Below are 57,671 nucleotides of genomic sequence, written 5' to 3'. Positions count from 1 at the left end.
GATAGCCGGTAGTGTCGCAGTTGGCAAAAGTACTACAGCTCGTTTGCTTAAGGCACTATTATCACGCTGGGACATGCACCCAAAGGTAGAGCTCATTACTACTGACGGTTTTTTATTACCTAACAAGGTACTAAACGAACGTGAATTAATGGTGAAAAAAGGGTTCCCTGAATCCTATGATATGAAAAGCCTTGTGCAGTTTGTTTCGGATATTAAAGCCTGTAAAAGACACGTAACTGCCCCCGTATATTCACATATAACCTACGATATTACAGATGAAGAAAAAGTTGTTGATCTTCCAGATGTGTTGATCATTGAAGGCTTGAATGTATTACAAAGCGGGATGGATTATGCCCATGATCCGCATCGAGTATTTGTTTCTGACTTCGTGGATTTTTCTATTTTCGTTGATGCTGAAGTTCATCAGATTGAGAAGTGGTATGTCGAACGTTTTATGAAATTTAGAGAAAGCGCCTTTAAAAAACCAGGCTCCTACTTTTCTCACTACACCTCATTAACAGAGCAAGAATCGCTCAATAAAGCCATGGATATTTGGACTAAAATAAACGGCAAAAATCTAGAGCAAAACATATTGCCTACAAGAGAACGAGCCCAGTTGATCCTCAAAAAAGGTGGCAACCATATGGTAGAAGAGATCCTACTCCGAAAATAGAATCTATCCGTTCCAGTAATGTTCATTGTCGCAATGAGATTTCGCCACCAATATAGCTTTCAATGCCATTCTCTGTTTCAAGTAGTATCGCGCCTTGCTCATTAATTCCGCGTACTACGCCACATATTTCTTTCTTTCCCATGATTAATCTAGCCGGCCGATCGATAAAATTGTCAAGTCTGTTCCATCTTTCAGCAAACCCCTTCATCCCCTCAACTTCATAGTTCTCTAACGCAGTATTCCAAGCGTTAATCAGGGCTGCAGCTAGAAGATTTCTTTCTGGTAATTTCGCGGACACTTCAGACAATGAAGTCCAAGGTTGATCAATTCCTTGGGTTGCCTCAGGCATATGGATATTCATGCCCATACCAATAACCAAGTTAGCAGCACCACCGGCTTGACCATTCATTTCAACCAATATTCCAGCCAGTTTCTTGTCTTCATAGTAGAGGTCATTTGGCCACTTAAGTTTTATGCCATATAAGCCCAAGGACTCTAAAGCTTCAACGACAGCAACGCCAACAACCAAACTAAGTCCCATGGAAGCCGCCATACCGGCTTCTAAGCGCCAATACATGGAAAGATAAAGATTGGTACCAAAAGGAGACACCCATTCGCGTCCACGCCTACCTCTTCCATTGGATTGATATTCTGCAATACAGACCGAACCACTTTCCAAAATATCAGTTCTATCGAGTAAATACTGATTAGTAGATTCAATCACTGGTATCAAATCGATATTTCCCGGTGTGAGTTTTTCTATCTTGGTTTTATCTAAGAGTTGAATAGGCTTTGATAAACGATACCCTTTACCCTGAACGCTATATATGTCTAGCCCCCAAGATATAATGCCCTTTATTTGTTTTCCTATGGCCGCACGGGAAATGCCTAATTCAGTACCTAATACTTCACCTGAAACGAATTCTGCGGAAGATAGCTTTTTGATGATATTGAGTTTAACGCTGTAATCTTTCATCTAATCACTTACTAATTCGTGTAAATAGGTCTCTTTGTTCGAGTCATAAAAACGCACTTCATGCTCGAGTGAGATTTGATATTTATCTAATACCGTCGAACGTACTTTTGACGCGAGAGAAATAATGTCTTTTGTGGTCGCATTACCCGAATTAATCAATACCAAAGCTTGCACTTCATGCACTTTAGCTCCTCCAATACTCATACCTTTTAATCCACTTTGGTCGATTAACCATCCTGCGGCTAATTTCATACCATCTCCACTCGCATACGCCACCATATCTGGATACATCGCTTTTAGTTGATCGAATTTTTGTGTACTTACGACTGGATTTTTAAAGAAGCTACCCGCATTTCCGGTGACCATTGGGTCTGGTAATTTACTCATTCTTACTTGGCATACTTCATCAAAGATTCGTTTCGCTGTTAATTCATCATTTGGCAATGCTTTTAAATTTCCATAACTCGTTATAGGCTGCCAATCTTTTGGTAGTTTTAACCCTACAGCAACTATAACGACTTTTTTATAGAGCTCGTTTTTAAAAATGGAATCCCGATATCCAAATTTGCACTCGGCTCGATTCAAACGTTGTACAGAAAAAGAGTCTAAGTCAAGAACTTCAACATACTCACACACATCTTTAAACTCTACGCCGTAAGCACCTATATTTTGGATAGGTGCCGACCCTGCACAACCAGGTATTAATGCTAAATTTTCAAGGCCGAAATAGCCTTCTTCAACGGTCCATGCGACTAGATTAGGCCAATCCTCTCCACCATTAACATGTAATTTCCAACTATCAACGGAGTTAGAAACATCAATTCCCAATAAACGATTGATGATAACTACGCCCTTAAAATGATCGGTGAACAATACATTACTACCTTTACCCAATAAGAGTTTCGGTAAAGCTTCCCATTCAGCATTTTTGTATGCGAAAACGAGTTCTTCTTGTGTCTCAACGACAATGAGCACATCGCATGTAACATCGACATTAAAAGTATGAAAAGATTTTAGATTGGCTTTTTTATATATCTGCATGAGTTTCGGAGATAAACTAGTAATTCTATTATTCTACCCTATTGGCCCAATAAGCGCAGTCTAGAATGAACCAAGTAAGTATTAAGTCATTGGACCCACAAATGTTACCGCTCGTTCAAAAGCTGTATAAGCAGCACTACAAGTCAGCCAAAGCGAAAAGTAACGAGTTAATATATGTCGCTTATTTTCAATCGGAACTATGTGGTGTAGTAAGGTTACGAACTATAAATGAGAATAGATTACTCACCGGAATGTTAGTATCCCCTAATCGCAGGGGGATGGGGATCGGACATCTCATTTTACAGCACTGCCGTAGTGAAACACTTAGTGTTGATGACTATTGCTTCGCATACCACAACCTTCAGCCACTCTATCAGCAACATGGCTTTATAGCCGTTGAACCCAGTCAATTACCAATATCTTTGAAGCAGCTATTTGACCGCTACTCACAAAGCGGTAAAAATCTCACACCTATGCGTTTTTCCATTTAGTGCTATTTTTAATACATCAAACGTGCAACGACTTGTAGCAAAAGTGTGTCTAATCGCAGTTTCTAAATAACGAACGTAGAAAGAAGTGTCTAATCTCTATATTTTTCAATATCATTAACGATCACTTACCAAATAATACAGTAACTATTAGGCACATTATGGTTCTGTTTGGTAAAATTCTCTTTGTACTTACTTTTTGATATCTGAGGCTACTCGCACTATATGATGGCGTTAAATAATCCGCTCAAACAAATGCCAACAATCGCTTTGAACCCAGAGCAACTTGATGTGCTGCATACAGCGCAAGCATTTCGTGAATGCTTACTAGAACATATTCGTAATGCTAAGCAGCGTATATATATTACAGCACTGTATCTAGAAGATGATGAAGCTGGCCGAGAAGTTTTATCAACAATATATCAGGTCAAACAAGAGAAACCTGAATTAGACATTGCGATATGTGTTGACTGGCATAGAGCACAAAGGGGCTTAATCGGTGCAGAGCAGTCCGAAGGGAATGCTAGTTTTTATAAAGAATTTTCAAATAAGTACGAAAAAAAGTGCCAGTATACGGTGTACCTGTTCGTGGCCGAGAAGTATTCGGTGTTTTGCATCTAAAAGGGTTTATTATAGATGATACAGTTATCTATAGTGGCGCCAGTCTTAATAACATTTATCTTAACTTTCATGAAAAATATCGTTTTGATCGCTACCATGTAATCAACAATCACACACTAGCTGATTCAATGGTCGGCTTTATCAAAAACGAAATTCTGGCTCACCCAGCAGTTAATAAGCTTTGCTGTGACGATAAACCTACCACTAAAGACATAAAATTAGCCATTCGTCAGTTTCGCTCTTCCCTCGCTCAGTCTAAGTATGAGTTTCAAAATGAAACCGTAAATATTAATCAAGTTGCTATCACTCCTTTAGTGGGAATAGGTAAACGACGAAATAAGCTTAATTTAAGAATTAATCAACTTATTGCTTCGGCTAAAAAAGAGGTTGTGATTTGCACGCCTTATTTTAATTTTCCTAAAAGCGTAGCAAAAGAAGTCAAAAAGGCACTTAAACGTGGTGTAAAGGTAACTATTGTAGTCGGCGACAAAACAGCAAGTGATTTCTATATTAGCCCTGAAGAAAGCTTTAGAACCATTGCAGGCCTACCCTATCTATATGAAATTAATCTAAGACGATTCGCCAAAGCGAACGAAGCCAATATGGCGAGCAGAAAATTATCTATCCAGCTTTGGAAACACGATAATAACAGCTACCATTTAAAAGGAATATGGATTGATAAATGCAATATGCTGCTGACGGGCAATAACCTTAACCCGAGAGCTTGGAGTCTTGACCTTGAAAACGCACTATTAATTCAGGACAACAATAATCTTCTTACAGAGAAATTCGAAAAAGAACTAGAGAATATTCTAAAACATGCCGATCTAATCGGTAGCTATAAGCAGTTGGATAAGATGGACACATATCCAATAGAAGTACAAAAACTAATTAGAAAGATCACTAGAGTTAAAGCAGATAGAGTGCTTAAAAAATCCTGTAACTTCTATTAGAGAGTGTACACAACGCTCTCTAATAAAGAACTATGACCTCATCAGATAATACCGTACGACAACCAACCCCCGTTATACCTCTAGGTAGCCACTAGGTATTTGTATACTGCAAACGCAAAAACGCCCCAGAATTTCAGCTGAGGCTTCGTAATATACTGCGTAAGATAATGGCGGAGTGGGCGGGACTTGCTCTCCACTGCAATTACGCGCATTCTCCGGCGTGACAGGCCGGCTTCCTCTAACAAAAAACTAACCAACTGAACGACCACATCAAAGGGCATTCTTTATGCACCAAACGCAAAAAAGCCCCAGCATTTCTGCTGAGGCTTCGTATATATTGCGTAAGATAATGGCGGAGTGGACGGGACTCGAACCCGCGACCCCCGGCGTGACAGGCCGGTATTCTAACCAACTGAACTACCACTCCACATGGTATTCTTACATTAACAAAGTCTGACTTAGATGCTTTGTTAATTTTTGCTTTTATCTTTTCTAAAAAGATAAAAACGAATAAGAGCCTGGCGATGTCCTACTCTCACATGGGGAAACCCCACACTACCATCGGCGCTATTGCGTTTCACTTCTGAGTTCGGCATGGAATCAGGTGGGTCCACAATGCTATGGTCGCCAAGCAAAATCTTAAAATTCGAAAAGCCAACAAAAATATAAATTCTTCACACATTCAATGTTCTTTCATTGAGTCCACAAAACCCCTTGGGTGTTGTATGGTTAAGCCTCACGGGCAATTAGTACAGGTTAGCTCAACGCCTCACAACGCTTACACACCCTGCCTATCAACGTTCTAGTCTCGAACAACCCTTTAGGACACTTAAAGTGCCAGGGAAGACTCATCTCAGGGCTCGCTTCGCGCTTAGATGCTTTCAGCGCTTATCGATTCCGAACTTAGCTACCGGGCAATGCCATTGGCATGACAACCCGAACACCAGAGGTTCGTCCACTCCGGTCCTCTCGTACTAGGAGCAGCCCCCTTCAATCTTCCAACGCCCACGGCAGATAGGGACCGAACTGTCTCACGACGTTCTAAACCCAGCTCGCGTACCACTTTAAATGGCGAACAGCCATACCCTTGGGACCGACTTCAGCCCCAGGATGTGATGAGCCGACATCGAGGTGCCAAACACCGCCGTCGATATGAACTCTTGGGCGGTATCAGCCTGTTATCCCCGGAGTACCTTTTATCCGTTGAGCGATGGCCCTTCCATTCAGAACCACCGGATCACTATGACCTGCTTTCGCACCTGCTCGAATTGTCATTCTCGCAGTCAAGCGGGCTTATGCCATTGCACTAACCACACGATGTCCAACCGTGTTTAGCCCACCTTCGTGCTCCTCCGTTACTCTTTGGGAGGAGACCGCCCCAGTCAAACTACCCACCAGGCACTGTCCTCACCCCAGATTATGGGGCTAAGTTAGAACATCAAGCATACAAGGGTGGTATTTCAAGGTCGACTCCACTCCATCTAGCGACGAAGTTTCAAAGTCTCCCACCTATCCTACACATGTAGGGTCAATGTTCAGTGCCAAGCTGTAGTAAAGGTTCACGGGGTCTTTCCGTCTAGCCGCGGGTACACTGCATCTTCACAGCGATTTCAATTTCACTGAGTCTCGGGTGGAGACAGCGTGGCCATCATTACGCCATTCGTGCAGGTCGGAACTTACCCGACAAGGAATTTCGCTACCTTAGGACCGTTATAGTTACGGCCGCCGTTTACCGGGGCTTCGATCAAGAGCTTCGTCCTAAGACTAACCCCATCAATTAACCTTCCGGCACCGGGCAGGCGTCACACCGTATACGTCATCTTACGATTTTGCACAGTGCTGTGTTTTTAATAAACAGTTGCAGCCACCTGGTATCTGCGACTCCCGATAGCTCCATCCGCTAGGGATTTCACCGTCAAGAGCGTACCTTCTCCCGAAGTTACGGTACCATTTTGCCTAGTTCCTTCACCCGAGTTCTCTCAAGCGCCTTGGTATTCTCTACCCGACCACCTGTGTCGGTTTGGGGTACGATTTCTTATAATCTGAAGCTTAGAGGCTTTTCCTGGAAGCATGGCATCAATGACTTCACCACCGTAGTGGCTCGACATCGGGTCTCAGCCTAACAATTTCCCGGATTTACCTAAGAAATTAGCCTACACCCTTGAACCTGGACAACCATCGCCAGGCTCACCTAGCCTTCTCCGTCCCCCCATCGCAATTATAAGAAGTACGGGAATATTAACCCGTTTCCCATCGACTACGCCTTTCGGCCTCGCCTTAGGGGTCGACTTACCCTGCCCCGATTAACGTTGGACAGGAACCCTTGGTCTTCCGGCGTGGGGGTTTTTCACCCCCATTATCGTTACTCATGTCAGCATTCGCACTTCTGATACCTCCAGCAAACCTTACAGTTCACCTTCAACGGCTTACAGAACGCTCCCCTACCCAACATAATAAATTATGTTGCCGCAGCTTCGGTGTATAGCTTAGCCCCGTTACATCTTCCGCGCAGGCCGACTCGACCAGTGAGCTATTACGCTTTCTTTAAATGATGGCTGCTTCTAAGCCAACATCCTGGCTGTCTGAGCCTTCCCACATCGTTTCCCACTTAGCTATACTTTGGGACCTTAGCTGGCGGTCTGGGTTGTTTCCCTCTCCACGACGGACGTTAGCACCCGCCGTGTGTCTCCCGGATAGTACTTACTGGTATTCGGAGTTTGCAAAGGGTTGGTAAGTCGGGATGACCCCCTAGCCTTAACAGTGCTCTACCCCCAGTAGTATTCGTCCGAGGCGCTACCTAAATAGCTTTCGGGGAGAACCAGCTATCTCCAGGTTTGATTGGCCTTTCACCCCTAGCCACAAGTCATCCGCTAATTTTTCAACATTAGTCGGTTCGGTCCTCCAGTTGATGTTACTCAACCTTCAACCTGCCCATGGCTAGATCACCTGGTTTCGGGTCTATACCTAGCAACTCGACGCCCAGTTAAGACTCGGTTTCCCTACGGCTCCCCTATACGGTTAACCTTGCTACTAAATATAAGTCGCTGACCCATTATACAAAAGGTACGCAGTCACAGGACGCAATGCCTGCTCCTACTGCTTGTACGTACACGGTTTCAGGTTCTATTTCACTCCCCTCACAGGGGTTCTTTTCGCCTTTCCCTCACGGTACTGGTTCACTATCGGTCAGTCAGTAGTATTTAGCCTTGGAGGATGGTCCCCCCATATTCAAACAGGATATCACGTGTCCCGCCTTACTCGTTTTCACTTAAAATGATGTGTCGGTTACGGGGCTATCACCCTGTATCGCGATACTTTCCAGAATCTTCACCTGCATCATTAAAAGCTTAAGGGCTAATCCAATTTCGCTCGCCGCTACTTTCGGAATCTCGGTTGATTTCTACTCCTCCGGGTACTTAGATGTTTCAGTTCCCCGGGTTTGCCTTATTAACCTATGTATTCAGTTAATAATACTAGCTTATGCTAGTGGGTTTCCCCATTCGGAAATCGTAGACTCAAGTGGCTTTTACTGCCTTATCTACGCTTATCGCAAGTTAATACGTCCTTCATCGCCTCTGACTGCCAAGGCATCCACCGTGTACGCTTAGTCACTTAACCATACAACCCCAAGAGGTCTTTATGTATGGCAAACAACCAAGGTTTTAAATCGTTGTCTCTTTATTATGAGCGAGACAACATTTTCGATTTTGCCGGACTCAAATATTAAACAATCTAACCGAAGTTAGGTGTTTCCAAGAACACTTGAATGTGTGTTGGTTTGTTATTACCGAAGTAACAACAAGTACCTATCGTTTTCTTTCTAAAAAGAAGCCAATAGGATTTGAGAACTTTTATTTTGACAAATAATAATCAATTATTTGTCAGTCAGCTTTCCAAATTGTTAAAGAGCAAAATGTTTCATGCTTATAGAAATAAGCCAATCACATTTTCTAAAGACTTTCAGGGACAACAATAAACCAATAATTAATAACCATTGGTTTGCTTATAACACCAAAAATACTTAGAGAATGGTGGGCGATACCGGGCTCGAACCAGTGACCCCCTCCTTGTAAGGGAGGTGCTCTCCCAACTGAGCTAATCGCCCACGTTGTTTGCTTTCACTTTTCAACGTGAAAACGAAACGGTTTTAATTCCTTCGTGGGAAAGAATGGTGGGTCGTGCAGGATTCGAACCTGCGACCAATTGATTAAAAGTCAACTGCTCTACCAGCTGAGCTAACGACCCAATGGTATCCCGTAGGGGAGTCGAACCCCTGTTACCGCCGTGAAAGGGCGGTGTCCTAGGCCTCTAGACGAACGGGACACAGGTTGTATAAAAGTGTTGGGCACTTTCACACGCGCACCCGCAATTAAGCAGGTACATTTCTTTCATCTTCACTTATCAAAAAGTGAAAACAAAAGGCTCTCTTTACTTTCTAAACCTAATCAATCTGTGTGGACACTCATCAAGCAATCTATCGTTTAAGGAGGTGATCCAGCCCCAGGTTCCCCTAGGGCTACCTTGTTACGACTTCACCCCAGTCATGAACCACAAAGTGGTAAGCGTCCCCCCGAAGGTTAAACTACCTACTTCTTTTGCAGCCCACTCCCATGGTGTGACGGGCGGTGTGTACAAGGCCCGGGAACGTATTCACCGTGGCATTCTGATCCACGATTACTAGCGATTCCGACTTCATGGAGTCGAGTTGCAGACTCCAATCCGGACTACGACGCACTTTTTGGGATTCGCTCACTATTGCTAGTTGGCTGCCCTCTGTATGCGCCATTGTAGCACGTGTGTAGCCCTACTCGTAAGGGCCATGATGACTTGACGTCGTCCCCACCTTCCTCCGGTTTATCACCGGCAGTCTCCCCAAAGTTCCCGACATAACTCGCTGGCAATTAAGGATAAGGGTTGCGCTCGTTGCGGGACTTAACCCAACATTTCACAACACGAGCTGACGACAGCCATGCAGCACCTGTCTCAGAGCTCCCGAAGGCACTAAGCTATCTCTAGCAAATTCTCTGGATGTCAAGAGTAGGTAAGGTTCTTCGCGTTGCATCGAATTAAACCACATGCTCCACCGCTTGTGCGGGCCCCCGTCAATTCATTTGAGTTTTAATCTTGCGACCGTACTCCCCAGGCGGTCTACTTAACGCGTTAGCTCCGAAAGCCACGGCTCAAGGCCACAACCTCCAAGTAGACATCGTTTACGGCGTGGACTACCAGGGTATCTAATCCTGTTTGCTCCCCACGCTTTCGCATCTGAGTGTCAGTATCTGTCCAGGGGGCCGCCTTCGCCACTGGTATTCCTTCAGATCTCTACGCATTTCACCGCTACACCTGAAATTCTACCCCCTCTACAGTACTCTAGTTTGCCAGTTTCAAATGACCTTCCGGGGTTGAGCCCCGGGCTTTCACATCTGACTTAACAAACCACCTGCATGCGCTTTACGCCCAGTAATTCCGATTAACGCTCGCACCCTCCGTATTACCGCGGCTGCTGGCACGGAGTTAGCCGGTGCTTCTTCTGTAGCTAACGTCAAACAACAAACGTATTAAGCTTGCTGCCTTCCTCACTACTGAAAGTACTTTACAACCCGAAGGCCTTCTTCATACACGCGGCATGGCTGCATCAGGCTTTCGCCCATTGTGCAATATTCCCCACTGCTGCCTCCCGTAGGAGTCTGGACCGTGTCTCAGTTCCAGTGTGGCTGATCATCCTCTCAGACCAGCTAGAGATCGTCGCCTTGGTGAGCCATTACCCCACCAACTAGCTAATCTCACTTAGGCTTATCCAATCGCGGAAGGCCCGAAGGTCCCCTCCTTTCCCCCGTAGGGCGTATGCGGTATTAGCTATCGTTTCCAATAGTTATCCCCCTCAACTGGGCAAATTCCTAAGCATTACTCACCCGTCCGCCGCTCGACGCCTAATAACGCACCCGAAGGATTGTTAGTATCGTTTCCGCTCGACTTGCATGTGTTAAGCCTGCCGCCAGCGTTCAATCTGAGCCATGATCAAACTCTTCAATTTAAGTTTTTTTGGCTCAATGAATACTGACTTTAAATTGCCTTTTACTTCTTAGCCAAAGCTAAACAGTAAAGTGTTCTTTAAAGTTCATACCATTCCAACAGAATGATATTTAAATAACTGTGTTCGATATCCGAAGACATCAAATTAGGTCACTCAGTTCATTGAAACCGATTTTTGATTTCTTGCCCGAAAGCAGAGAATCATTGTCGATTGTCATCAACGAGTGCCCACACAGATTGATATAGGTTTAAATTGTTAAAGAGCGTTCTAACCAATGAATCTTTATCAGTTCCAATCAGTTAGGGATGCGTATTCTACGCTTCCTGACCATTAAGTCAAGATACTATTCTCATTTTATTCATCAAAAACAGTATATTGACTTCACTCAGTTTCTGAGCGAAATAAATGCCCGCATAAATACGGGCAAGTTTATTTACCCTAATTAAAGTCTTATAAGTTGCTTTAATTAGTTTTTGTCTTCAGGTCAGTAAACCTAAAAACTTAATAAAGCCTGGCGATGTCCTACTCTCACATGGGGAAACCCCACACTACCATCGGCGCTATTGCGTTTCACTTCTGAGTTCGGCATGGAATCAGGTGGGTCCACAATGCTATGGTCGCCAAGCAAAATCTTAAAATTCGAAAAGCCAACAAAAATATAAATTCTTCACACATTCAATGTTCTTTCATTGAGTCCACAAAACCCCTTGGGTGTTGTATGGTTAAGCCTCACGGGCAATTAGTACAGGTTAGCTCAACGCCTCACAACGCTTACACACCCTGCCTATCAACGTTCTAGTCTCGAACAACCCTTTAGGACACTTAAAGTGCCAGGGAAGACTCATCTCAGGGCTCGCTTCGCGCTTAGATGCTTTCAGCGCTTATCGATTCCGAACTTAGCTACCGGGCAATGCCATTGGCATGACAACCCGAACACCAGAGGTTCGTCCACTCCGGTCCTCTCGTACTAGGAGCAGCCCCCTTCAATCTTCCAACGCCCACGGCAGATAGGGACCGAACTGTCTCACGACGTTCTAAACCCAGCTCGCGTACCACTTTAAATGGCGAACAGCCATACCCTTGGGACCGACTTCAGCCCCAGGATGTGATGAGCCGACATCGAGGTGCCAAACACCGCCGTCGATATGAACTCTTGGGCGGTATCAGCCTGTTATCCCCGGAGTACCTTTTATCCGTTGAGCGATGGCCCTTCCATTCAGAACCACCGGATCACTATGACCTGCTTTCGCACCTGCTCGAATTGTCATTCTCGCAGTCAAGCGGGCTTATGCCATTGCACTAACCACACGATGTCCAACCGTGTTTAGCCCACCTTCGTGCTCCTCCGTTACTCTTTGGGAGGAGACCGCCCCAGTCAAACTACCCACCAGGCACTGTCCTCACCCCAGATTATGGGGCTAAGTTAGAACATCAAGCATACAAGGGTGGTATTTCAAGGTCGACTCCACTCCATCTAGCGACGAAGTTTCAAAGTCTCCCACCTATCCTACACATGTAGGGTCAATGTTCAGTGCCAAGCTGTAGTAAAGGTTCACGGGGTCTTTCCGTCTAGCCGCGGGTACACTGCATCTTCACAGCGATTTCAATTTCACTGAGTCTCGGGTGGAGACAGCGTGGCCATCATTACGCCATTCGTGCAGGTCGGAACTTACCCGACAAGGAATTTCGCTACCTTAGGACCGTTATAGTTACGGCCGCCGTTTACCGGGGCTTCGATCAAGAGCTTCGTCCTAAGACTAACCCCATCAATTAACCTTCCGGCACCGGGCAGGCGTCACACCGTATACGTCATCTTACGATTTTGCACAGTGCTGTGTTTTTAATAAACAGTTGCAGCCACCTGGTATCTGCGACTCCCGATAGCTCCATCCGCTAGGGATTTCACCGTCAAGAGCGTACCTTCTCCCGAAGTTACGGTACCATTTTGCCTAGTTCCTTCACCCGAGTTCTCTCAAGCGCCTTGGTATTCTCTACCCGACCACCTGTGTCGGTTTGGGGTACGATTTCTTATAATCTGAAGCTTAGAGGCTTTTCCTGGAAGCATGGCATCAATGACTTCACCACCGTAGTGGCTCGACATCGGGTCTCAGCCTAACAATTTCCCGGATTTACCTAAGAAATTAGCCTACACCCTTGAACCTGGACAACCATCGCCAGGCTCACCTAGCCTTCTCCGTCCCCCCATCGCAATTATAAGAAGTACGGGAATATTAACCCGTTTCCCATCGACTACGCCTTTCGGCCTCGCCTTAGGGGTCGACTTACCCTGCCCCGATTAACGTTGGACAGGAACCCTTGGTCTTCCGGCGTGGGGGTTTTTCACCCCCATTATCGTTACTCATGTCAGCATTCGCACTTCTGATACCTCCAGCAAACCTTACAGTTCACCTTCAACGGCTTACAGAACGCTCCCCTACCCAACATAATAAATTATGTTGCCGCAGCTTCGGTGTATAGCTTAGCCCCGTTACATCTTCCGCGCAGGCCGACTCGACCAGTGAGCTATTACGCTTTCTTTAAATGATGGCTGCTTCTAAGCCAACATCCTGGCTGTCTGAGCCTTCCCACATCGTTTCCCACTTAGCTATACTTTGGGACCTTAGCTGGCGGTCTGGGTTGTTTCCCTCTCCACGACGGACGTTAGCACCCGCCGTGTGTCTCCCGGATAGTACTTACTGGTATTCGGAGTTTGCAAAGGGTTGGTAAGTCGGGATGACCCCCTAGCCTTAACAGTGCTCTACCCCCAGTAGTATTCGTCCGAGGCGCTACCTAAATAGCTTTCGGGGAGAACCAGCTATCTCCAGGTTTGATTGGCCTTTCACCCCTAGCCACAAGTCATCCGCTAATTTTTCAACATTAGTCGGTTCGGTCCTCCAGTTGATGTTACTCAACCTTCAACCTGCCCATGGCTAGATCACCTGGTTTCGGGTCTATACCTAGCAACTCGACGCCCAGTTAAGACTCGGTTTCCCTACGGCTCCCCTATACGGTTAACCTTGCTACTAAATATAAGTCGCTGACCCATTATACAAAAGGTACGCAGTCACAGGACGCAATGCCTGCTCCTACTGCTTGTACGTACACGGTTTCAGGTTCTATTTCACTCCCCTCACAGGGGTTCTTTTCGCCTTTCCCTCACGGTACTGGTTCACTATCGGTCAGTCAGTAGTATTTAGCCTTGGAGGATGGTCCCCCCATATTCAAACAGGATATCACGTGTCCCGCCTTACTCGTTTTCACTTAAAATGATGTGTCGGTTACGGGGCTATCACCCTGTATCGCGATACTTTCCAGAATCTTCACCTGCATCATTAAAAGCTTAAGGGCTAATCCAATTTCGCTCGCCGCTACTTTCGGAATCTCGGTTGATTTCTACTCCTCCGGGTACTTAGATGTTTCAGTTCCCCGGGTTTGCCTTATTAACCTATGTATTCAGTTAATAATACTAGCTTATGCTAGTGGGTTTCCCCATTCGGAAATCGTAGACTCAAGTGGCTTTTACTGCCTTATCTACGCTTATCGCAAGTTAATACGTCCTTCATCGCCTCTGACTGCCAAGGCATCCACCGTGTACGCTTAGTCACTTAACCATACAACCCCAAAGGGTCTTTATGTATGGCAAACAACCAAGGTTATAAATCGTTGTCTCTTTATTATGAGCGAGACAACATTTTCGATTTTGCCGGACTCAAATATTAAACAATCTAACCGAAGTTAGTTGTTTCCAAGAACACTTGAATGTGTGTTGGTTTGTTATTACCGAAGTAATAACAAGTACCTATCAATTTCTTTCTAAAAAGAAGCCAATAGGATTTGAGAACTTTTATTTTGACAAATAATAATCAATTATTTATCAGTCAGCTTTCCAAATTGTTAAAGAGCAAAGATTTCATACTTATAAAAATAAGCCAAAACCATTTTTAAATATTCTTTTCTCTGTGCAGAGTAAAAACACTTAAAGATGGTGGAGCTATGCGGGATCGAACCGCAGACCTCCTGCGTGCAAGGCAGGCGCTCTCCCAGCTGAGCTATAACCCCATCAGTTGGGTGTTTCTATTGATAACTCATAGTTAATTTGGTGGGTCTGAGTGGACTTGAACCACCGACCTCCCGCTTATCAGGCGAGCGCTCTAACCAGCTGAGCTACAGACCCATTCTAACTTGATCTTTCAGCTTGATTCGTCGTTGTGCTGCTTATCCTCATTCAGTTACATACTTATGTATGCGCCTTCATTCGTTAATGGCACGCCTTGATTCAAACTAAAATCTCTTCGTTATAACAGAAGATATTTCTGAGCTATCATCTCTTTACTTTCTAAACCTAATCAATCTGTGTGGACACTCATCAAGCAATCTATCGTTTAAGGAGGTGATCCAGCCCCAGGTTCCCCTAGGGCTACCTTGTTACGACTTCACCCCAGTCATGAACCACAAAGTGGTAAGCGTCCCCCCGAAGGTTAAACTACCTACTTCTTTTGCAGCCCACTCCCATGGTGTGACGGGCGGTGTGTACAAGGCCCGGGAACGTATTCACCGTGGCATTCTGATCCACGATTACTAGCGATTCCGACTTCATGGAGTCGAGTTGCAGACTCCAATCCGGACTACGACGCACTTTTTGGGATTCGCTCACTATTGCTAGTTGGCTGCCCTCTGTATGCGCCATTGTAGCACGTGTGTAGCCCTACTCGTAAGGGCCATGATGACTTGACGTCGTCCCCACCTTCCTCCGGTTTATCACCGGCAGTCTCCCCAAAGTTCCCGACATAACTCGCTGGCAATTAAGGATAAGGGTTGCGCTCGTTGCGGGACTTAACCCAACATTTCACAACACGAGCTGACGACAGCCATGCAGCACCTGTCTCAGAGCTCCCGAAGGCACTAAGCTATCTCTAGCAAATTCTCTGGATGTCAAGAGTAGGTAAGGTTCTTCGCGTTGCATCGAATTAAACCACATGCTCCACCGCTTGTGCGGGCCCCCGTCAATTCATTTGAGTTTTAATCTTGCGACCGTACTCCCCAGGCGGTCTACTTAACGCGTTAGCTCCGAAAGCCACGGCTCAAGGCCACAACCTCCAAGTAGACATCGTTTACGGCGTGGACTACCAGGGTATCTAATCCTGTTTGCTCCCCACGCTTTCGCATCTGAGTGTCAGTATCTGTCCAGGGGGCCGCCTTCGCCACTGGTATTCCTTCAGATCTCTACGCATTTCACCGCTACACCTGAAATTCTACCCCCTCTACAGTACTCTAGTTTGCCAGTTTCAAATGACCTTCCGGGGTTGAGCCCCGGGCTTTCACATCTGACTTAACAAACCACCTGCATGCGCTTTACGCCCAGTAATTCCGATTAACGCTCGCACCCTCCGTATTACCGCGGCTGCTGGCACGGAGTTAGCCGGTGCTTCTTCTGTAGCTAACGTCAAACAACAAACGTATTAAGCTTGCTGCCTTCCTCACTACTGAAAGTACTTTACAACCCGAAGGCCTTCTTCATACACGCGGCATGGCTGCATCAGGCTTTCGCCCATTGTGCAATATTCCCCACTGCTGCCTCCCGTAGGAGTCTGGACCGTGTCTCAGTTCCAGTGTGGCTGATCATCCTCTCAGACCAGCTAGAGATCGTCGCCTTGGTGAGCCATTACCCCACCAACTAGCTAATCTCACTTAGGCTTATCCAATCGCGGAAGGCCCGAAGGTCCCCTCCTTTCCCCCGTAGGGCGTATGCGGTATTAGCTATCGTTTCCAATAGTTATCCCCCTCAACTGGGCAAATTCCTAAGCATTACTCACCCGTCCGCCGCTCGACGCCTAATAACGCACCCGAAGGATTGTTAGTATCGTTTCCGCTCGACTTGCATGTGTTAAGCCTGCCGCCAGCGTTCAATCTGAGCCATGATCAAACTCTTCAATTTAAGTTTTTTTGGCTCAATGAATACTGACTTTAAATTGCCTTTTACTTTTTAGCCAAAGCCAAATAGTAAAGTGTTCTTTAAAGTTCATACCATTCCAACAGAATGGTATTTAAATAACTGTGTTCGACACTCGAAAGCATCAAATTAGGTCACTCAGTTCATTGAAACCGATTTTTGATTTCTTGCCCGAAAGCAGAGAATCATTGTCGATTGTCATCAACGAGTGCCCACACAGATTGATATAGGTTTAAATTGTTAAAGAGCCTTCTAACTAATGAATCTTTATCAGTTCCAATCAGTTAGGGATGCGTATTGTACGCTTCCGTTTTCATGAGTCAAGATCTTTTTGGATCCTTTTCTCATCACCATTTTTCACTGTGCTTTTGTTGCCGCACTCGGTGTTGGTGAGGGCGCATTATAGGGAGGTTTTTATTTCTGGCAAGTTCTTTTTTAAATTATTTTTCTGTATGCTGAAAAAACACTCAATACGATATTTATTGAATAAAATTTCAACATTTGAGCAGAGTCACATCAATAGGTTGGAAATTAATCAAAGTTACCCGTAGTATTCATGTAGCTATATTTTATTAGCTATATATTTCATTTTTTTATCTACTAGACGTTGTATTCTGATATGAATTCTAAAAAATTTTTCTTTTTAATAATCGCTCTCGCTGTACTTGGCGCAGCTATATTTTCTCAATTAACAGTTGATCCCGCTATATCTTTTGTAATTGGTGTAGTCGCATCAGCATTTGTACTTAACTTTTCTTGTTCTACCTCTTCTTCTGCTACTGCAGCACCGAAAGATAAACCATCTACAACAACACTGTATGTTGGCAATCTTCCATATAAAGCAAATGAAACCAATGTACGACAAGTATTTTCTGAACATGGTGAGGTATTTGCTGTTCGTCTCATGAAGGACAAGCGCACAGGTAAACGACGTGGCTTTGGCTTTGTTGTTGTTGGGAGTAATGATGTTGATAATGTTATTTCAGCGTTAAACGATCACGATTATATGCAGCGTACTTTGAAGGTACGAATTGCTAATGATCCTAAACATCCTGAGTCGGAATCCTCTCAATAGCTTCAAAACCCATTTTTTTAAACGTTATATTTAGTGCTCCTTCAATCGTAGGAGCACTATTGTAAGCAATGCACTTCCGGTTATTATTTTTCGCCCGCGCTATATAACTATTGTTAATTAGCGATTGTACTCTTCTTGCTATCGCCTCCCCTGAATCAATAATTCGTATTTCATTACCGAATACATGCTTTATTTCATTTCTTAGCAATGGGAAGTGTGTGCAGCCAAGAACCGCTACATCAATTTTTCCGATCAACGGCTGTAATACACGCTGCAATGACACTAAACAGACAGGCTTTCCTTTTAATTTATTTTCCGCCATATCGACAAGTTCTGTTGTACCCAATAACTTAATAGGAACATCAAGCAAATAATCCCTAATCAGATTATGTGTGTACTCTCTCTTTACCGTTGCAGGCGTAGCAATAAGACCTACTGCAGTGTTTGAAATGAGAGAAGCGGGCTTTATAGCAGGTACAACACCAACGACCGGTACGGATAAAAATTCACGTAAAGACGGTAACACTATAGTACTTGCAGTATTACACCCAATAACAACGATATCGACGCGATGCAGATCAACAACATAGCGCAGCATCTCATTCACTCTTTCGATGAGTATGTCTGGAGCAAGTTCGCCATAGGGGTAACCCATATCATCAAATACATAAATGTAATTTGCATGAGGCAATACTTTTTGAATTTCGTAAAAGACAGATAACCCACCAACGCCCGAGTCGAAGATGAGTATAGTTGGAGGTATATTGTGATTCATACAATTACTGTTCGTTAAGCATTCCGTTAATAATACTCGTGCCGATGATGGTTACAAGTATGAAAGACAAAACCGCCATACAGCGGTTTTGTCTTTCATTTTAATTGGCTTAATCACTCACCCTTAGAACTGGTAATTTGCTGTAACATAGTAACTACGACCTTGAGTATTAAATGGGTAATATTCCCCATCTGTACTATTAAGACTTTCTGACAATACATAATCTTCATCGAAAATATTTGCCACGCGGGCTTTTAGCGTTAGAGAATCCGTAACAAAATAGCTTGCAGCTAAGTCTACTAATGAATAAGCAGCTAATTCTTCAAGGTTATCGCTATCTTCATAACGTTTTCCTTGGTAAAGGTAACTTAAATCTCCTTGCCAATTTTCCGCAAAATAACTGATATTCCACTTAACAACGTGTTTTGCTCTACGGCGTAGCTGTTTTCCTGTAATCTTATTTTTAGGGTCCAAGTATTCCAAAATCAAAGTGTGATCAAAGGATCCAGTTGTAAAATCTGATGTCAATTCAATACCGTTAATTTCCGCTTCATTTACATTCTCAGGTGTATTACCCCACACTATCATATTGTCAATTTCTTGCTTAAACAGAGCAAGGCGCACATCAGCGATATCAAAAGCTCCTTCTATCCCAAACTCAACGCTTGTTGATTCTTCTGGCAAAAGATCCTCATTACCACCAAAACAACCAAATGGAGGATAACACTGCAAAGGAAAATATAAGTCATTAAAAGAAGGGGCTTTGAATGCTGTACCAGCACTACCCGTTAACTTGATATCTTTAGTTGCCTTCCATCCTAGGCCTAGCTGCCAGGTATTATTTACACCATACTCTTCATTATCATCAGACCTTACATTTGCCTCAGCGGAAACAGACTCTCGGTTATAGAAAGCCATTGCATAATACGCAAGATTATCTTGTTTTGTTTTCTCATAAGTTGCTGTCGACTTAGATATGTCATTTTCGTACCAATCTATCCCCCCCAAACGAGTATACTTCACTATGTTGGTAGACATTCTGCCAGTTCAGTACCGTTCTATCTGTTTGAAAAACACCGTCACTACCAGTGTTGTACGTTTCCGATTTATCGCTATTAAACGCAGCAGTTAGATTAGAATACAAACTATCTCCTAAGTATTCTGCACTAGCTGAATAATTAGAAACAACAGCATCTTTTTCCGATGTTTCAGGGTAGTCAAACTCAACATTTCCATCGTGATAAAATACATTCGCTCTTAATCGCCATTCTGTGCTTACATATCCACCAATTTCAGCAATTATATCTTTACTTTTAAAGCCGTCGTCATCGCTTTGAGTAGATTCACTACTTGAAGAAAACCCATCAGACTGTTCGATGTTTCCTGCGAACTTTCCCCATAAATTATTTGAAATCTCACCAGCAAAAGAGACTTTAGCCACTTGGTATTGGTCCGAACCGGCCCCCACAGAGACTTCACTTAGTGATTCACCTTCACGATATTCTGTAATTACATTTATAACGCCACCAACCGCATCTGAACCATATACTGCTGCCCGAGAACCTCTAATATACTCGATACGTTCAATTCCAGTCAGTGGAATCGCGCTAAGGTCTGATGAACCCAGAGTCGCACTGCCCATACGAACGCCATTAACTAATACCAATACATGGTTAGATTCTGATCCGCGTACATAAATACTTTGCGATTGGCCGTAACCTCCATTACTCGAAATCTGTATACCCGGCAACCTTCGTAATACCTCAGCCATAGACTTGGCTTGCATCGCGTCGATTTCTTCTTTAGTAACAACCTCCACAGGCGCTATAGTATTTTGGATTGGCTGTTCAAAACGGTTAGCCGTAACAACAACGGTTTCAATATCAGAAGAAGATTGAGCAAAAGTTAGAGATGGAGCTGAAACTAGCGATGCCACTGCGGCTGCTATAATTGATTTGTTCATTATGAGTCCTATTCGCGTAAATCCTAGCAATTGAAGATTCAATAGCTTGCTGGCAGGTATTCGGACTTAGGAGCATGACCTTAGAATAGATTAATTGGTCGCCTAGCATCTCACTTCCCGCTTATCATAGGATGTAGCAGTGTGTGGTTTTCACCTTAGATGTTCGTTCTCTTTTACCGCTGCGCGTCAGTTCTGGATTTGCACCAGATTCCCATTTAGATGATTTATTGCATAAATCACGACCAGCTCGGGAACTGATAATAATTATCAATATATCTCTTGTCTAGTGGAAATAATTGCGGTTCTACATGAAACTATTTCATATCAGTACTGGACAACGACGCATGATTGAATAAAATCTGCGCTCCTTGTGTAAAGAGAAAGGCATATCTATGGCAAACCCTGAAATAAACTCTAATCGCTACCACGAACAGCTTGAAGAGAAGACGAATCGTCTCAGCCAAATGTTTGCTGAATATGATGTACCTAAGTTAGAAGTTTTTGAGTCTCCTGAACAGAATTATCGTATGAGAGCTGAATTTCGAGTTTGGCATGAAGGCGACGAGCTCTACTACATAATGTTTAATCAAGAAACTCGAGAAAAATATCGAGTTGACCAATTCCCCGCAGCCAGCAAAACCATTAACGACTTAATGCCTCTTCTATTAGAGACGATAAAAGATAATGACACGCTTAGGAGAAAACTATTTCAAGTCGATTTTTTATCTACTTTAAGCGGTGAATTATTAGTTTCTTTGCTATACCACCGTCAGTTGGATGAAAGTTGGACTGAAAAAGCCAAAGCATTAAAAACATTGCTTAATGAGAAAGGCTTCAATCTCAACATAATCGGACGCGCTAGAAAAATGAAAATAGTGCTCGATCGTGATTATGTAATAGAAAGGCTCCGCGTGTACGATAATACCTATATTTATCAACAAGTAGAAAATAGCTTTACTCAACCAAATGGTATAGTTGCACAAAAGATGTTGGAGTGGGCAGTTGATTGTACCAAAGAGAGTGATGGCGATTTATTGGAGCTTTATTGCGGAAATGGTAATTTTTCGTTAGCCCTCGCACAAAACTTTGAACGCGTACTCGCGACCGAACTTGCTATGCCTTCGGTAATTTCTGCACAATATAATATTGCAGCGAATAAAATAGATAATGTTCAGATTATCCGTATGTCTGCGGAAGATTTCACTGAGGCAATGGAAGGAAAGCGAGAATTTCGTCGTTTAAAACAAGCTAATATCGACCTTAAAAACTTTAACTGCAATACCATTTTTGTAGACCCTCCAAGATCTGGAATGGACCAGGATACTTGTAAAATGGTCCAAGGTTACGAAAGGATTTTATATATATCCTGTAACCCCGAGACACTTAAAGAAAATCTTGAGATATTATCAACGACGCACAGAATTACTAGGTTCGCTCTATTTGATCAGTTCCCTTATACACACCATATGGAGGCAGGTGTCCTATTGGAAAAACGAAAATAAAATGCACGCGCTATATAGTAAAAAACGAGCATTACGCTCGTTTTTTTGACTTGAAAATGAGTGATTGTTCTCACGCACTTTTGGCAATGAAGCCCAACTTTTTCCCAACCCATAATAGAAGCAACAATGTCACTATAATAGCGAAAAAGTTAGACCCTGCTTCTGGGTATTGCGCTTTAACAAAGGCTGAATAACCAAATGCGCCAACAAAGAAACAAGCTAATCCAACAAGGGGTAATTCTTCCGAAATCGGATTTTTAAGATAATCTTGGTAGAGCATCTGCACTGAAAGTGCCAATGCTATCAATGGAAATATTGAGAAAGTAACTTCCGTTATCGTCAACGCAGATAATAATGCATTGCTACACATCCCTACTATTACTGCAAGGAGCAGCGTTTTTTTTGCAGAGTCACTTTTTGTTTGATTAGATTCATTCGACATAGCTATATCCTATTATTTTGTCTTTCACGCTCTTTTCTATACCAATACGCACCCTTAGCGGTCATTCTTAATTGCATCACTAACCTTTCAGTCAGCTCTTCTCTCTCACTTTTGTTCAAATCCAACGCTTCTGCGCCAGAACTAAACACTAAGATTACAGATGCTTCCGCTTGAATAGATGCTTCTTCTCTATTCATTCCAGTACTTAGTAAATATTCTGTCATTTCAGCAACAAAATGTTGCATCTCTCTTGCTACCGCAGCCCTAAATTCTGCCGAAGTACCAGAGCGTTCACGTAGTAACAATCTGAATACGTTAGGACTGCTATCAATAAATTCCATAAAGGTTTCTACTGAGGTTCTAATCACACTCCCTTCTTTAGCAATTCGTTGTCTGGCCTGTCTCATTAGTTGCCTAAGAAGTAAGCCACCTTCATCAACCAAGGTCAATCCTAATTCATCCATATCTTTGAAATGACGATAAAATGAAGTAGGCGCGATACCAGCTTCTCTTGCGACCTCTCTTAAACTTAAATTTGAAAAGCTACGATCTGCCCTAAGCTGGTTGAATGCTGCATCAATTAATGATCGGCGTGTTTTTTCTTTTTGTTGTGCACGAATTCCCATAGGGGGTCATTTTTACCATTAAAGCCTATTAACGTTCAGATACTATAACGCGAATTTGAACCTGTGAGAAATACACATTGTAAAAGCATTACTAACATCCAGTAGATTTGCATAAGTCCGTGATCGTTACCACTCTATAGTGTGATGACCATTTACCTATGGTGATAACAAGTTAAAATCTCGCTACGGCAATGTTAATAAAAATCATGGAAGGCAAATCAATATGGCTCGAAAAACTCACTTTGATGTGATCGTAATTGGTAGTGGTCCTGGAGGTGAAGGGGCTGCAATGGGTTTAACCAAAGCAGGTTTAAATGTCGCCATTATTGAAAAGGAAAATAGTGTTGGGGGAGGATGTACCCACTGGGGGACTATTCCTTCGAAAGCACTAAGGCACGCAGTTAGCCGAATCATCGAGTTTAATAGTAACCCGATATTTAGCCGAAACAGTAGTAATGTCCACGCTTCTTTCTCCGATATTCTTAGCCATGCTAAAACCGTTATTGATAAACAAACTCGCCTACGCCAAGGTTTTTACGATCGCAATCAATGCGACCTTATTTTTGGCAAAGCTCATTTTGTAGAAAAGAATAAAGTGGCAGTGCAGCAGCCGGATGGAAGCCTAGAATACTATACTGCCGATAAATTTGTGATCGCCACTGGCTCAAGACCTTATCAGCCAGCAGATGTTGACTTCAATCACCCTCGTGTTTATGACAGTGATTCCATACTATCTTTAGGGCATACACCCAGAAATATCATTATTTACGGTGCAGGCGTCATTGGGTGTGAATATGCGTCAATATTTAGAGGCTTAGATGTAAAAACAGATCTCATTAACACTCGTGACCGCTTGCTTTCATTCCTTGATAATGAGACTTCCGATGCACTTTCTTATCACTTTTGGAATAGTGGTGTAGTCATTCGAAACGATGAGACTTACGAAAAAGTAGAAGCAACAGACGATGGCGTAGTTATCCACCTTCAGTCTGGCAAAAAAATGCGTGCTGATTGCTTACTTTATGCTAATGGTAGAACAGGAAATACCGACAAGTTAAACCTTGAAGCTGTTGGGTTAACACCCGATTCTAGAGGCTCTTTAGGCATTAATAAAAAGTATCAAACCGAGGTAGAGCATATCTATGCTGTTGGTGACGTTATCGGTTACCCTAGCCTAGCGAGTGCGGCTTATGACCAAGGTCGCTTTGTTGCACAAAACATTGTTAAAGGAAAGGCAGATACCCACTTGATTGAAGATATTCCTACGGGAATCTATACCATTCCTGAAATCAGTTCAGTAGGTAAAACCGAACAAGAACTCACCGCAGCAAAAGTTCCCTATGAAGTAGGTCGCTCTTCCTTTAAACACTTAGCACGAGCTCAGATTGCAGGAAAAGATATTGGCAGTTTAAAAATTCTGTTCCATAGAGAAACAAAAGAGATACTGGGCATTCACTGTTTTGGAGAACGCGCTGCTGAAATAATCCATATTGGGCAAGCCATAATGGAACAAAAAGGTAAGGCGAATAACATTGAATATTTCGTCAATACCACCTTTAACTACCCAACAATGGCCGAGGCATATCGGGTCGCCGCTCTTAATGGATTGAACCGACTGTTCTAACGGTGGTCATTTCACATTAACTCTGTTCAGGTTGTACACTTCGGCCTGAACAAAGTTTTATCACCTTCAATAAAACTACAAAAAAACATTCCTTTTCCATTGAGAGAGAAATATCCCCCTAAACTGGCACCACGAATAACCATAAAGCTTATCATCGCTGCCCACAGTGCATGGTTATCGAATCGACCCATCAAGTAAAATACTGTGAAAAAAGTACATGTAGCCAAGAACATACTATTGCGCATCTCTTTACCTTTTGTCGCACCTATGAATATTCCATCTAGGATAAAGCACCACATCGAGCATAAAGGCATCGCTACCAACCAAGGTAAATACAAAGTCGCTTGGTCACTAACTTGCTCTATATCTGTAATAATAGATATCAAGTGGTGACCAAAGAGATAAAAAGTCACCGTTAATATGAAACAAATGATAAAGCACCAAATAAAAGTAGCCGCAATAGACTCTTTCAGTTCCCCTTTATTTTTAGCGCCTACAGCTTTACCAACCATGGCCTCTATCGCATAAGCAAACCCATCCATACCATAAGAAATTATCATCAAAAAACTCATTAATACGGCATTGGCGGCAACAATGTCATCTCCATAAGTAGCACCTTGAAAAGTCATAAAACTGAAGGCAGCTTGTAGACAAAGTGAACGTAAAAATATATCTCTATTAAGCCTGACAAATTTCGACAAACCATTAGTCAGGCTTATGGTTTTTTTATAAATGATAGAGGTTAGATTTGGCAGCTGAAAAGACTTCCGCGATCGAAGCACAAAACTGAGTCCAATAATTAGGCTTATATATTCTGCGATGACAGAAGCAAAAGCAGCCCCCTGAACACCCCAACTGAAGACAACCACAAAAAGAACATCGAGAGTGATATTGGTAACATTAGCACTTATAACCATCCACATTGGCGCTTTAGCATTTTGAGTACCGAGTAACCAGCCTAATAGCACATAATTTGAAAGTGACGCAGGTGCGCTCCATGCACGAATAGAAAAATACGCTTCCCCATAATGCTTAACTTCACTACTAGCTTGGCTAAAAGTGAAAATGAGATCTATCATCACTCGGTGAAATAGCAGGAAAATAGATGAAAACGTAAAGGCCATGAATAAACCTTGCAGTAATATCAACACTAATTGGTCTTTTTTATCTCTACCTAAAGCCTGAGCGGTCAGACCCGTTGTCGACATTCTTAAAAAGCCGAATAGCCAGAACGTCACACTAATCAAAGTACCACCCAGAGCAACACCACCTAAATACCAAGAATGCTCTAAATGACCGATAACCGCAGCATCGACCAAGCCTAACAACGGCACCGTGATGTTTGAAAGCACCATTGGAATAGCAAGAAGCAGAACTTGTTTATGGATGGAATTGTTTTGAAATGTAGATAAAAAAGAGTAGAGCACAGAAACCTCACTAAGTTGCCTCCAAGTGTAACTTAGTGACTCACTTATTGCGTTGTAAAATTACCAAGATAACTCTATGAGTATTAACTGTTTCGGGAGATTAACCAATTGACAACCTTTATCATATCTTGTGAACTAAGAGATGATAAAGGTTATTTATACTGACGGGAGTATCTATTACATCCAATCGGTATTTCGAATAATACCGACAGCGATGCCTTCTATCGCTAAATCTTGAGATGTTAGATCAACTTTAATTGGAGAAAAGTCTTCATTTTCAGCGTGAAGCACTACCGTTGCTCCTTTTCTTTCCAGACGTTTAACTGTTACATCATCGTCTACACGAGCCACAACTACTTGGCCATCTCTCACATCTTGAGTCTTATGTACTGCTAATAAGTCGCCATCCATAATTCCGATGTCTTTCATACTTTCGCCATGAACCCGAAGTAAAAAATCAGCTTGTGGACGAAACATTGAAGGGTCTACTTTATAATTTGCTTCAACATGCTCTTGTGCCAGAATCGGCTCACCAGCAGCAACTTGACCTATCAAAGGCAAACCCAACTCCTCGTTGGCAGCATCACTTTGAAGCAATACTCTAATACCTCTAGATGCACCAGGAATGATTTCGATAGCTTGTTTTTTAGCGAGTGCTTTTAAATGTTCTTCTGCTGCATTAGCAGAACGAAAACCCAACTCTCTTGCGATCTCCGCACGTGTTGGGGGCATACCTGTATCATCAATTTTGTCTCTGATTAAATCTAAGACTTGTTGCTGACGAGGGGTTAACGGCTTCATAAGTCACCTGTTTTTTTATACAGTTAACTGTGAGTATATCCAGTATCTATCTGTTTGCAATGGAAAGGTGGTATTTTTTGACCAATTGTATGAAATAGTTTCAATGAAACTTTTTCCAGTAAGTTGAAACTCTGTATATTCACATTTTCGAAAATTCTATTATTAGCGCGTTTTTTAACAGAGATGAGTCAGAGGTAAGCTCTCTCAGCAGTGAGTTCACCAACTCGAAGATGGACAATTGTGAGTTTGAGTTGTTGGCCTAGTAGCGCCCAATTAAAGTACTGACCACCCCACCGAATTTGAACACAGTAAACATTAAACCTAACCCAAACCCAATCTTCAAGCGTTGTGAATTACTATTGAATGTTGGTTAGGCTCTTTATATCAAGATGTTACCTTATTCATTTCATTGTTGAAAATCACTCTAATTTACAAATAGACAATTTTATTAACCAGTTCTTAACTCATGCATCTTAAGTGTTAAAGGCTTCTAATTGACTCAAAACCTCTCAATATAACAACAGAAATATTGATCCGACCTCATCCATTATAATTTAACCATTGGCTCAGTCAATGTGTGATGCATTGATCATAATCAAGACAAATAACCGAATCTTACTATATTGTATTATAAAATAATATTCTAATGTAAGGCGTATAACGCTAGTACTATAGAAGCAATAACAGGGTTAGTTATGTTCAAAGACTTAAAGTTAGGTACTAAAATTGGGTTAGGTTTTGGCGTTGTATTGACAACTCTGTCCGTGGTGTTGGCCATCGCAGTTTTAGCCCTGAATAAGGCTGATAAAGGAGTTGAGGATTATCGTGGGCTCGCCCGAGACACTAACTTAGCTGGCAGGTTGCAGGCAAATATGCTCATGGTTCGCATGAACGTTAAAGATTACCTTATCACTAAAAGTGAGAAAGACTTGCAAGAATACAGTGATTACGTGGCTAAAATGCAAGAATTTTTGAACATTGCCAACCAAGAAATTCAAAAGCCTGATAGAGCTACTTTGGTCACTGAAATTGATACTGCAATAGTGAACTATCAAAATGCTTTCAAAGAGGTTGTAGACCTAGTCAACAAGCGAGATATCATTAATAGCACGACATTGGTGCCTAGCGGAGAGAAAATGACTCTTCTCATCAACGACATCATCGAGTCTGCCTATCAGGATGGTGATAGCGATGCGGCTTATCACGCTGGACATGTTCAGAACAAAATGTTGACTGGCCGTCTTTTTGTAGTCAAATTTCTTCAATCTAACAACGAAAATGATTTTCAAGTTGCCCTGAAAAACATGGAAACAGAATTGAATAACGAAATTGTAGACTTAGATAAAAATCTACAAAATAGTGGACGCAGAGATATATTAGGTGAATTTAAACAAGCTCATACAGACTATATCAAGGCTATGAGCGATATTCATGACTTAATTGTTAAGCGCAATACCATCATTTCCAATACTTTAGATGTAATTGGCCCTCAAGTTGCCAATGCAGTGGAAAATGTAAAGCTTTCCATTATGAAAGACCAAGATGAGCTTGGCCCTGCCTTAAAAGCAAATACTGACCAAAGTATACAGATCACGCTTATCCTTTCTGTTATTGCTGTGGCTTTCGGCATTGGCTCCGCGTACTTATTAACCGTAAGTATTACCAGACCTATTGGGCAAGCGGTAACCGCTGCTAATCAGTTGGCTCAAGGAGATTTGACCGTTGAGGTGACTCAAACTAGCAATGATGAAACAGGCCTATTGATTGGTTCCATTCATAATACGGCTGTTAATTTGAGAAACATGGTATCGACGATATCGGGTGCCAGTATCGAACTAGCGTCCGCTTCTGAAGAGTTAGCGGTTGTCACAGAGCAAACATCTGAGGGGATACATCAACAAGAAATAGAAACCGATTTAGTCGCAACCGCGATGAATGAGATGTCAACCACAGTCCATGATGTTGCTGATAATGCAGCCAGAGCAGCAGATGCCGCTAATCAGGCTGACCAAGAAGCTCGAAATGGAGGAAAGGTTGTCGATAGTACACTAGTTGCTATCAACGCTTTGACCGCTAGCGTAAATCATTCTTCTGAGAAGTTGAATGAGGTTGAAAGTGAAGTACTTAACATCAGCTCTATACTCAATGCTATAAGAGAAATTTCAGACCAAACTAACTTATTGGCTTTGAACGCTGCGATAGAAGCTGCAAGAGCTGGTGAACACGGCAGAGGATTTGCGGTTGTTGCAGATGAGGTGCGAACGCTGGCGAGCAGAACACAAGATTCAACCCAAGAAATTCAACAAATAATTGAGCAACTTCAAGCAGGAACCAGAAGTACCGTTGAAGTCATGAATGAAGGTAAATCTTACGCTGAAAAATGTGTGGCACAAGCGAATGATACGAGTGCAGCTCTTGAATCGGTAACTCAAGCGATTGGAATAATAAATGACATGAATATGCAGATAGCGAGTGCTTCAGAGCAACAAAGCACTGTAGCAGAAGAAATCAATAAAAATGTCGTCAATGTGAAGCGCGTAGCCGAGGAAAACTCAGTAGCAGCGAATCAAACCAGAAGCTCCAGCAGCGAGATTGCGCAGTTGGCCGAGCAATTAAAAGGGTTGGTAGAACAATTTAGAGTCTAACTTATCGAATGATGAGTGAGGGAAAATAATCTTCTCACTCACAATTCACTATGTAAGTACAGATAATAAAATCGATCATTGCGCTAAAATAACCACAACGGTCATTCAATATTTAATGAAAAATTCTAATCTTCATTCAGATCAAGACGCCTTATTTTTCGATGTGGTTTGTCATACGATGCTCAACCTTTACATGGAAATTGCTTATTCCAAGCGGTACATCCCTCCAAACAAGCGCAGCCAGATCTTGTTGAAATACCTCAAACACGCTATGAAGCGTTCAGGATATAAATCTGTTAAAAACGATATTCGTGGGCTCATTTATTTTGGACGCAAAAACGACTTAGGTTTTGAGGCGAAGTTGATTGAAATCCAAAACCTATCTGAACGGCATCCCGTCAATGATAGTTCTTCTTCTGACTTGTCAAACTTCACTCAATTGCTAAAAGCTTTAGATTCAATTTGTTCGGTATCCGAAGAACCATTGAACGTAAATGAGTTAGTTTTAAGGCAGAAGCTATACCTTAATCAACAGAATCTCGTGAATGCTTTCAATGAAAAAGGACAATTAATTTCTAAAATAGAGGTCGTGCTACCTGAGGTAAATTGGGAAGAAGCAGTCAGAGAGTGCCGAGCGCATAATTGGCAATTAATCAAGGTAAACACCTATCAGAAAAACCATGTAGTAGGGCTTATTTCGTTATGATTCTAATTCACCTTCAGATAAAAGCTTCAATTGTACATAAAAACCTTTATTTTTCAGATAATTGTGAGGGAAAATGCTATTTTTTGAAATAATGAGACCCGCTTCATACTGGATTTTAATAGTTTTATGGTTAATCATCTTTGCCTTTTACTTGAAAAACTACAAGCAGCTGAAAGCATTTGGTGGTTTTACGGTAGTCATGTTTGCAATATTAACCATAGATGCAATTAGAACCTTATTTGAAAGTATTTATTACGGACTCTATTTTACTTCAGAGCACGGGTTTATCCCTATTTTTATTGCAAATACGTTATCTAACCCTGCGCTTTGGTTACTTCCAAAAATAGTTAATATTGTAGCGGCGCTACTTATAATTTTCTGTATTCAATCGCGGTGGGTACCTGAAAGAATCCAAACAATAGAGAAGTCTGATAGAGAAAAGAGGTTGGCTTCCAACGTATACGCCTACCTTAGCGAAGGAATAACGATAACAGATACGGAAGGTACCATCATTGACGTCAACCCAGCATTCACTGAAATTACAGGGTTTTCTCGTGATGAAGCGATTGGAAATAATCCACGCATCTTAAAGTCAGGCCGCCAATCATCTGAGTTTTATAAAGGCATGTGGCACGCCCTAAAAACAGATGGTCATTGGAGGGGGAGATCTGGAATAAGAGAAAAAATGGGGAAATTTATGCGGAAATATTGACGATTAGTTCGATCTATAATCGCTTTGATGAGGTGGAAAACTACGTAGCTTTATTTACTGACATTACGACGATAAAAGAGCATCAAGTTCAACTTGAATATATCGCTCACTTTGACGAGTTGACAAAGTTGCCCAACCGAAAGCATCTTGTCGATTCTCTCGCTCAATCAATGCTACGGTGCCAACATCTAAATCAATCTCTTGCCGTTGCATATATTGATTTAGACGGATTTAAATCCAAAAATGACACCTATGGGCACACGGTTGGGGATGAATTACTAATTGAAGTTTCGAGCCGAATGAGACAGGTACTTCGTCAGGAAGATACTTTAGCTCGCATTGGGGGTGATGAATTTGTTGCAGTAATTACGGGATTTAAAGACCAAGTCGATTGTGAAAAGACGTTAGAGCGATTGTTGGGTGCAGCCTCTGAACCGGTTAGGGTTGAAAATGCTCTATTACAAACTTCGGCAAGTATCGGAGCGGCTTTATATCCTCAAGACAATGTTAATGCCGATAAACTCCTTCGCCACGCTGACCAAGCAATGTATACAGCAAAACGATTAGGGAGAAATCGTTACCAATTGTTTAATGACGCCCAACATTCCGAGCGAGATTCTCGCATGAAAGATATAAAACGTATTGAGCAAGGTTTAAAAAATAACGAATTTGTTCTTCATTATCAACCTAAGGTGAATATGAGAACAGGTGCCGTTATTGGCGTAGAGGCTTTGATCCGTTGGCAGCACCCTGAGCGCGGTATGTTGTATCCGAATGCTTTTTTACCATTGATTGACAATCACATGTTCAGTATTGACCTCGGAGAGTGGGTTATTGATACCGCCTTAGGTCAAATAGCTCAATGGAAGGTATTAGGAGTTAACATCCCTGTGAGCGTAAACATCGACGCCATTCAACTACAAAGCGAGAATTTTGCAAAGCGCTTAACATCATTGCTATCGTCGCACTCGTCCGTGAATGCACAGTCACTACAACTCGAAATCCTCGAAACAAGTGCATTAAGTGACTTAAAGCACGTGGCAAAACTAATGGAAAGTTGTGAAGTTAGCTTTTCACTTGACGACTTTGGCACGGGTTATTCTTCACTAACGTACCTCAGACATTTACCTACAAACCAGATAAAAATAGATAAAAGCTTTGTACAAGACATGTTGGTTAATGTAAACGACTCAATAATGGTAGAAAGTATCATTGGCCTAGCAAATTCGTTTAAGCGTGAAGTGATTGCTGAAGGTGTAGAGACAAGTGCACACGGCGCCGCGCTGTTGCAACTTGGGTGTGAATTGGCTCAGGGATACGCTATTGCACGTCCTATGCCCGCGAAAGAAATGCCTCATTGGATTGAAACTTGGACGCCTGAGGCGATATGGCAAATTAATAATAACGCCTATAGCAATCTGAGTTAAATAATGGGTATCCTTGAAATGAGCCCTCTACATATAGCGTTTGGTTATATTTTCACATTCACTAAAGTCAACTTTTCGCCACTGTTATCCACAATATTAAAGGTAACAATCACATTTTCAGGAAATTCCCTTTATTAAGTTATAATAATATTATATGTGTTAGGTTTAATATTATACTATATCAATGCATTCTAATAAGCAGATAAGCTAAGTTTGCTAAAAGACCCATAGAAACAATCGTATAAGAGGTAGGTAGTTAAAAGTCATGGGATTATCATACGTTGCTAGGCAACCAATCTTGGATAGGAACAAGAAATTGTATGGGTACGAGCTTCTTTTTCGAAATAGCGAAAAAAACGCATTCCCTTCGGTCACTGATGAAGAAGCGACGCACAAACTAGTTATCGAGCAGTTTTTTGAACATGACCAATCTGTTCTTGGCGGAAAGTTAGGTTTTATCAATTTTCCGTATAATAGCCTAATACAAAAACTTCCTACCGTACTCCCCAATGAGCACGTCATCATTGAAATTCTAGAAGACTGCGAACCAACTATGGACCTTCTAAGTGCGGTCATTGCGCTAAAGAAAGAGGGGTATAGGTTCGCACTGGATGATTTTGTCCCTTCGCCTGAATGGAAACCATTTCTGCCTTATATCGATATTATTAAATTTGATATTCAAATTTTACCGCTTGATAAGTTAGAGCGACTAATGAGGAAAATGGCAGAGACAAACATTAAGTTTTTAGCCGAAAAAATAGAAACTTACGATGAATTCAAGCAAGCCTTGGATATGGGGTTTGAGTATTTTCAAGGATATTTTTTTAGTAAACCTGAATTGATTAAGCGAAAAAAATAACCCCCTCTCAAGTTGCTGTCCTAGAGCTTTGTAAAGAAATCGCTCAAAAAGAAGTCAATTATAAAAACTTAGAGCAAATATTTTCTTCAGATGTAACCCTCTCTTTCAACCTATTGCGTTTCGTTAATACCGCAAACGTGAAAGTGCCTATCGAGTCATTTTCTCAAGCATTAGCCTATCTGGGTGAGTCAAACATTAGACGATTTGTTGCGCTCGTTGCTATTGCATCTGTATCCGAGGGGAAACCAAATTCACTGTATTCGTTATCACTTCAACGAGCTCATTTCTGTGAACTGACATACGGGCATGAGCAATCAAATAGTAGTCTAGCGTTCCTTGTCGGGCTTTTCTCATTATTGGGTGCGCTATTTGATGAAGATTTAGAGTATATAGCCTCTCACCTTCCCATCAATGATGAGTTGAAATTGGCTCTCAGTGAAAGGCAAGGAAAGCTCGGTAAAATATTAACCCTCGCATTAGCTTATGAGGACGGGGATTGGAAAGCGATAAATAGTATTAGTAATGACCTTTCTTTAAACGAAAACATAAGCGCATCTTATTACCAACAAGCGATGAGATGGGCAAACATAGATTAAATAAAAATCAAATCAAATCAAATCAAATCTCAAGTCATGGTGGTTGCTTACATTCGATTCAGCTATAACTCCATGGAATATGATATTTAGGGCAGGCCATAATGACAGACAAAGAAAGACAATTTGGAGAGAATGCCACTCTTGTTTCCATAACAGATATGGACGGGGTTATTCAGTATTGCAACCGTGATTTTATTGAAATTAGTGGTTATTCCGAGCAAGAGCTCATTAATTCCAATCACAACATCGTTCGCCATAAAGATATGCCCAAAGCTGCGTTTGAAGATTTGTGGTCTACAGTAAAGATGGACAAGCCTTGGAAAGGCATTGTAAAAAATCGATGTAAGAATGGCGACTTTTATTGGGTTGATGCTTACGTCACACCGGTCTTTGAAAACGGTAAGAAAGTCGGTTATCAATCCATTAGAAGCTGCCCTTCCAGAAAACAGATTGCGGATGCAGAATCTTTGTACAAAGACTTAAATAACAATCAGCATAAAAAAATCCCCAAACCAAGTTTGTATTCCAAAATGACACTTGCTTTTCAAGTGAACACCATTGTTGCGTTAGCGTTTGCAACCTATGTCTTAATGCAAATGTATGAAGGTCAACTTTTTACTTTAGAGCCTCTTCAAGTGATGACCAATTTATGGATCATGCTCTTATTTAGCGTGCTGTTATATTTGATTAATTTTGACGTAGTCAAACGAATCAACAGGTTAACACGCATTCTAAAACGTATTTCCGCAGGTGACTTGACAGAAAAAATCGAAATCATCAAAGAAGATGAAATTGGTGAAACGGTAATGTCTGCAAAAATGTTACAAGGGCGACTCAAAGCGATTATTGGAAGGTTTAGTGAGTCCTCGCATGATTTGATAATCGCGACAGGCGTACTGTCTGAAACGAGTCACACAACAAAAAGCAGTATGGATACCCAACACACCGAAACCGAGTTGGTCGCAACCGCAATGAATGAAATGAGCGCAACTGTTTCTGAAATTGCCCAAAATACGGCTAGGACATCAGAGTTAGCAGCGGCGGCAGACAATGCCGCAACAACAGGTAAAGTAATGGTGTCATCCACTCGAGAAGCCATTTTCGAACTATCAGAAAGTCTTTCTGCAATTTCAGAATCAATAAACCTACTGGCTAATGAATGTCACCAGATAAAAGATATCACTGAGTCTATCAGCGGCATTTCAGAGCAAACGAACCTATTGGCGCTAAATGCGGCGATAGAAGCGGCAAGAGCTGGAGAATACGGTCGTGGTTTTGCTGTTGTAGCGGATGAAGTTCGTGTTCTCTCCTCTCGAACACAGCAATCTACAGAAGAAATAAACACAATGATTGAGAAGCTACAAGGCGGTAGTGTTGAGGCAGTAAAAGCAGTAGAAAAAGGATTGGAAAAAGTACATATTTCTGTCGAAAAAATCGAAAGCACAGAAAACGCGTTTACCGAAATTGCTACATCCGTTACTGATGTCAATGATATGAATATGCAAATCGCCACGGCAGCAGAAGAGCAATCCAGTGTAGCAGAAGAGATGAATCAAAACGTAACGTCAATTAGCGTGCATTCCTATAAAACGGCAGATAGTGTTGTGCTTTTAGAAGACAAAGTTGATGAATTAACTAAGATGTCCTCTTCTTTAGCGATTCAGCTTGAGCAATATAATCTTGGAGAAACTGTATTGGTAAAACCTTAAGATGGTGAACCATTCAAGTGAGCGATTTCTTGTGGTTGAACTGTGACCACTTACAATATCTGGTACATTAGACATTGTTAATTTATTCGTTATTTACCAAAATATGAGCAACAATACTTTATGGATAAAAAGAAATTTTTTGGGAAAAATATCTGGATGATATTTATTATTGTCTTTGTGACCTCATTGGTATTGTTTATAGGCATTACTTACAACAACTGGACATCAATCAAAGAAGCGACACTAAATAAAAAAACACACGTTGAACTATTTAGTAACTCAGCTCGGGCTTTTTTGGAATCTCAGGAGTCACTACTTGAAGTGCTTGGCGTTCACCTTATTACCCAACATGGTTTCCCAAAACAACCAATCCACGATACAGTTTTAGATAATTCGATGGATACATATCCAGCATTTCTTTAGGGTTGGTCAATTAACATGGAAATCCACTAGTTACAAGTTCAAACTTTGACCTAAATAAGCTACCCAATTTGCTGGAGTTAGAGCAGATCTTAGAATCGTTTACCGAAACCAGAGAAAGCCGAAAAATTTATACTGGGTCAACTTATCTCATTAACGGTCTTGAAACTCAAACTTATGCTATGCCGATTCGCTGGGCGATTTATATACCACATGATGCCACAAAAGCAATTGCGATCATGACTGCCGGGATCAAGCAGGATAACACTCCCATCTTTGGAGGTCATAGTACTGAGATTGAGTATCATCAGGTTGAAATTATACGGAGCGACCGCTATCCCGTATTTAGTACTGACAACAATATCAAGTACGCAAAGCCTATTCCAAAGCACTATTATGCGATGTAGCTGCTATCGAGTTAACTACTGAACGAACTTAGGAGTATAGGAGTCCTTTTCTCTCTTGACGATTTTGGTACTGGTTACTCTTCGCTCAAATACTTGAAAAAACCACCTCTTAGCCAACTTAAGATAGATAAAACGTTTATTGATGACTTAGAGTCAGATAAAAGCGACTAATCTATTGTAAAAACCATCATCTTTATGTCTAAAACGCTAGGTTTACACACTATCGCTGAGGGAATGGAAACAGAAGAGCAAAAAGTTTATCTAGAGACTGAAGAATGTTAAGCATTACTTCTATCGCATGAAAGCAAGAATGCCGTTGCAAAGCAGAGAACAAAACACTTACAGGATGTTTCAGATGCTAGGCGACAGTTGAAGCTAGAGGATGTATCAAGAATTCTGGATATGTCTCGGACCACTATCGTCTATCTGACACATCAAAAAGTACTTAGTCCAATAAACTCTCCGAAAACTATCAACTACATGTTGTTCGATATAAAGGAGGTATCCAGATTTACAACTAAGCTAAGCTCTGAACCCTCTGTAATTTCAACATCACATGCAGAAAAAAAGGTCTCAATTGAAAGTCTGATTGATAAGATTTCGCTGTTTGATATTGAGGATAGGTATGATTTGGGAATACTTATCGAAGTAATCGTCAAATCAGACATACCGCAATCCATCGAAGAGAACACTTCACTCTGTATTACGAGTCTGTTATTTGACCGCGATTTATTGCTAGAAGAGCTTGAGGTGGCTTTTATTAACTCCATTCAAAAAGAGTATTCAAAGGTCAAAATAGGCAAAGTTTGTGGGTTAAACGAAGCGCAATATTTCGCCTTTCGAGAACTTCTTGGTCAGGACACAGCTCTACGAGAAGGCCAACACCGTTATATCTCCCACAACGCTCTTAGAGATTTTTTTGAGAGTCACATTTTAATCAATCGCTGGTGTCTAATCCGCGACCTAGATATAGATGACGTTGTCGCTAAGTTGAATGACTCGAAAATCAGTTTCGCATATCCATCACTTCTCAAGCACGGAATATTCATCATTCCTAAATCTTCATCACACCTGCTCTAACACCTTCCCAACAAAGCCAAGTCTAAACAATTAGGCTTGGTTTATTAACACCAGCTAATTTCTCTGCTATCATTACTTTAGTTGAAGGATTTTAAATGCACTTTTAAGCACCTTCCCTACAAATTCACAACTTTTAGGCGCATTTTTATTTCGGTCAATTTCAGTATTAACCGGAAAAACACAAACCAGTTCCGGCTCTTAGCCGGAAAAAGCAGTAATACCACCAATTTCTTGGCTGGAAAACGACTGCTAACTCATTGATATTACACACTCGAAAATTTCACTATTAATCACTGCCTACAAATGATCTACGTTTTTCGACTCTTAGTCGATAATTACTTGCGTTTCATACTTAGCTCGATTCATAGAAATCATCGTTTTAAATGTTTTAATATGCTCATTACTAAAGAAAATTGTCTCTTTAAGCATTTCATAAGCACGCAGATCAGCAACATCAATAATCAGAACGAAATCCACCTCACCTGTCACTTGATAACACTCTTTTACTTCTGGCACATTCTGTATTTGTTTTATAAATGCCTGGTTTATTTGCTTTCGATCCCTTTCCATACAAACTTCAACAACAATATGAAGCGGATTACCTAACTTTTCAGGGTTCAAGATGGCAACTTTTCGGCTAATTACCCCTTCAACCATTAGGCGCTGTACTCGCTTCAGACATGCTGGTGGCGATAGCGCTACCCTCTCAGCCAGATCAACATTAGTAATAGAGCAATCATTCTGTAATTCTCGCAATATCGCTTTGTCCGTACGATCAAGAAACATTATTAACCTCATTTAATAATTATCAGAATAAAATACAATTATAGATATAAATAACAGCAATAATTTTTCAAATCCACCTTAAACTAATTAAAAGCGAAATAAAGGGAAGTGTTTCATGTGGAACAAATCGTTCACTAACCACATATCAAATCAGATTAGGGACATTGTCAGGGTTTACCTGGTCTTAATGAAAGTCATGATCCCTGCGATCATCATAGTAAAACTACTCGACCTCGTTGGCGCCACAGAACTACTCGCCTATCTCATTTCACCCGCGATGAGTTTAGTTGGGCTACCACAAGAAATGGGGATTGTATGGGCTGTTGCTCTGCTCACCAATATATATACTGCCATGGTTGTGTTTTACTCAATAGCAGCGACAAGCACGGTTTCCGTTGCCGACATATCAGTACTTGGGGTCATGATACTTATCGCTCATGCACTTCCGGTTGAAGGAGCTATAGCAAAGTCTTTAGGGATAACGTGGCGAGCAACATTACTTGTCAGAATCGGCGGAGCATTGTTGTTAGGTGCGATATTAAACGTCATTTATTCAAACATGCATTGGAACCAAGAACCTATTGTCCTTGTATGGGTACCAACAACAAATTCTACTGTTGGTTGGTTTCAGTGGATAATCGAACAAGTTCAGCTTTTCGCTTCTATCTTTGTCATTTTGGCTTCATTAATAATAACACTACGTCTTTTACGCTTATTAGGAATTGAAGCACTCCTGCACAAGTTATTGATGCCTTTATTAAAAGGATTAACACTAGGAAAAGAAGCCGCCAATATTACGATTATAGGCATGACTCTTGGACTCTCATTCGGTGCGGGATTATTAATAGATGAAGTAAAAAAAGGGCATATAAGTAAAAGAGATACCGCTCTTGTTATTGGCTTTCTTGGGCTTTGCCACAGCATAATAGAAGATACGTTATTAATACTACTGCTCGGTGCTGACATTTATGCCATCCTTTGGGGGCGGCTTTTATTTGCTATTTGTATCATCGCGATTTGGGGGCGAATTTATAAACAAGCCCGCTAAGTGCTTTAGCCAAAATGAATAAACTGACAATAAGCAACTATCGAAACTAAAAGCCTGCTATTTTTTAAACGCAGACTGTGTGCAACGCAGTGATTGACTTATCCTGTGATATGGCGTTTGAATATCGCCTTATCTATGTCGAATATTTAATATCATGTATGACTATTATCCACGAGTAAGTCATTCTCGATAAAAATAGCAAAACAATTTGATTTAGACGTAAAAGGTTTGACCAGTTTCTGCTATTCTTGCGACGCAAAACTATCTTCATCAAGAATCGCTATTAAGCTTGGCTTTTCAACACAGTTGTTGAGCGTCTTTCCCCTTTGAAGATAGTGCATTTTTGATAACTCTTGAGGCGATAAACCCAATGTCATCTGGACGAATAATTCCACGCTCACTTTTAAAGCTACCCCTCTCATTATTAGTGAAGAGTTCCGCTATTCCTACTGAGCCAATTAAAGATTTAGACATCGATTTAGATAAGCCTATCGTTTATGCCCTTCCATTTCGGTCCAATGTAGACCTTTTTACATTAAGAAAGAAAGCGATAGAAATGGGCTTACCAGACCCTCTTTCACCACTAGAGATAAATGGTAAAGAACTAGGTCGATATGTCTATATTAGTTCCAGACCCTCTATACTGAAAAGTGATAAGCACATCCCAAGTGCATCAATCGCTCTATTTAGCGATTTATTAGCTCTACATGAAGAAGATTCAGAACTCGATGTTCAAGTTATACCTGCGACGGTTTTATGGGGAAGAAAGCCCGGTAAAGAAGCCGACCTAAGGCCCTATTTACGTGCAATGAATGGTCCTCAAAAAGCAATGGCTCTCATTATTTCAGGTCGAGATTGCCAGATAAGGTTTAGCCCTGTCGTCTCTCTTCGTTATATGGCAGATGTACATGGCACAGATGAATCGATCGCTCATAAACTTGCAAGAGTCGCTAGAACTCACTTTTCACGCCAGAAACTGGCAGCGACAGGCCCCAAACTTCCAAACAGAGAGCAACTTTTTAAGCGATTACTCGACTCAGAAGTGATCCAAAAAGCAATCGAAAATGAAGCAAACAGTAAAAACATTAGTCTAGAAAAAGCACGTAAAGAAGCTCACTCAATACTTGATGAAATAGCCGCTAACTTCTCCTACTCATTAATTAAGAATGGAGAGCGTGTTCTTGGGTGGTTATGGAATAAGCTTTATAGAGGGCTTAACATTAATAATGCGTCTACGGTACGTCGATTAGCACAAGATGGGCACGAGATAGTTTATGTTCCTTGTCATCGAAGTCATATGGATTATCTGCTGCTTTCTTATGTCCTCTATCACGAAGGGATGGTTCCACCGCATATTGCAGCAGGTATTAACCTGAACTTTTTCCGGCCGGCTACATCTTCCGACGTGGTGGTGCATTCTTCATTCGCCGCAGTTTCAAAGGGAATAAACTCTATTCAACCATATTTCGGGAATACCTTTCCGAACTATTCACTAAAGGATATTCCGTTGAATACTTCAGTGAAGGCGGTCGCTCACGAACAGGCCGATTACTCCCTGCAAAAACAGGAATGCTTGCAATGACGATTCAAACCATGCTCAGAGAACAGAGTCGTCCTGTGACTCTTGTTCCTGTTTATATTGGATATGAACACGTAATGGAAGTATCTACGTATGCCAAAGAATTACGAGGAAAGCGGAAAGAAAAAGAAAATGCTGGCCAGGTTATTAAAACGATTCGTAAACTTCGTAATTTCGGCCAAGGGTACGTGAATTTTGGCGAACCGATTCCACTGAATCAATTTCTCAATGAACAAGTGCCAGATTGGAAACAAGATATCAATCCATTTGATCCTCCTAGGCCTCAATGGTTAACGCCAACTGTCAACAAGCTCGCCATTAAGATGATGACTAACATCAACGACGCTGCAGCAACCAATGCATTAACATTATGTGCAACCGCTCTACTCGCTTCACGTCAACGCGCCTTGGCCAAAGATACATTGATCGCACAGATTGATTCTTATTTATCGTTGCTTAAGAATGTTCCTTATTCCAAAACATCGACTATCCCAGATAAAACAGCCGATCAATTAGTTACACACGCGATTTCTCTGGATAAATTTGTAATAGAAACCGATACCATGGGAGATATCGTTTCGTTAGATCGTAACCAATCGATCTTAATGACATACTATCGAAATAACATTATTCATCTATTCGCATTGCCTTCCCTCATTTCTCACTTAGTCGTGCGCCATGAAAGTATATCAGTCGAATACATTCGATCGGTTGTACATCAACTCTATCCATTTTTGAAAAAAGAACTGTTTTTAAACTACGAACAAGCTGAAATAGATCACACTGTTGATAACATTATAGACGAACTCGTTAGACAAGAATTGATATCTAAAACAGAGAGTAATATATCTATTAATCAGGCTAGAATTCAGTCTTTAATGCTACTTGCTCGTACAATTGCAGAAACGCTTCAAAGGTACGCAATTTCAATCAATCTTCTTGGAGCAAACCCCGAGCTAGAGAAATCGGAACTTGAGAGTAAATGCCAAGAAGTTGCACAACGTCTCGGAAGATTACATGGTATCAATGCACCCGAATTTTTCGACAAAGGTGTGTTTTCATGCTTGTTTTCAACATTGAAAGAACAACAATACATTGATACTGATGGCAATTGTAACCTAGAGAATACTCAGCATTTGGCGGATATGTTATCAGCATTATTGCCGACAGAAGTAAAACTTACGATACAAGAAAATTTGTACAGTGAAGTGTAATATCAAATAACTAAGTAAGATTGTTATTTTCTAATATCAATCTTACTACTTTCAAACGCTTGAAACGAAAAAAAGGTTCTGTATAACAGAACCCTTTTTCTTCAATTCGAACAATTATAAGTAGCTGATAAAAATAGCCAAAGCCATAATTAGCCCAACATTATTATTGTTTAAAAAGGCCTTAAAACAGTCGTCTCTTTTTCGCTGTTTAATCAAATTCTGTTGATACACAAAGAAACCTGCGGAAACTAAAATTCCCCAATAAAAAATGGTACCTAGATTTAACCAACTTCCTAAAACGATAAACAAAAACAGCGTTAGCAACTGTAACAAACCAATAATGGCTTTATCAAATCGACCAAATAAAATCGCTGTCGATTTAACACCAATTTTTAAATCATCATCTCTATCAATCATGGCATACTGCGTATCGTAAGCTACCGTCCATAATGCATTAATAATAAAAAGTAACCAGACGGGAGAGCTAAGTTCATTCGCCTGTGCAGCCCAAGCCATAGGGATTGCCCAACTAAATGCTAAACCGAGGAATAGCTGAGGAAGATGGGTAAAGCGCTTCATAAATGGATAAATAATTGCCAATGCTATGCCAATAAAAGACAACTTCACAGTAAGGGAGTTCATCGTTAAAACAAGAAGAAAAGACGATAACGCTAGCGCTAAAAATAATATAATGGCTTCAAATGGCTTCACTTTTCCAGAAGGTAGTGGACGCTGCTCTGTACGTTTGACATGTCCATCAATATCTCTATCCGCAAAATCATTAATAACGCAGCCCGCAGAGCGCATAAAGACCACGCCTAACACAAAGACAACTATCACATCTAACTGGGGAAACCCTTCAGCGGCAAGCAACAGAGCCCAGATGGTTGGCCAAAGCAGCAAAAGGGAACCAATAGGTTTGTCCATTCGCATTAACTGCCAGTAGGCTTTTGCTTTTGCTACGCTCATCTAACCGTCTCCGCAACATATACCGGTGAATCAGGAAGAAAAAGTTCGGCAACTAACATAGGTTTTTTATTCATCCATAAACGTGATCGTCTAGCTATTAGGCGTTGATTAGGAAGCTCAACCCATCCTAACTGCAAAGCATCTCGACTGACGTCTTCTACACTAAATACTGTCAGTCCCAAGGGAATACTCCCTTGCTGCAATAGATTATGAGGTTGTTCCTTTAACGACGCTTCCGGTATCAGTGTTCGACCAACAATCCACTCTTTGTCATCACCTAAAAGTACGACTTCTCTCAATAAGCAATGTGTATCACTAAGAAGTTCTTTTTCCTCAGTAGTGACTTGGGTTGGTGTAATGATTTCATTAAAAAGCAGTTCAACCCTTAAATTCTCACATTTTTCTGCAAAACGTCGTGACAATGAGCCTTTTTCCAACAACCAGTGTAGAGAAACACTCGAAGATAGTTCAAACTTGTCAATGTCTTGCCAATGGACGTTTTTGAGCGCAGTAATGTACGACGAAATAAGCTCAGTCATAGGTATAATTAATTAGTTCTAGTAATATAAGCAGTTTATACTTGATGTTAAGGCTAAAGAAGCCGAAGAATACAAACTTGTCTAGGTGCCACATTGTAGCAGACTACGACGCCACGATAATCCGATTAAAAAGAAAGATCGCACAAATATGCTTAAACAATATATTGTTTTAATAGTTTCCGTTCTAATCAGTACTTTTTCAGCCATTTCATATGCTGACGACGAAGAACAAAACACCAAGCCTACTTTCGCCTATTATACGCTGGCACCAGATCTAACCACTAACGTATATACCAAAGGGAAAAAACTAGCTTATCTTCAAGTTCGAGTTGATTTAATGGTGGCAGATAGTTCTTATGTTGTTGAATTAGAAAGACATGAACCTCTAATTCGAGATACTATCGTTGCCTATATTGGTGAACAGACTGAAGATCAAGTAAAAACCCTAGCTGGCAGAGAAGAGCTCAGAAGGCAACTTAAAGAAAATCTAAATAACCTGTTAATTGCTGAAACAGGCAGAACTCTCATTGCAGATTTACTGTTCACTAAATTCCTTTATCAATAATGTCACATAGTCTTGTTCCACCAAGACTATGTCATGACAAACCGAATGTTAGCCATGTGACTTTTTAGGCATTTGGCTATCAATTAAAGCAAGTAAAAGCCCTGCACCTAAACCGACTAAATGCGCTGTATTTGCAATAGCCATGTAGGGTTGAATAAATCCTAACACCAACCAAATAAGCATAAATATCACAATAGGTTTCGGTAGGCTTACACCTTTTTGTGGGGAAATGACACCTAGTAACCATGAGTACCCCATCAATGCATATACAACCCCTGATAGGCCACCAAAGTTTGCGCCTTCAACCCAATACTGACCTGCACCTGAAAGTGCCGACGAAAATATAAAAATTTGTAGTAGTTTGACAGACCCAAGACGTTTTTCAATATCACCACCTAATTGCCACCACCACAAAAGGTTAAAAGCGATATGGGCGACGGAGAAATGTATAAGAGCATGTGACACCCAACGCCAGATCTGCCACTGTTGACCTTCTTGCGCAGGGAAATGCGTTACAGAAAATACAGAATCACCAAAACCTATTTGAAATAGAATAAATAAACCAATAGAAACAGACATGATAAGAAGCGTAAGAGGCCCTGCTTTTGCTTTTACCATCCCTAAAATACTTGGAGTATGATATTTAAATTTTCGTGTTCTAGAATCCGCTAAATCCCAAGATGCTGCTTGATATTTACCATCATTAGGCGCAGCTAGAAAGTGAGACAGTTCCGACTCAGCTTCTAGCTTATCTGCATCATTCTTCAACCAAATAGCGAATTGTCCCCCACCCTCTGGCATCATATCTAATTCGATTTTTCTTGATGCCATATAGTCAATAAAGGCCTGAGCCGTTCTGGGATTATTGATAGTAATAAGCTTAATCATTTAGCCTCTCTGAGTCGGCAAGCCAGCCATGTGCCATGCGGAAAATCCACCGTCAACACTGTAAACTTCTTCATAGCCTTGATTCACTAAATATTCTGCGGCTCCTTGACTGCTTACTCCGTGGTAACACATAACAAGTATAGGGTGATCAAATTCGACCTCTTCCATTAAAGAAACAATAGTATCGTTTGTTAGATGTCGGGCTGTTTCTGCATGTGACACAGAAAAAGAACCAGCATCTCTAATATCAACAAGTACGGCGTTTCTATCACTAATTAAACCCTTTGCCCCAACTGCACTAATCTGCTTGAAACTACTCATTGACCGACCTTCCATTATGTGATTTTTGTCACTAGATTGTATACCAAGTGTTATTTCCACCCAAGTAACAATCCTTGAGCGATAATAAAGATTTCCTCGGGACCTGATTTAAAACTATCCCAACGGGAACAATTTAATGCTATTAATTTTTATCCACCGATGATTAAGTTTTAGCCATCTGTGGATAAATCTGTGAATTACGTTGATAAAGTATCTCTTAATAAAAAGATCCACTACATGTAGTAGTGATCCTTATTTTTCTGTGTGTATCAAAGAAACTATCCCCAAACTTTTTTCCCTCATAATCCTAGTCTATCCGCTACTTCCTGACAGTTCATGAAAGTTTTCCTCACAGACTTATGCACAGGAAAATTGTAGATTTGATCACTCATATCGATCGGTTTCGATCAGGCATAAAAAAACCGAGATCTCTAAGATCTCGGTTCTACAAATTTTTTTGTTACTTAAATTATCCGTTGGCCTTTTTGTTAAAATTCACCAACCGCCAATTTTAGTTTCTTCATCGCATTTTTTTCAAGCTGACGTATTCTTTCTGCTGAAACACTGTAAGTTTCTGCTAGCTCTTGCAATGTTGATTTTTTATCGTCTAACCAACGAGAGCGAACAATATGTTGGCTTCTTTCATCTAACGTTGACAACGCATGGGTTAAGCGTGAATTGGTGTGCGTTTCCCAGTTATCAGCTTCTACATTATCCGCAACGTCAGAGTGCTTATCTTCAAGATAAAGCACTGGAGCAGAATAACTACCAGAGTCATCATCGTCGTTTTGTAATTCAAATGCAGCGTCTTGAGCAGCAAGGCGTGATTCCATTTCCCGCACTTCAGAAGGAGCAACTCCTAGTTCGCGAGCAACCGTTTCAACTTCACCGTTATTAAACCAACCTAAACGCTTTTTATTTTTCCTCAAATTGAAGAAAAGTTTACGCTGCGCTTTTGTTGTCGCTATCTTAACAATACGCCAGTTTCTCAATACGTATTCGTGGATTTCGGCTTTAATCCAATGCACGGCAAAAGAGACAAGGCGAACACCTACTTCTGGGTTAAAGCGTTTTACTGCTTTCATTAGGCCAATATTGCCTTCCTGAACTAAATCTGCCATCGGCAAACCATAACCAGAATAACCACGAGCAACATGAACGACGAATCTAAGATGTGAAAGTATAAGACCTTTCGCAGCATCTATTTCACCTTTGTAATGTAGTCTTTCAGCCAAATCACGCTCTTCTTCAGCTGTCAGCATAGGGTAACTGTTTGCTGAGCGGATATAGCTGTCTAAGCTATCTTGCGTAACTAAAGCCATTGAATACTTTTGATTTGCCATTAAAGTCCTCATTCTTTTTACATTGAGCAACATTTTTATTCTAAACCCATCAATATTGAACTTAATCAAAGAAAGTTTCAATAAGGGGAAAACAATTATCCATAGATATAGCCACTATACAAGGGCATTCTTGAGTATTTACGTTTGTTGACAACTATTTTCACATTGTCTTAAGACAAGAAACCGTTATACAGGTTCAATCTCTTTCAAGTGCTTACGCGTAGATAGATTTGCTGCTGTGAAACCTAAAAAAACACCTAGCATCAGCAAAAGTAATGACTCATCCCAATTTAAGCCGATTAAATGAAATTGATTGTCGTATAAAATAGAAAGCTTATCTACAGCTCCATTAAGTATAACAGTAATTATAGCGGTCAAAAACCAAGCACTTACGCCACCAATAAAACCAAACCACATACCAGAATAAAGATAAGGCCGTAATATAAAACTATCGGTAGCACCAATTAGCTTCATCACTTGAATTTCTTCTTTATGCGCTAATATCGTAAAGCGCAGTGTATTGCCTACAATTAGAAAAACGGCACCAATCATTAAGACCGCTAGGGTAACAACAACTGCTGTAGCCAGATTCTTCATCGCATCTAATCGAGCAAGCCAGTCTTCATCCAGCCTGACATCAGTAATGCCCTGCTCTTTACTTATCGCTAATGCAATCTCTTTAATAACAGCATCGTTTTGTTCTGTTGGCTGTATGATCAACACAGCTGGCAAAGAATAATCGCTTAATAATGAAATCGCTTGTTCAAAGCCAGAATACTCGCTTAAATCATTGAGACCTTGCTGAGAAGAAATATATTCCACACTCTCAACATTTGCCCAATTTTCTATCTTATCTTTAAGCACCATGATTCGCGCTTCAGCAATATCTTCTTGAATGTAAGCATTCACTTGCGATGGACTAGCTACTCCTTCAGCAACCTTTGCAATATTTTTACCCACAAGGTACACAGTCGCGGGCAAAGAAAGAGCCATAGCAATGACAGCTAAGGTCAATAAATTCCCTAATGGCCTAAGCCACAAGCTCATAAATGAGCTTTTGGCTTGCCTTAAATGCATCGCCAAGAAACCAACACGATCAACTTTCTTTTTAATACGAGTATTATTGGCCATAACCTTCAACCTCGCTTAGAAAACCTTGATTCAATTCGAATTGGCGATATTGCGGGCGACTACTAACAAGGCCAACATCGTGAGTGGCTACAAGAATAGAAACTCCAGCTCGATTAAACTCTTCAAGTAACATCATGGTTCTATTAGAAAGTTCAGGATCTAGATTACCGGTAGGCTCGTCAGCTAAAACTAATGTAGGTCTATTGACAACAGCCCTAGCAATACCGACTCTTTGTTGCTCACCACCAGACAGTTGACTAGGTAAGCATTTAGCTTTGTCTAATAGGCCTATTTTATCTAAGGCGGCGGAGACTCTACGCTTAATATCGTTTTCTGTCGCAGACTCTATACGCATTGGCAAGGCAACATTATCAAAAACAGTACGATCCATTAATAAGCGGTGATCTTGAAAAACAATACCGATATTACGTCTTAATAACGGAATATCGGTATTCGAGATTTTAGTAATATCATGCCCATTGAAGTGAATAGTGCCATCAGAAGGTCGCTCCATAGCACAAATCAGCTTAAGTAAAGTACTTTTACCTGCACCAGAATGCCCTCCCAAAAAGGCCATTTCGCCCTGCCTAAGGTGAAAATCGACTTTTTGTAATGCTTGGCGACCACCTCGGTAAGCTTTACTCACTTGCTGAAATCTTATCACCGACTCTTCCTTTGACTATTTCATTCATTTTGACAAAGCGCTGTCGCATTAAAGCGCTTAACTATTACTTATTCTTCGCGACTAAATAGCGCTTCAATAAAGTTTTCAGATTCAAACGGGCGAAGATCATCAATGCTTTCCCCAACACCTATATAGCGAATAGGGATATTAAACTGATCAGCAATAGCAAAAATAACGCCCCCTTTCGCCGTGCCGTCGAGTTTAGTTAATGTTATTCCTGTTATAGGTGCAACATCACTAAACAGTTTTGCTTGGCTAATCGCATTTTGGCCAGTGCCAGCATCAAGTGTTAACATAATTTCATGGGGCGCTGAATCATCAATTTTTTTCATCACACGCACTATTTTACGTAACTCTTCCATCAAGTGGCCTTTGTTTTGTAATCGGCCTGCTGTATCGGCAATGACAACATCGGCACCACGGGCTTTCGCCGCCTCTATAGCATCATAAATCACAGACGCACTATCGGCTCCGGTATGCTGCGCGATCACGGGCACATTGTTTCTTTCACCCCACACTTGTAGCTGTTCTACAGCTGCAGCTCGGAATGTATCTCCTGCTGCTAACATGACTTTTTTTCCATCAGCCTGAAATTGTTTCGCTAACTTACCAATGGTGGTGGTTTTACCTACACCATTCACACCAACCATCAATATAACGTATGGCGTATGTTGAGAGTCGATAACCAATGGTTGTTCTACGTGAGACAGTATTTCTGCCATCTCTTCTTTTAATAAACCATAAAGTGCTTCACCATCTTTTAACTCTCTACGTGAGGCCTTTTCAGTTAAGCTGTCAATGATTTTTACGGTCGTATCCATCCCAACATCGGCTATTAAAAGCTGCTCTTCCAATTCTTCAAATAGATCATCGTCTATTGATTTTCCTTTAAATAAGCCAAAAAATCCTGCACCAATGTTCTGTTTTGTTCGTGCTAAACTACGTTTTAACCTTGCAAAAAAACCTTCTGTCGGTTTCTCTTGCTCCACGATGACTGTTTTTTCTTCTTTTATTTCAGAATCATCCGCTTCGTCTAAATTTAATTGTGCTTCTACCGATTCAGTCGAATTTTCTATTTGCTCAAGATTCTCAGCTGTCAAAATGGATTCTGTTGTATCTTCGAACCTTGTAACAGGTGTTTCTACAAAAGCTTCTTTTTCACTTTCAGAATCCACATTCGTATTGAGTTCATCATCTACTGCATCTTCATTAGTCAAAGATGCTTCGTTAATTTGAAGATCTTCTTGGTATTCATTGCTGGCTAAGTCAGATTCAACAACATTCTCTGCTTCTTGATTCTCTTGTTGAAGTTCTTCTACTTGCTCATTTTTTCCATCTTGGCCTTGCCCATCATCTTCGCCAAAACCAAGCCATGAAAATAGTCCGCGTTTTTTCTTATCCGTCATCGAGAGGAGTCCTAGATCTAACCACTAATTCTAAATAAATTGCCCTGCAAAATTATTTAAGCAGAGAAAAATGACAAAGTACTGAAAACTTTCTGTTTTGATTGGTACACTTTGACATTATGTAACTGGATATAGTAACACTTTATTAGCGGTCAAAAAATCTATGGTAAGAAGTCGAACTAAAAACAATTCACAAAAAAAGCAGCCTGAAGGCTCAATACGCATTATTTCTGGTCTTTGGCGAGGTAGAAAGCTACCTGTATTTAATGCTGAAGGATTAAGACCGACCACAGATCGCGTGAAAGAGACGCTATTTAATTGGATTGCTCAAGATGTACCACATGCAAAATGTTTAGATTTATTTGCTGGTTCTGGTGGATTAGGCTTAGAGGCTGCTTCTCGTCAAGCAAGCCAAGTAGTTATGCTAGAGCTTAACTCTCAAGCTCATAAACAATTAACCCAAAATATCAGCGCATTAAATGCAAGTGCTGTTGAAGCAATAAATACTGACAGTCTTGCCTTTCTTGAAAAGCACGGAACACCTTTCGACATCGTTTTTATCGATCCCCCTTTTAGGCAGGGGTTATTAGAAAGCAGTATTAAACTATTAGAAGAAAATAACTGGTTAGCAGAAAATGCTATGATTTATATCGAAACCGAAAAAGAACTCACACTGACTGCCGTACCAGAAAATTGGACTCTTCACAGAGAGAAAAGTGCAGGACAAGTAAGTTACCGACTATTTGAAAGGAACGCAGAATGAAGATCCTGATATTTTTAGCCAAAGCCTCTATTGCATTTGTTTGGTTTGTCCTTCTATTCAATATTTTTATGCCATTCCCAGGAAAAGCAGCAATTGCACTCTATATCATGACAGGATTCTTGTTCATGATGCATGCTGTTCAAATGTTGATATTTATTGGCGCTTTTGGCGATAAGATAAAAATTAGCGGGTGGGAAAAATGGTCAATTTTGATATTTGGTATTTTTTCTTTGCTTGATATAAGACGAAAACACATGATGTAAAAAATAGAGCGCTTTAGCGCTCTTTTTTATTAACCTATAAAATCTTTGAGACCATCAAGGAACATCTGAGTCGATATCATAACCAACAACAAACCCATCAGTCTTTCAACTGCCTTCAAGCCCTTTTCACCCAACAATTTATGGAAAAAATTGTTAAACATGAGGACAAAGAAACTTGCAGACCAAGCAATAAGTAAGGCTGCAGCCCAATCCCAGATTCGGTCAGGCTCTTGGCTAGATAACAATAGCAGTGAAGCCATTACAGATGGGCCAGCAATCATAGGAATTGCCATTGGCACAATATATGGCTCTTCGCCAGCAGCAAGGCCGGTTACGCCACCTGGCTGCGGAAATATCATTCTGATTGCGATAATAAAGAGAATAATACCACCAGAAATACTCAATGTTTCAGGTGCTATATGTAAGAAGTTAAGTATATTTTGGCCACCAAACAGAAAGGCCAATAAAATAACCAGCGCGACAAAAAGCTCACGAACCAAAATGATGCGTCTTCTTTTCGGTTCTATATGCTTGAGAATGGATATGAAAATAGGCAAGTTTCCTAGGGGATCCATAATCAAAAACAGCATAGTGGCTGCTGACAGTATATCCATTATTATTAACTCTCCGCGCAGTGTTTATGGCAGAATTATAAAGATCATTTTGGCTATGGGTTTACTGTAAAAAAGCGTTACTTACACTTATTTCCAGCATTAATACTGTATTTTCCATCAATGACCGTAATCTTCGCTTTAGAAATAAAAAATTCAAAAATCTCATCAAAGCTTAAACCTTCACTATGGCAAGTATGAAACTGAACATTTTCACCAAACTCTTCGGTTAGTTCTTTTCTAACTTCATCTCGAGTAAGTGTCTTTTCAGAGAGGATTTCTAGTATTTTGTGACCGTGAACGTTATTCATTTTTGACCTTCTATATAAAGAGGGATTGAGGATACAGCAAATAAAGTATAAACCTTAATTAATTTATAACTAATAAGTGAGTAGTGAGTAGTGAGTAAGCCTAGTTATGCAACGACGGAAGCAACAATTAAAGAATGAGCAACAAGAAAGCCAACTGTAGCCCATAAGTTAGAATTCATAACAGGTTTACGATAGGTATTAACCGCACAAATTAAGGTTGCAGCCACAAAAATAAGACAGGCAAAACACGCGTAAAGATTAGCGGCACTTGCATCATTCATCCAAACGGCAGAAGCCGCCCATGACATCTGAACTAAGACGACTCCCATAATAGAAACGGGAAAAATGATCGTATCTAATTTTGGCAGTAAAAGTAATATAAGAATAACACTTCCGGCGAATAACAGCGCTGGTAACCACCAAGCTATATCACCGTGCAATAAAGACCAAAAGCCTTTGCTATAAAATAAAAAAGAAAATATTAACGCAGCAAAACTTGCTTTCGTTTTCGCAAATAGGCTGAATACATCAGAGATAGAGGCGAGCAACAGACCAATAGCCACCCAGATAAATTGTGGTTCATTACGGCCAGTAGAAACAAGAACCGTCATCAACAATAGTAAAGTTATTGGTTTCAATATTTTAGACGCGCGCTTCTCTTCTCTATTCGCTGCCGAAATATGAACAAATCCAGATAGCCCTACCATCAGCCGACCCCACATACGTTTTCCTTATTTTATCTCAGGCGGCTAGTGTAGAAAAATTGAAATTTTAGTCCAGTATTAATGACCAATAGTTCGAACTTAACGATAATAACTCTCATTATGTAAATGAAGTGTTAAGAAAACATTCTTCTTATAAGACAATTAAAACTAAAGATGCTTAACAAGCTTATCCCAATGAAGAAGATAAAAACCAGCAGCCGCGAGTGTAAAGAAAGTCATCACTAATATAGCGGCACGCCAAATAAATCTATTTGCTCTCGGAGTTAGTTCTTTTTCACAAGCATCACATGTTGCGAAATAGAATTTTCGGTTTTCTAATTGAAAATCATCTTCATGAACTATTTTATTACGAATAGTAGCGATGTATCTCAATTTACTTATCACGTCATGAGGCAACCTGTCTTCACAACTAGTGATAAGTTGATGCAATCCTTTCCCATCTGCTCGGTATTGCACTCGCAATAATTTTTCAATACGACGAGTACGCTTAACGACTTCCTCTATATTCGACATATTGTCCTCCTTGAGCCTTTGTATCAAAGACGTAATATCATTATAAATAGTTCTCACAAAAACAGAGAATTACCAAACCCTATCTTAAGTAAATATTGTGATGTTGACACTATAATTTACAATCACTTACATCGATTCGACATCGTAAAAACCCGGTACCTATACATTTCAATTCGTAATTGCATCCTCTAAAACCAATGTAACTATGGCAATAACCAAGAGGTTCTTCTGCTTTTTGACAATACTATACTAACAAATAGAGCTCCGCTCCCACTTATAAGAATCCATAATGGGATAACCCACAGTGGGTGTCCTTGACTCCAGCCAAACTCCTTCATTGGCCACAGAAAAATGGGATGTAAAATATAAATTCCAAGGGAGTTTTTGCTGATCACTCCAACAATATTTATCGTAATCTGCTTAAAACCTTCACCAAAATAACGACACAACATAAACACCATAGAAGCGGCTAAAACGGTATTTACCGTTTTATAAGATAACCATCTTCCAACTGTGTATTTATTGAGCGAAATGCTTTCTATTGCGACCATCCAAACACTACTAAATGCCCCCACGAACCCCAAGAAAACAAACAAACTTACCGATTTTTTCGTCAACGGGAGCTTTTTATAAAGGACGTAACCAAGTAGCAGATAACCAGAATATAACCATAGTTGGTGGCTCCACGGGCCATCGATTCTAAATAGGTACAGCGTAGTTGTAAGTAACCAGATAGATAAGCCCGCGTATAGTGTTAGGTCATCGGTTTTTTGCACTAAAACTTGAAGCAAAGGAATAACAAAATAAAGTGGAATAAAGTAATAGAAAAAGCCCAAGTGATAATAGGTTTCTTTGTGGTAGGCGTTACTCAAAATACCCAATGCAATATCGAGATCATAGCCACTAACTGACCACCCAGATAGATAAGAATAAAATAGAGACCAAACGATAAAAGGAATCAAGACTTTCCCAAGGCGACGACTGACGTAATATTTTGCATTAAACGCTCGTGTATCGTTTAACATCAATGCACCCGTGATCATAATGAATACGGGCACTGCCCATCGACTAAGCCCATTGACTGTGATCGCAGACATCCATTCATTTAAAGGAATAACGCCCAATTCATCTCGATAAGGTGCTAGAACGTGAATAGCGATGACGGCGACTGCAGCCACACAACGAAGCAAATCAAAGAAAAAGACTCTTTTTTCCATTGGTTTTCCAAATTAGACCAAATAGGCACGAAGCAATACTATATTGCCTGTACATCATTTGTTCATATTACATAGAAAAAAAGTGATTAATAGTCAGAGGGATGTAAAAAACGCCTACAAATGAATGTAAGCGTCAAGGTTCTAATATTTTGCTAACAAGCCTCTTCATCAGGGATCGTTCTTGGTAGATAAATAGAGATCAAAGCCGTAATAGTTAGAAAACCAAATGAAACCCATAAACAAGCAGCCAATCCTGCAATCTGAAACACCCACCCGGATAATATTGTACCTATTAGTCGTCCCATCGCGTTCGCCATATAATAGAAGCCTACATCCAATGAGACCCCGTCTCCCTTTGCATAGCTGACTATCAAATATGAATGCAGTGACGAATTAACGGCAAAAACAGCCCCGAATACCATCAAACCAACAATAATAACTAACTCTGGCTGCCAATCTATTTGAACACCATAGGCGACTAACCCAGTAACCATAGCAAGTAAAGCTGCCCACATTATTGCTACCGAGCCGTCAGGAACCCTTCCTTGCGTTTTACCCGTAATTTTAGGTGCTACGCCTTGCACAAAACCATAAGCAATTACCCACAAAGCTAAAAAACCACCAACCCACAAATGATCCCAACCAAACGTCGCTCCTAGGTAAACCGGTAACGCAACAACAAACCACACATCTCGAGCACCAAAGAGAAACATTCGAGCGGCAGAAAGAATATTAATACTTCGCGATTTTGAAAAATCTCCTTAAATTTGGGCTTTACCTTCGCTTTTCCCATATTATTTTCTAGCGCAAATAGGCTCCCTATAAGCACTAGCGAAAGGACCGCAGCCATGAGTAATACAGCCGATTGAAATCCGATGAAAGACAGTAGTAGACCACCGAGAAAAAAACCTGCACCTTTTAGGGCATTTTTAGATCCTGTTAATATAGAAACCCATTTATAAAGAGCACCCTGTTGATCATTCGGGACGAGTGTCTTAATAGCACTTTTTGCACTCATTTTATTGAGATCTTTCGCTATTCCTGAGACGGCTTGTGCAGCCATAACCCATGGAATAGAGAGCCAAGCACTTGGCACCGCTAACATAACCAAAGCACCGACTTGCATTGCTAAACCAACATTCATCGTTCGATTTAAGCCTAGTCGAGCCCCTAGCCAGCCACCAATTAAGTTAGTAATGACACCAAAAAACTCATAAAACAAGAAAAGAGAAGCAATGGCGAGAGTACTGTACCCAAGATCATGAAAATAGAGCACTACTAACATACGAAGTGCGCCATCGGTGATGGTGAAATTCCAATAATTGAATGTGACCAACATATATTGGCGGACACTCTTGCTTAGATTTGAAAACATACGCGGCTTCACTATTAATACAGATATTAAGCTACAACTTTGTAGCTATCATTGGTCCTAATTGACATAAAAAAGCTTTAGGATCATGGCAACCCAAAAGCTCTTTTCGCTCACTATTTATACCCAAATCACTTCAGAACTTGTTCGATATATTCGATTTGAAGAGGCTTAGTAAATGCTCCTGGGCGAAGAGCTTTAACTTCTGTCTTAATCGAATCCAGATCCCAGCCAAGTTCTAGCAATATATGAGCAGCAAGCAAACCTGTGCGACCGGATCCCCCCATGCAATGCAACACAACCTTCCCTCCTTGTTGCAATGCATTATGAACCTGAGGGCTAATAACCTTCCAACGAGCATCAAACTCCTCGTCAGGAGCATGGTCGTCTTCAATTGGTTGATGGAACCAAGTAAAACCGAGCTGCTGAGCTAACTCTGGCAAGTCTGATACACCAGCGGCTTCCATCTCTTCATGGTTTAGTGCTGTCACTATTGCTTTGGCACCAGCTGCTTTAAGCTCTTTAAGAGACGTTTCTAAATCAACGCCTTTCGTACCCGGGCAAGGGGTAAGGATAAGAGCGGCATCATTATCCGCTACATTTAGTTGCCAAGTAGGATGTGTCATTGTTAAAACCCTTATGCTAAACCGACTTTGCGTACCAACTCTGAAGTTCGTGTCGCATAACCCATTTCATTATCATACCAAGCGTAAATTTTAACCATGCGTGTCCCTACGACCATGGTAGACAAAGCATCAACAACCGTTGAACGCTGATCACCCTTGTAATCGATAGAAACAAGAGGTCGCTCTTCAAAACCTAGAATTCCTTTTAATTCACCTTCTGAAGCTTCTTTCAATAGGGCATTAACTTCTTCCGCGGTGGTATCTCTCTTCACATCAAAAATAATGTCAGTCAATGAGGCATTAGCAAGCGGAACACGAACTGCGTGACCATTTATTTTGTCTTTAAGTTCTGGGAATATTTCCACAATCGCGGTAGCTGAGCCTGTCGTTGTTGGAATTAAGCTCATACCACAAGCACGAGCACGACGAAGGTCTTTGTGAGGCGCATCCAAAATGGTTTGTGTATTGGTTAAGTCATGAATCGTCGTAAATGCCGACTGTTCAATACCAAGCTTCTCATGGATGACCTTCACTACAGGCGCAATACAGTTCGTAGTGCAAGATGCAGCCGTAACTATTTTATGTCGTTCTGGATCAAATATATGATCATTCACGCCGACAACGATATTGGCGATACCTTCTTCCTTTACAGGTGCAGATACAACCACGCGTTTGACACCTTGAGCTAGGTATTTATTTAAAAATGAAGTATTGCGATGAACCCCTGTCGCTTCAATAACGACGTCGCAAGCAGACCAATCTACCTCATCAATTTCTTTTTTTGAGTCGTAGCTATTCTCTTACCATTAATAACCATTTCAGAATCTTCCGCCACGACTTCATGATGCCAGCGACCTTGAATGGAGTCGAATTCCAACAGATGCGCAAGTGTTGCCGTGTCACCCGCAACGTCATTGATTATCACAAATTCCATCTCCGGCCAATCATAAGCAGCGCGCAGGGCTAATCGACCAATTCGGCCAAAGCCGTTAATTCCAACTTTAATTGTCATGTGTATTTTCCTTGTAGATAATTTGATTGCATCGCCTTCAGCATCTATCGGGACGATTTTTCATCGCTTTCAGGCGTTCGATGTCGGTTTGATACTGTTTCATTAAACAGTTGGATTGCTTCAAACCTTCAATTATTTTTTCTAACCACCGAGGCAAACCACTAGCAACACGGTAGTAGACCCACTGCCCTTTTCGTTCATCTTGCAGCACGCCTGATTGACGCAATTGAGCCAAGTGACGAGATATTTTGG

Annotated in this window: 42 protein-coding genes, 6 tRNA genes, 6 rRNA genes, 6 pseudogenes and 1 riboswitch (2 of these 61 cut by a window edge); of the genes and pseudogenes, 21 read left to right on the top strand and 39 right to left on the bottom strand. The window is 41.0% G+C overall.

All coding sequences use genetic code 11. The annotated features are described in order from the left end of the window. Positions 1 to 673, top strand: partial view of a type I pantothenate kinase gene (coaA, locus tag PGX00_RS02935; protein ID WP_272132663.1) — the 3' portion only. It extends 251 nt beyond the left edge of the window; only the last 673 of its 924 coding nucleotides appear in the window; its start codon lies beyond the left edge, outside the window; it ends in the stop codon at positions 671 to 673. A gap of 22 nt (positions 674 to 695) precedes the next feature. Here the strand turns inward: coaA and birA are convergent, their stop codons facing one another. Next, entirely contained in the window at positions 696 to 1,649 is a 954-nt protein-coding gene (gene birA, locus PGX00_RS02930) for a bifunctional biotin--[acetyl-CoA-carboxylase] ligase/biotin operon repressor BirA (RefSeq protein WP_272132662.1), read from the bottom strand. Next, positions 1,650 to 2,690: a UDP-N-acetylmuramate dehydrogenase gene (murB, locus tag PGX00_RS02925; protein ID WP_272132661.1), complete on the bottom strand. Its 1,041-nt coding sequence runs from the start codon at positions 2,688 to 2,690 to the stop codon at positions 1,650 to 1,652. A gap of 65 nt (positions 2,691 to 2,755) precedes the next feature. Between murB and PGX00_RS02920 the strand changes: the two genes are divergently transcribed. Beyond that, on the top strand, positions 2,756 to 3,181 hold the full coding sequence (locus PGX00_RS02920) for a GNAT family N-acetyltransferase (protein ID WP_272132660.1): 426 nt from the start codon (positions 2,756 to 2,758) through the stop codon (positions 3,179 to 3,181). 222 nt (positions 3,182 to 3,403) lie between these two features. Further along, positions 3,404 to 4,752 (top strand): annotated as a pseudogene (gene pssA / locus PGX00_RS02915) (CDP-diacylglycerol--serine O-phosphatidyltransferase). A 350-nt stretch (positions 4,753 to 5,102) separates the two neighbouring features. On the opposite strand, the gene PGX00_RS02910 reads toward pssA, so the two are convergent. The 12 genes from PGX00_RS02910 to PGX00_RS02855 all read right to left on the bottom strand — a co-directional run bounded on the left by PGX00_RS02910 (position 5,103) and on the right by PGX00_RS02855 (position 16,721). Next, positions 5,103 to 5,179: transfer RNA gene (locus tag PGX00_RS02910), tRNA-Asp, on the bottom strand. A gap of 89 nt (positions 5,180 to 5,268) precedes the next feature. After that, positions 5,269 to 5,384: ribosomal RNA gene (rrf, locus tag PGX00_RS02905) — 5S ribosomal RNA — on the bottom strand. A gap of 93 nt (positions 5,385 to 5,477) precedes the next feature. Next, positions 5,478 to 8,370: ribosomal RNA gene (locus PGX00_RS02900) — 23S ribosomal RNA — on the bottom strand. A gap of 411 nt (positions 8,371 to 8,781) precedes the next feature. After that, a tRNA-Val gene (locus tag PGX00_RS02895) sits at positions 8,782 to 8,857 on the bottom strand. 64 nt (positions 8,858 to 8,921) lie between these two features. Next, positions 8,922 to 8,997: transfer RNA gene (locus tag PGX00_RS02890), tRNA-Lys, on the bottom strand. Between the two features lie 2 nt (positions 8,998 to 8,999). Beyond that, positions 9,000 to 9,075, bottom strand: a tRNA-Glu gene (locus PGX00_RS02885). Positions 9,076 to 9,234: 159 nt separating this feature from the next. Next, positions 9,235 to 10,786 (bottom strand): 16S ribosomal RNA (locus PGX00_RS02880). A 509-nt stretch (positions 10,787 to 11,295) separates the two neighbouring features. Further along, a 5S ribosomal RNA gene (rrf, locus tag PGX00_RS02875) occupies positions 11,296 to 11,411 on the bottom strand. A 93-nt stretch (positions 11,412 to 11,504) separates the two neighbouring features. Then, positions 11,505 to 14,397: ribosomal RNA gene (locus tag PGX00_RS02870) — 23S ribosomal RNA — on the bottom strand. 372 nt (positions 14,398 to 14,769) lie between these two features. Further along, positions 14,770 to 14,845: transfer RNA gene (locus PGX00_RS02865), tRNA-Ala, on the bottom strand. A gap of 38 nt (positions 14,846 to 14,883) precedes the next feature. Beyond that, positions 14,884 to 14,960, bottom strand: a tRNA-Ile gene (locus PGX00_RS02860). A 209-nt stretch (positions 14,961 to 15,169) separates the two neighbouring features. Beyond that, positions 15,170 to 16,721, bottom strand: a 16S ribosomal RNA gene (locus tag PGX00_RS02855). The 16S, 23S and 5S rRNA genes sit together here with 6 tRNA genes alongside, the layout of an rRNA operon. Positions 16,722 to 17,355: 634 nt before the next feature. On the opposite strand from PGX00_RS02855, the gene PGX00_RS02850 reads away from it, so the two are divergent. After that, positions 17,356 to 17,811, top strand: a complete 456-nt coding sequence (locus PGX00_RS02850) for an RNA recognition motif domain-containing protein (protein ID WP_272132658.1) — start codon at positions 17,356 to 17,358, stop codon at positions 17,809 to 17,811. Here PGX00_RS02850 and murI read toward each other — a convergent pair. From murI to PGX00_RS02835, 3 genes are all read right to left on the bottom strand, one after another. Then, positions 17,780 to 18,586, bottom strand: a complete 807-nt coding sequence (gene murI, locus PGX00_RS02845) for a glutamate racemase (protein WP_272132656.1) — start codon at positions 18,584 to 18,586, stop codon at positions 17,780 to 17,782. The genes PGX00_RS02850 and murI overlap by 32 nt on opposite strands. A 123-nt stretch (positions 18,587 to 18,709) precedes the next feature. After that, on the bottom strand, positions 18,710 to 19,624 hold the full coding sequence (locus PGX00_RS02840; protein WP_272132655.1) for a TonB-dependent receptor domain-containing protein: 915 nt from the start codon (positions 19,622 to 19,624) through the stop codon (positions 18,710 to 18,712). Then, complete coding sequence (locus PGX00_RS02835) at positions 19,566 to 20,549, bottom strand: TonB-dependent receptor plug domain-containing protein (RefSeq protein ID WP_272132654.1); 984 nt, start codon at positions 20,547 to 20,549, stop codon at positions 19,566 to 19,568. The genes PGX00_RS02840 and PGX00_RS02835 overlap by 59 nt, the downstream gene beginning before the upstream one ends. A 34-nt stretch (positions 20,550 to 20,583) precedes the next feature. Next, a riboswitch (cobalamin riboswitch) is annotated at positions 20,584 to 20,811 on the bottom strand. 130 nt (positions 20,812 to 20,941) lie between these two features. Between PGX00_RS02835 and trmA the strand changes: the two genes are divergently transcribed. Continuing rightward, positions 20,942 to 22,051, top strand: coding sequence for a tRNA (uridine(54)-C5)-methyltransferase TrmA (gene trmA, locus PGX00_RS02830; RefSeq protein WP_272132653.1), 1,110 nt, complete (start codon positions 20,942 to 20,944; stop codon positions 22,049 to 22,051). A 70-nt stretch (positions 22,052 to 22,121) separates the two neighbouring features. Here trmA and PGX00_RS02825 read toward each other — a convergent pair whose 3' ends face one another. Beyond that, positions 22,122 to 22,493, bottom strand: coding sequence for a YijD family membrane protein (locus PGX00_RS02825; RefSeq protein ID WP_272132652.1), 372 nt, complete (start codon positions 22,491 to 22,493; stop codon positions 22,122 to 22,124). 2 nt (positions 22,494 to 22,495) lie between these two features. Continuing rightward, complete coding sequence (gene fabR, locus PGX00_RS02820; RefSeq protein ID WP_272132651.1) at positions 22,496 to 23,119, bottom strand: HTH-type transcriptional repressor FabR; 624 nt, start codon at positions 23,117 to 23,119, stop codon at positions 22,496 to 22,498. 223 nt (positions 23,120 to 23,342) lie between these two features. On the opposite strand from fabR, the gene sthA reads away from it, so the two are divergent. Then, the gene (gene sthA, locus PGX00_RS02815) at positions 23,343 to 24,743 is read left to right on the top strand and encodes a Si-specific NAD(P)(+) transhydrogenase (RefSeq protein ID WP_272132650.1); all 1,401 of its coding nucleotides are present in this window, start codon (positions 23,343 to 23,345) and stop codon (positions 24,741 to 24,743) included. Between the two features lie 75 nt (positions 24,744 to 24,818). On the opposite strand, the pseudogene PGX00_RS02810 reads toward sthA, so the two are convergent. After that, a pseudogene (locus tag PGX00_RS02810) lies at positions 24,819 to 26,098 on the bottom strand (MATE family efflux transporter). A 249-nt stretch (positions 26,099 to 26,347) separates the two neighbouring features. Continuing rightward, the gene (gene lexA / locus PGX00_RS02805; protein WP_272132648.1) at positions 26,348 to 26,971 is read right to left on the bottom strand and encodes a transcriptional repressor LexA; all 624 of its coding nucleotides are present in this window, start codon (positions 26,969 to 26,971) and stop codon (positions 26,348 to 26,350) included. Positions 26,972 to 27,666: 695 nt separating this feature from the next. On the opposite strand from lexA, the gene PGX00_RS02800 reads away from it, so the two are divergent. From PGX00_RS02800 to PGX00_RS02755, 10 genes and pseudogenes are all read left to right on the top strand, one after another. Continuing rightward, a complete protein-coding gene (locus PGX00_RS02800) occupies positions 27,667 to 29,616 on the top strand; it encodes a HAMP domain-containing methyl-accepting chemotaxis protein (RefSeq protein WP_272132646.1) in 1,950 nt (649 codons plus the stop codon). A gap of 115 nt (positions 29,617 to 29,731) precedes the next feature. Further along, a complete protein-coding gene (locus tag PGX00_RS02795) occupies positions 29,732 to 30,322 on the top strand; it encodes a DUF2913 family protein (protein ID WP_272132644.1) in 591 nt (196 codons plus the stop codon). A 73-nt stretch (positions 30,323 to 30,395) separates the two neighbouring features. Next, positions 30,396 to 31,034: a PAS domain-containing protein gene (locus PGX00_RS02790; RefSeq protein ID WP_272132642.1), complete on the top strand. Its 639-nt coding sequence runs from the start codon at positions 30,396 to 30,398 to the stop codon at positions 31,032 to 31,034. Beyond that, entirely contained in the window at positions 31,031 to 32,461 is a 1,431-nt protein-coding gene (locus PGX00_RS02785; RefSeq protein WP_272132640.1) for a putative bifunctional diguanylate cyclase/phosphodiesterase, read from the top strand. The genes PGX00_RS02790 and PGX00_RS02785 overlap by 4 nt, the downstream gene beginning before the upstream one ends. A gap of 265 nt (positions 32,462 to 32,726) precedes the next feature. Beyond that, positions 32,727 to 33,916, top strand: a pseudogene (locus tag PGX00_RS22845) (EAL and HDOD domain-containing protein). A 101-nt stretch (positions 33,917 to 34,017) separates the two neighbouring features. After that, positions 34,018 to 35,625, top strand: coding sequence for a methyl-accepting chemotaxis protein (locus PGX00_RS02770; RefSeq protein ID WP_272132637.1), 1,608 nt, complete (start codon positions 34,018 to 34,020; stop codon positions 35,623 to 35,625). A 156-nt stretch (positions 35,626 to 35,781) separates the two neighbouring features. After that, entirely contained in the window at positions 35,782 to 36,048 is a 267-nt protein-coding gene (locus tag PGX00_RS02765; protein ID WP_272132635.1) for a hypothetical protein, read from the top strand. 68 nt (positions 36,049 to 36,116) lie between these two features. Continuing rightward, the gene (locus tag PGX00_RS02760) at positions 36,117 to 36,452 is read left to right on the top strand and encodes a hypothetical protein (RefSeq protein WP_272132633.1); all 336 of its coding nucleotides are present in this window, start codon (positions 36,117 to 36,119) and stop codon (positions 36,450 to 36,452) included. An 18-nt stretch (positions 36,453 to 36,470) separates the two neighbouring features. Continuing rightward, a complete protein-coding gene (locus PGX00_RS22840) occupies positions 36,471 to 36,623 on the top strand; it encodes an EAL domain-containing protein (protein ID WP_407702369.1) in 153 nt (50 codons plus the stop codon). Between the two features lie 231 nt (positions 36,624 to 36,854). Then, positions 36,855 to 37,532, top strand: a complete 678-nt coding sequence (locus tag PGX00_RS02755) for a hypothetical protein (protein WP_272132631.1) — start codon at positions 36,855 to 36,857, stop codon at positions 37,530 to 37,532. A gap of 324 nt (positions 37,533 to 37,856) precedes the next feature. Here the strand turns inward: PGX00_RS02755 and PGX00_RS02750 are convergent, their stop codons facing one another. Then, positions 37,857 to 38,318: an Lrp/AsnC family transcriptional regulator gene (locus PGX00_RS02750; RefSeq protein ID WP_272132630.1), complete on the bottom strand. Its 462-nt coding sequence runs from the start codon at positions 38,316 to 38,318 to the stop codon at positions 37,857 to 37,859. Positions 38,319 to 38,505: 187 nt separating this feature from the next. Here PGX00_RS02750 and PGX00_RS02745 point away from each other — a divergent pair, with 187 nt between their 5' ends. After that, positions 38,506 to 39,366: a hypothetical protein gene (locus tag PGX00_RS02745; protein WP_272132629.1), complete on the top strand. Its 861-nt coding sequence runs from the start codon at positions 38,506 to 38,508 to the stop codon at positions 39,364 to 39,366. A gap of 370 nt (positions 39,367 to 39,736) precedes the next feature. Beyond that, positions 39,737 to 42,159 (top strand): annotated as a pseudogene (gene plsB / locus PGX00_RS02740) (glycerol-3-phosphate 1-O-acyltransferase PlsB). A gap of 114 nt (positions 42,160 to 42,273) precedes the next feature. Here plsB and ubiA read toward each other — a convergent pair. Next, a complete protein-coding gene (gene ubiA / locus PGX00_RS02735; RefSeq protein WP_272132627.1) occupies positions 42,274 to 43,128 on the bottom strand; it encodes a 4-hydroxybenzoate octaprenyltransferase in 855 nt (284 codons plus the stop codon). After that, positions 43,125 to 43,667, bottom strand: a complete 543-nt coding sequence (locus tag PGX00_RS02730) for a chorismate lyase (protein ID WP_272132626.1) — start codon at positions 43,665 to 43,667, stop codon at positions 43,125 to 43,127. The genes ubiA and PGX00_RS02730 overlap by 4 nt, the downstream gene beginning before the upstream one ends. 148 nt (positions 43,668 to 43,815) lie before the next feature. Here PGX00_RS02730 and PGX00_RS02725 point away from each other — a divergent pair, with 148 nt between their 5' ends. Continuing rightward, positions 43,816 to 44,232 carry a flagellar basal body-associated protein FliL gene (locus PGX00_RS02725; protein ID WP_272132624.1) on the top strand — a complete coding sequence of 139 codons (417 nt, stop codon included), beginning with the start codon at positions 43,816 to 43,818 and terminating at the stop codon, positions 44,230 to 44,232. Positions 44,233 to 44,280: 48 nt separating this feature from the next. On the opposite strand, the gene glpG is transcribed toward PGX00_RS02725, so the two are convergent. The 6 genes from glpG to ftsY form a co-directional block, all read right to left on the bottom strand. Further along, positions 44,281 to 45,120 (bottom strand): rhomboid family intramembrane serine protease GlpG, encoded by an 840-nt coding sequence (glpG, locus tag PGX00_RS02720; protein ID WP_272132622.1) that lies wholly within the window; start codon positions 45,118 to 45,120, stop codon positions 44,281 to 44,283. Beyond that, positions 45,121 to 45,441, bottom strand: coding sequence for a thiosulfate sulfurtransferase GlpE (glpE, locus tag PGX00_RS02715; RefSeq protein WP_272132621.1), 321 nt, complete (start codon positions 45,439 to 45,441; stop codon positions 45,121 to 45,123). 488 nt (positions 45,442 to 45,929) lie between these two features. Continuing rightward, positions 45,930 to 46,784, bottom strand: coding sequence for an RNA polymerase sigma factor RpoH (gene rpoH, locus PGX00_RS02710; RefSeq protein ID WP_272132619.1), 855 nt, complete (start codon positions 46,782 to 46,784; stop codon positions 45,930 to 45,932). Positions 46,785 to 46,970: 186 nt separating this feature from the next. Continuing rightward, entirely contained in the window at positions 46,971 to 47,915 is a 945-nt protein-coding gene (gene ftsX, locus PGX00_RS02705; protein ID WP_272132617.1) for a permease-like cell division protein FtsX, read from the bottom strand. Beyond that, on the bottom strand, positions 47,905 to 48,579 hold the full coding sequence (ftsE, locus tag PGX00_RS02700; RefSeq protein WP_272132614.1) for a cell division ATP-binding protein FtsE: 675 nt from the start codon (positions 48,577 to 48,579) through the stop codon (positions 47,905 to 47,907). The genes ftsX and ftsE overlap by 11 nt, the downstream gene beginning before the upstream one ends. Before the next feature lie 68 nt (positions 48,580 to 48,647). Continuing rightward, positions 48,648 to 50,006 carry a signal recognition particle-docking protein FtsY gene (gene ftsY, locus PGX00_RS02695; RefSeq protein WP_272132612.1) on the bottom strand — a complete coding sequence of 453 codons (1,359 nt, stop codon included), beginning with the start codon at positions 50,004 to 50,006 and terminating at the stop codon, positions 48,648 to 48,650. Between the two features lie 163 nt (positions 50,007 to 50,169). Here ftsY and rsmD point away from each other — a divergent pair, with 163 nt between their 5' ends. Further along, on the top strand, positions 50,170 to 50,769 hold the full coding sequence (gene rsmD, locus PGX00_RS02690) for a 16S rRNA (guanine(966)-N(2))-methyltransferase RsmD (RefSeq protein WP_272132611.1): 600 nt from the start codon (positions 50,170 to 50,172) through the stop codon (positions 50,767 to 50,769). Further along, a complete protein-coding gene (locus PGX00_RS02685; RefSeq protein WP_272132609.1) occupies positions 50,766 to 51,032 on the top strand; it encodes a DUF1145 domain-containing protein in 267 nt (88 codons plus the stop codon). Before rsmD ends, PGX00_RS02685 begins: the two co-directional genes overlap by 4 nt. Before the next feature lie 29 nt (positions 51,033 to 51,061). Here PGX00_RS02685 and PGX00_RS02680 read toward each other — a convergent pair whose 3' ends face one another. The 9 genes and pseudogenes from PGX00_RS02680 to PGX00_RS02640 all read right to left on the bottom strand — a co-directional run. Further along, on the bottom strand, positions 51,062 to 51,646 hold the full coding sequence (locus PGX00_RS02680) for a YhgN family NAAT transporter (protein WP_272132608.1): 585 nt from the start codon (positions 51,644 to 51,646) through the stop codon (positions 51,062 to 51,064). A gap of 77 nt (positions 51,647 to 51,723) precedes the next feature. After that, positions 51,724 to 51,954 carry a YecH family metal-binding protein gene (locus PGX00_RS02675; RefSeq protein WP_272132607.1) on the bottom strand — a complete coding sequence of 77 codons (231 nt, stop codon included), beginning with the start codon at positions 51,952 to 51,954 and terminating at the stop codon, positions 51,724 to 51,726. Between the two features lie 104 nt (positions 51,955 to 52,058). Next, on the bottom strand, positions 52,059 to 52,676 hold the full coding sequence (locus PGX00_RS02670) for a lysoplasmalogenase (protein WP_272132605.1): 618 nt from the start codon (positions 52,674 to 52,676) through the stop codon (positions 52,059 to 52,061). Positions 52,677 to 52,826: 150 nt separating this feature from the next. Next, positions 52,827 to 53,192 (bottom strand): DUF4145 domain-containing protein, encoded by a 366-nt coding sequence (locus PGX00_RS02665; RefSeq protein ID WP_272132602.1) that lies wholly within the window; start codon positions 53,190 to 53,192, stop codon positions 52,827 to 52,829. A gap of 203 nt (positions 53,193 to 53,395) precedes the next feature. Then, a complete protein-coding gene (locus PGX00_RS02660; protein WP_272132600.1) occupies positions 53,396 to 54,409 on the bottom strand; it encodes an acyltransferase in 1,014 nt (337 codons plus the stop codon). Positions 54,410 to 54,561: 152 nt separating this feature from the next. Further along, a pseudogene (arsJ, locus tag PGX00_RS02655) lies at positions 54,562 to 55,784 on the bottom strand (organoarsenical effux MFS transporter ArsJ). Between the two features lie 128 nt (positions 55,785 to 55,912). After that, the gene (locus PGX00_RS02650) at positions 55,913 to 56,407 is read right to left on the bottom strand and encodes a cyclin-dependent kinase inhibitor 3 family protein (RefSeq protein WP_272132598.1); all 495 of its coding nucleotides are present in this window, start codon (positions 56,405 to 56,407) and stop codon (positions 55,913 to 55,915) included. A gap of 11 nt (positions 56,408 to 56,418) precedes the next feature. Next, positions 56,419 to 57,419: pseudogene (locus PGX00_RS02645) on the bottom strand (ArsJ-associated glyceraldehyde-3-phosphate dehydrogenase). Between the two features lie 37 nt (positions 57,420 to 57,456). Continuing rightward, positions 57,457 to 57,671, bottom strand: partial view of a metalloregulator ArsR/SmtB family transcription factor gene (locus PGX00_RS02640; protein WP_272132596.1) — the 3' portion only. Its footprint extends 124 nt past the window's final position; only the last 215 of its 339 coding nucleotides appear in the window; its start codon lies off the right edge, out of view; the stop codon is at positions 57,457 to 57,459.

Origin of the sequence: Vibrio algarum, from assembly GCF_028204155.1 — a bacterium.
GTDB classification, from domain to species: domain Bacteria; phylum Pseudomonadota; class Gammaproteobacteria; order Enterobacterales; family Vibrionaceae; genus Vibrio; species Vibrio algarum.
The sequence above is the reverse complement of the archived record's forward strand: the minus strand, read 5'-3'. Positions and strand labels throughout refer to the sequence as shown.

Excerpts from the sequence above, each read along its gene's own strand:
- birA (WP_272132662.1), bottom strand. The coding sequence starts at position 1,649 with ATGAAAGATTACAGCGTTAAACTCAATATCATCAAAAAGCTATCTTCC.
- murB (WP_272132661.1), bottom strand. The coding sequence starts at position 2,690 with ATGCAGATATATAAAAAAGCCAATCTAAAATCTTTTCATACTTTTAAT.
- PGX00_RS02920 (WP_272132660.1), top strand. The coding sequence starts at position 2,756 with ATGAACCAAGTAAGTATTAAGTCATTGGACCCACAAATGTTACCGCTC.
- PGX00_RS02850 (WP_272132658.1), top strand. The coding sequence starts at position 17,356 with ATGAATTCTAAAAAATTTTTCTTTTTAATAATCGCTCTCGCTGTACTT.
- murI (WP_272132656.1), bottom strand. The coding sequence starts at position 18,586 with ATGAATCACAATATACCTCCAACTATACTCATCTTCGACTCGGGCGTT.
- PGX00_RS02840 (WP_272132655.1), bottom strand. The coding sequence starts at position 19,624 with ATGTCTACCAACATAGTGAAGTATACTCGTTTGGGGGGGATAGATTGG.
- PGX00_RS02835 (WP_272132654.1), bottom strand. The coding sequence starts at position 20,549 with ATGAACAAATCAATTATAGCAGCCGCAGTGGCATCGCTAGTTTCAGCT.
- trmA (WP_272132653.1), top strand. The coding sequence starts at position 20,942 with ATGGCAAACCCTGAAATAAACTCTAATCGCTACCACGAACAGCTTGAA.
- PGX00_RS02825 (WP_272132652.1), bottom strand. The coding sequence starts at position 22,493 with ATGTCGAATGAATCTAATCAAACAAAAAGTGACTCTGCAAAAAAAACG.
- fabR (WP_272132651.1), bottom strand. The coding sequence starts at position 23,119 with ATGGGAATTCGTGCACAACAAAAAGAAAAAACACGCCGATCATTAATT.
- sthA (WP_272132650.1), top strand. The coding sequence starts at position 23,343 with ATGGCTCGAAAAACTCACTTTGATGTGATCGTAATTGGTAGTGGTCCT.
- lexA (WP_272132648.1), bottom strand. The coding sequence starts at position 26,971 with ATGAAGCCGTTAACCCCTCGTCAGCAACAAGTCTTAGATTTAATCAGA.
- PGX00_RS02800 (WP_272132646.1), top strand. The coding sequence starts at position 27,667 with ATGTTCAAAGACTTAAAGTTAGGTACTAAAATTGGGTTAGGTTTTGGC.
- PGX00_RS02795 (WP_272132644.1), top strand. The coding sequence starts at position 29,732 with ATGAAAAATTCTAATCTTCATTCAGATCAAGACGCCTTATTTTTCGAT.
- PGX00_RS02790 (WP_272132642.1), top strand. The coding sequence starts at position 30,396 with ATGCTATTTTTTGAAATAATGAGACCCGCTTCATACTGGATTTTAATA.
- PGX00_RS02770 (WP_272132637.1), top strand. The coding sequence starts at position 34,018 with ATGACAGACAAAGAAAGACAATTTGGAGAGAATGCCACTCTTGTTTCC.
- PGX00_RS02765 (WP_272132635.1), top strand. The coding sequence starts at position 35,782 with ATGATATTTATTATTGTCTTTGTGACCTCATTGGTATTGTTTATAGGC.
- PGX00_RS02755 (WP_272132631.1), top strand. The coding sequence starts at position 36,855 with ATGTCTCGGACCACTATCGTCTATCTGACACATCAAAAAGTACTTAGT.
- PGX00_RS02750 (WP_272132630.1), bottom strand. The coding sequence starts at position 38,318 with ATGTTTCTTGATCGTACGGACAAAGCGATATTGCGAGAATTACAGAAT.
- PGX00_RS02745 (WP_272132629.1), top strand. The coding sequence starts at position 38,506 with ATGAAAGTCATGATCCCTGCGATCATCATAGTAAAACTACTCGACCTC.
- ubiA (WP_272132627.1), bottom strand. The coding sequence starts at position 43,128 with ATGAGCGTAGCAAAAGCAAAAGCCTACTGGCAGTTAATGCGAATGGAC.
- PGX00_RS02730 (WP_272132626.1), bottom strand. The coding sequence starts at position 43,667 with ATGACTGAGCTTATTTCGTCGTACATTACTGCGCTCAAAAACGTCCAT.
- PGX00_RS02725 (WP_272132624.1), top strand. The coding sequence starts at position 43,816 with ATGCTTAAACAATATATTGTTTTAATAGTTTCCGTTCTAATCAGTACT.
- glpG (WP_272132622.1), bottom strand. The coding sequence starts at position 45,120 with ATGATTAAGCTTATTACTATCAATAATCCCAGAACGGCTCAGGCCTTT.
- glpE (WP_272132621.1), bottom strand. The coding sequence starts at position 45,441 with ATGAGTAGTTTCAAGCAGATTAGTGCAGTTGGGGCAAAGGGTTTAATT.
- rpoH (WP_272132619.1), bottom strand. The coding sequence starts at position 46,784 with ATGGCAAATCAAAAGTATTCAATGGCTTTAGTTACGCAAGATAGCTTA.
- ftsX (WP_272132617.1), bottom strand. The coding sequence starts at position 47,915 with ATGGCCAATAATACTCGTATTAAAAAGAAAGTTGATCGTGTTGGTTTC.
- ftsY (WP_272132612.1), bottom strand. The coding sequence starts at position 50,006 with ATGACGGATAAGAAAAAACGCGGACTATTTTCATGGCTTGGTTTTGGC.
- rsmD (WP_272132611.1), top strand. The coding sequence starts at position 50,170 with ATGGTAAGAAGTCGAACTAAAAACAATTCACAAAAAAAGCAGCCTGAA.
- PGX00_RS02685 (WP_272132609.1), top strand. The coding sequence starts at position 50,766 with ATGAAGATCCTGATATTTTTAGCCAAAGCCTCTATTGCATTTGTTTGG.
- PGX00_RS02680 (WP_272132608.1), bottom strand. The coding sequence starts at position 51,646 with ATGGATATACTGTCAGCAGCCACTATGCTGTTTTTGATTATGGATCCC.
- PGX00_RS02675 (WP_272132607.1), bottom strand. The coding sequence starts at position 51,954 with ATGAATAACGTTCACGGTCACAAAATACTAGAAATCCTCTCTGAAAAG.
- PGX00_RS02670 (WP_272132605.1), bottom strand. The coding sequence starts at position 52,676 with ATGTGGGGTCGGCTGATGGTAGGGCTATCTGGATTTGTTCATATTTCG.
- PGX00_RS02665 (WP_272132602.1), bottom strand. The coding sequence starts at position 53,192 with ATGTCGAATATAGAGGAAGTCGTTAAGCGTACTCGTCGTATTGAAAAA.
- PGX00_RS02660 (WP_272132600.1), bottom strand. The coding sequence starts at position 54,409 with ATGGAAAAAAGAGTCTTTTTCTTTGATTTGCTTCGTTGTGTGGCTGCA.
- PGX00_RS02650 (WP_272132598.1), bottom strand. The coding sequence starts at position 56,407 with ATGACACATCCTACTTGGCAACTAAATGTAGCGGATAATGATGCCGCT.